Origin of the sequence: Hymenobacter sediminicola, assembly GCF_014250515.1 — a bacterium.
Classification (GTDB): Bacteria; Bacteroidota; Bacteroidia; order Cytophagales; family Hymenobacteraceae; genus Hymenobacter; species Hymenobacter sediminicola.
On record NZ_CP060202.1, the window covers coordinates 4,205,858 to 4,263,528 of the forward strand.

Below are 57,671 nucleotides of genomic sequence, written 5' to 3' on the forward strand. Positions count from 1 at the left end.
ACGCCAGGCTATGCCCGAGGATATCGGCTTGGCCATCCCCTACATCAAGCAGATAATTAAGGCCTTCCACATTCCTATTCTGATGGTGGAAGGGTACGAGGCCGACGACGTAATTGGCACGCTGGCCCGCCGCGCCGAGGCCCAGGGTTTCGGGGAGGTGTTCATGATGACGCCCGACAAGGACTACTGCCAGCTCGTCACGGACTGCATCAAAATCTACCGACCAGCCTTCATGGGCAACGCCGCCGAAATTCTGGACGTGGCGCACGTGCTGCAGCGCTTCGAGATTGAGCGGCCGGAGCAGGTGATTGACATTTTGGGACTCCAGGGCGACGCCTCCGACAACATTCCGGGCATTCCGGGCATCGGCGAAAAGACGGCTAAAACACTGATCCAGAAGTATGGCTCGGTGGAAAACCTGATTGCCAATGTGGACCAGCTCAAAGGCAAGCAGCAGGAAAACGTGCGCAACTTCGCCGAGCAGGGCCTGATGAGCAAGGAGCTAGCCACCATCCACCTAGATGTTCCCATCGAGTTTGAGGCCGAAAAGCTGGTGCTAGACCAGCCCGATGCCGAGGCGTTGCGCCAGCTGTTCGATGAGCTGGAATTCCGGCAACTGGCTGCCCGCGTGCTGGGCGGCGGCAGCCCGGCCGGTGTGAGTGCGGCGCCAGTTGGGCGTGGGGCCCGCCGCCCCAAAACGGCTGAAGGTCAGGGCAGTTTGTTTGGTTCATCGGCGGATGCGGCGGTAGCCATTGGTGCTGAAGAAGGAGAAACCGGCTCGTTTGGCGCGCCAGCTGGCCCGCGCCGCACGCTGGCCGACGTGCCGCACCAGTACCACCTCATCGACACGCCCGAGCTGCGCAAGTCATTGCTGGAGTTTCTGCTACAGCAAACCGAGGTCAGCTTCGACACGGAGACAACCGGCCTCGACACCATGACGGCGCGGCTGGTGGGCCTCTCCTTCTGCTGGCTGCCGGGCGAGGCGTATTATGTGCCCGTGCCGCACGACGACCACGCCGCCGCCCAAGCCCTGATTGATGAGTTCTGCCCGTTTTTTGAGGCCGCGCATATTCTCAAAATCGGCCAGAACATCAAGTACGACCTTACCATCCTCAAACACTATAAGGTCACCATCAACGGGCCGTTGTTTGATACCATGCTAGCCCACTATCTGCTGGAGCCCGATATGCGCCACGGCATGGATGTGCTGGCCGAAACCTACCTGCACTACACGCCGGTGCCCATCACGGCGCTTATCGGCCCCAAAGGCAAAAACCAGAAAACCATGGCCGACCTGCCCCCGGCCGAGGTATCGGACTACGCCTGCGAAGATGCCGACGTGACGCTGCAACTCAAGCACGTATTCGAGCCGCTGCTGAAGGAAGTGGGCTTGCTGGACTTGCTCAACGAGGTGGAAAACCCGCTGGTGCCGGTGCTGGCCGACATCGAGTACGAAGGCGTGAAAATCGACTCCTCGGCTATGGGCGAATACTCGGCCGAGCTGCAGGGCTACATCGTCGACATCGAGAAGCAGATTTTTTCAGAGGCCGGCCAGGAGTTCAACATTGGCTCGCCGAAGCAACTGGGCGAAGTGCTGTTCGATAAAATGGACATCGGCAAAGGCAAGATCAAGAAAACCAAGACCGGCCAGTACGCCACCGGCGAGGAAATCCTGAGCCAGCTGGCCGCCGAAAACCCCATTGCCGCCCTCATTCTGGAATACCGCCAGCTTAGCAAGCTGCGCAGCACCTACGTGGAGGCCCTGCCCCAGCTAGTGTGCGAGCTGGATGGCCGCGTGCACACCAGCTTCAACCAGGCCGTGACAGCCACTGGCCGCCTCAGCAGCACCAACCCCAACCTGCAGAACATTCCCATCCGCACCGAAAAGGGCCGCGAAATCCGCAAGGCCTTCGTGCCCCGCGACGCCAGCCACGTGCTGCTAGCCGCCGACTACTCGCAGGTGGAGCTACGAATCATGGCCGACTTCTCGGGTGATAAAACGATGATTGAAGCCTTCCGCCAGGGCCTAGACATTCATACCAGCACCGCCAGCAAGGTGTTCAAAGTGCCGCTGAACGAAGTAGACAGCGAAATGCGCCGCAAGGCCAAAACCGTCAATTTCGGTATCATTTACGGCATTTCGGCCTTCGGGCTGGCCCAGCGCATCGGTATTTCGCGCAAGGAAGCCACCGACATCATTGACACCTATTTCGAGGAGTTTTCGTCGGTGAAGCAGTTTATGGACGACAGCATCAACAAGGCCCGGGAGCTGGAGTACGCCACTACCCTGCTGGGCCGCCGCCGCTACCTGCGCGACATCAACTCGCGCAACGCCACGCTGCGCGGCTACACCGAGCGCAACGCCATCAACGCCCCCATCCAGGGCACCGCGGCCGATATCATCAAGAAGGCCATGATCAACATCCACGAGTGGCTGCGCCAGGAAAAGCTCGGCACCAGAATGATTCTGCAGGTGCACGACGAACTGGTGTTCGATGCGGTGCAGGAGGAAGTGGCCTACATCACGCCCAAAATCAAGGAGCTAATGGCTACTGCCCTGCTGCTGCCCCACGGCGTGCCGCTGGAAGTGGAAGTCGGCACCGGCCAGAACTGGCTGCAGGCGCACTGATGACGCCCTGTATTATCGTAAAAACGCCGCCTCTGAACTGCAGTAGTACAGAGGCGGCTTTTATGTGCTTCGGAATTACGGCTTAATAAACCGATAGGTATAGGCTACTACCGAATCCCCGGCCTGGATGTCGGCTGTTCTTAGCACCATGGTTTCGGAAGTAAGCTCCACGATATCCAAGGGATCCGCAACTGACCCGGTATAAGGAAATTGAACGGTTCCCTGGTGGTCAATAGCTAGCTTGGTATCACTGTTCAAGAGTTGCCAAGTTCCCCACTCTGTCAGAGGAGGCTGGGAGGTGGGGCACAAGGTGCCGTTTTTATCCCACTGCAGCTTGTTAGTCGCCTCGAATCGGTACAGATCATCTGCTTCGCATGCCCGTCCGGTTATAAACTCAAATTGTATGGGGGTGCCGCCAGCCGCCGCGCGGGTGTGATACGTGTAGTTGGTCATCTGCCAGCCCCCCGTTGAAAGCCACGTTTCGCGTTGGTTAAGTACGGTTTCCTTTTCGGAGCAAGCACTCAGGCCTATCAGTAATGCAAGCCGGATACTGGTTTTAGTGATTAGCATATGCGGGAGAAATAAGGTGAGAAATGACCTGTTTCCCCCATGACTGAGAAGAGTAGCAAGGCGTTGCACCAGGCTTTCTTAATTGCTTGGCACACCCCGTAAATCCGTACTGTTCTATTGCAAAAGCCACTACAGCAGCGTCGGGAGCAGATGAGTTGTACCCACCTAGGGCATCTTCGCCTACTCCCACTCATAATTCGTTGAAGTTACTGCGCGCTAAACGTGGTGCGGAAGGTGCTGATGGTTGGTCCATTTACTATCTGATGGCTTACTACGAGCTTGCTTGTAGAAAGCTCCTCAATGGCAAACGCCCAGTAGCCACTATACCCGGTCAGTTCCGACGCAATGAGAGTCTGGTCTTTCTGGTCTATATACCATTTGCCGTTTTGCGGGGCCGGCTGATTGGGGCACACTATTGCTCCTTGGTTTTTTTCCAGCTTACTATCAGGCATAAAGACAACGTAATCGTCGCAGCTACAGTCTCCGGTAGTGCAGTTGACGGTGCTGTTGGTCACTAACGGCGTGCCCCCGTTGCTAACATCAACTCGCTGGTCGGCGGTCCTTTTCCAGTGCGTAGCTTGTAGCAGTTCTTCCTTCGTGCGCTCTTCCTTCTTGCAGGCGCTTAGTGTGCTGAGTGCTACCAGCACAAGTATACCGTTGCGAATCATAAAATCCAGTTGATAAGGAGTCGAGAAGGATGCTTTACAGCGCGCTAAGTGTGTATTCGTCCGTAATGGTTACCTTAATGGTTCCCTGGTAGTAGAAACGGCTTTTTTTCAGCTTTAGGGCAGTAGTAGTTAGCTCCACTAGCTCAAACTCTTCTAGCCCGGTGCTTAAGTATCCCACTCCCATCATTGGAAACAGGCTATCCGAAATCAGCTTGCTCTCGTCTTTTGTCAGATACCAGTGGCCGTTGAATGTGGCAGGCTCACCCGGTATGCAGTGCATGCTGCCTGTATTGCACATGGCCTGGTTGTCATTCTGGAACGTCATGGTGTTGTCACGATAACACGCATCATACTGGGCGTAGCTGTTCTTCACCAACGGAACATCATCTTGTGTCACGGTATTTGTGTGGGCCGTAGTGCGCCAGCCATGTGCCACCAGCAGTTGGGTTTTGTCTGGCTCAACCGATGCTTTTTTACAGCTACTTGCTAAACAAGCGGTTATCATAGAAAAAAGCACTATTGCTTTCATAGAGGGCATAAGAGTAACGCGTTTTGAGGGCTTAAAATAAGCTAATAAGTCCTATCTCACTTATCTACTTACTGTGTTTGCCACTTCCTGCTGCTTTCTCTGGGCCACGTGTACTTTGGCCCCTGCTAGCCGTATAGCTAATCTTTCGACCAATTTATCCGAAAGCTATGGCACAGAACACCCATACTACCACTCTACAAAACGTAGCCCGAGGCGTGCTGGCCACATTTATGGTAGTAGCCGGCACTGGCCACCTCACCTTTGCCCGTCAGGAATTTCAAGCGCAGGTTCCCGATTTTGTGCCTTTAGACAAAGACACCACCGTACTGGCTTCTGGCGTGGTAGAAATCGGGCTGGGCTTGGCGTTGCTGGCCTTGAAAGGCAAAAACCGAGTACGGATGGGAGTCGGGCTGGCCGCTTTTTACGCGGCTGTTTTTCCTGGCAATGTTCACCAATACACGCATCATATTTCCGCTTTTGGCCTCGATACCGATGAAAAGCGGCTGGCCCGGCTGTTTTTCCAGCCTGTTCTGATGGGCTGGGCCCTGTGGTCAACGGGCGCGCTTGACGCGCTACTGCGTAAGAACAAAGACCGCCGCCGCTCCTAGCCCGCACCGCCAGTCGCAAACTCCCGGCCTGCTGAGTTGGTATTACAATATATGACGACGGATTCTTCTTTTGATGTAGTGGTAATTGGGGCTGGCCCCGTAGGGCTGGCCTGCGGGCTGGAAGTGCAGCGGCGCGGCCTCTCGGTGTGCGTGGTGGACAAAGGAGCGCTGGTGAATTCCATCATTGGCTACCCTACTAACATGGAGTTTTTCTCCACACCCGAGCTGCTGGAAATCGGTGGCTACCCCATGACGACGCTGCACTACAAACCCCTGCGCGAAGACGCCCTCGACTACTACCGCCGCGTGGCCCAGACTGAAAAACTCACGCTGCGCCTCTACGAGCGGGTAACGGGCCTCGAAGGCGAACAGGGCCGCTACGAAGTGGTAACAAACAAAAGCCGCATCGGGGCGCGTTTCGTGATAGTGGCTACTGGCTTCTACGACGTGCCCAATTTGCTGCTCGTGCCCGGCGAAGACCTGCCCCACGTGACGCACTACTACAAAGAGCCCTACGCCCACGCCGACCAAGATGTAGTGGTTATTGGGGCCAAGAACTCTTCGGCCAAAGCGGCTCTGCAACTGCTGCGCGCTGGCGCCCGTCCCACCCTAGTCGTGCGTGGTTCCGAAATAAGCGAGTCGGTAAAGTACTGGATTCGGCCTGACTTAGTAAACCGCATCAAGGAAGGCCGCATCGGCTGCCTGTTCAACAGCACCGTGACGCGCATCACCGACACCACCGTGGAACTCAACACACCCGACGGCCCGCGTACCCTGCCGGCGCAGCATGTATACGCCCTCACCGGCTACCACCCCGACTTTTCATTTCTGACGGCTCTGGGCATCACCTGCGAAGCCGACGCTGCCCAGACCCCCACCCACCACGCCGATACGCTGGAAACTAACCGCCCCGGCCTCTACCTGGCTGGCACCGTGTGCGGCGGCCTCAACACCAGCCGCTGGTTCATCGAAAATGGCCGCTACCATGCCCAACTCATTGCCGCCCGCCTCGCCGGCGAAGCCGCGCCCGACTTGCCGGAAGTGCAGCAGCAAGTGCAGTTTTCGTGAGTAGCTCACACAAAAAAGGCCTTTCTTGGAGCAGGAAAGGCCTTTTGTACTAGCAAAGCTGATGCTTACTTACGGGAACCGGACGCCGCGGTAATCCGTGGGATTCACCTGCGGTACACTGGAGCCATATTTGGCATTGATTGCCTTGATCATCTCATTCGCTACGATGGCGTAGCCGCGGGGCGTGGGGTGCACACCATCGAGTGAAAACAGGTTGCCGCTGATAAAGGCAGCCGTATTGCTCACACCGTCGGTGGTGAAACCAGTGGCCGCAATCTGCGAGAAGAAAGCATTAGCGTCGAAGATAGCCAGCCCTTTCTCGTTGGCTTTAGCCGTGAGCGACGTATTGTAGGCCGTAGTAGCATCGCGCACCAGCGTCTGCTCTGCGGCATCCAGCACGAACTGGCTGGGCAGCGGGTTAGACTGGCCAGTCGCCGTACCTACACCGGCGCCTACCGGGAACGGGTTGCCGGGGGTAGCAGTGCCTATTACGGCCGAAGAAGTCAGCGTCAGTAGATCCGCGTCGGTGGCTTCACGTACTCCGGTGCTGGTCTGGATGTAGAGGCTAAGCGCCGGGTTGCTGGCTTTGAAAGTAGCTTTAATAGCCGCTACGCGCACCGTAGTGAAGAAGGGCACGTTGGCGACGTTCGGGATGGTGGCTACCACGCCTTTCGCGCCATTGGCCGTCAGCACATTGATGATGCGGTTGGCTTTGAGCTGGAAGGTATCTGTGCGGGTAATGGCATTAGAGCTGGTGGCATTCAATACACCACCGGCTGTTGCATACCCCAGCACGTCGTTGTTGCCGAGCCAACACGTAAAGAAGGTAGCCGTGGCGGCTTCTGCTTTCACGCGCAGGAAGTAGGTCTGCAAGGGGTTGGCCGCAGGCGTAATCCGCTCGAAATACGGATTACCTAGCTGGCTGCCATAGCCCGGCGTCTGGATATCCGACAGGCGGATACCTGGTACACCAAGGTTGTTTACAGCCGCATCGTAGCGGGTGTACAGTACCTGAGGAGTGGTGGTGCGCACCGCCAGATTCGTCGTAACGTTGGCCGTAATGGGGTTGCCGGTAGCCGTGAAGCCCGCCAGACGCAAGTAGCCAGAGCCGTTTTCCTGGCCGGCCTGGAAAAGCGGCTGTGCAAAGTCGCCACCACCCACGGCCTTAAATTGGCCAGCCAGCAGGTTCGGATAGGAGCTTTGCTGGCCTTCCAGATACAGGCCACCATCGGAGAAACCAGCCGTGAGGGAGTTGCCGACGGAAATGTAGCGAGAGAAGTCAGCCGAGCCTTTGTCGGCGCCGGGAGCGTCCAGTTCAGGTTGGCAGCCGGCCAGAGCCAGTAGCGCCAGAGCCGGGGCAGTACGTTTCAGTAAAGTATGCATGAGAAGTGGAGGAGCTTAGAAGGTGTAGTTCAGACCGATGCCCGGAATCAAAACGCGGGTCTTGTAGGTACCGGCTACCCGGTCAGCAGTGTTATTAGCAACCAGTTCTGCTTCCGTCTGGGTGCGCTCTTTCAGGTCGATGAACTGACCCGAGATGTCCACACCGAAGCTGCCGAACTTATACGAAGCACCCAGCGTCAGGCCGATACGATCGGCGTCGGGCGTTTCTGGCGTCACGAAGCCGTCTTCTACCGGCGAGAAGTCGTAGGAACCGCCGGCCCGCACGGTCAGGCCGCTGGTGAGCAGGTACTGGCCACCGAGACGCAGGGTCACGGCATCCTTATACTCGCGGCGCGAGGTGCTGATGTTGGAACCACCTACCTGTCCGGAAGGAGCTACCAGGCCACCGGCTCCATTGTTGCCGCGGAAGTCGAACTGCAGCGTTTTGTATTTGCTCCACTCCACATAGTTCACATCGAAGCCCAGCGTCAGGTTTTCGTTCGGCATGAAACCAATACCCAGGCTGGTAGTAGCTGGCAGCGGCAGGGTAGCATCAAACTCGGTGGCTGTGAAGCGTGAGCCCAGGGCAGCCGGAACGTTGCTGAACGTCACGTCGCCACCTTCTACTTGTGCATCGATTTTAGAGCGGTAGCTGGCGCCAATGCTGAGCTTGTCAGTAGGCTTGAAGTAGATACCGGCGTTGAACCCGATTTTGGTGGTGGCTTTGCCGTCCAGTTCCACGTGGGCGGGCTGCGCGCCGGCAGCACCTTCCACCGGAATATCTTTCTGCAGGTTCACGGCCCCGTAGGCCAGAATTACCATGCCCGCACCCACGCTCAGCTTATCCGTAACGGCGTAGCTCACGGTGGGCTGCACGTAGATGGACTTCAGGTCGATTCCGGTCAGCGAGTACCGGCCTTCCCAGCCATCGGCGTATTCTACCTTGTTGCCGAAGGGCGTGTAGATAGCAATACCAGCAGCAAATTTGCGGTCCTCGGAGCCGAAACCTGCATACAGGTTGAAAGGCGTCACGATGTTGCTTTTCAGCTCGCGCTGAGGGCCACCATACTGTGAGCGGAAAGCCTGACGTGCCATTGTAGCATTCACGCCCACCTGCACACCACGGTCCTTCACCATGGCCAGCGCACCCGGGTTGTAGAACATAGCAGCCTGATCCAGGGAAAGCCCTACACCTACGCCGCCCATGCCGTTGTTTTTCTGCCCGGCCAGTGTTACCTGGTAGCCGCCCGCCGAGGCGGCGGTACCCGTGAGGAGCACACCACTCACGAGGAGTAGAGATTTTGAAGTCATAAGAGAGTGAAAAGGGGGTGAGAATTCGGGTTGTTTGCGACTAAATGTATGGAAAAAACGCTTTATTAGTCGGCTTGCCGACTATTTTTCGTGAGCTAAAATAGCCTGCTTTTCGCGCAGAAAAAGGCCTTGCTGTCTCGAAGGTGCAAATATGGATGAGTTATGCCTCACTTCTAGGCTTATTCAGTTGGCGTTACGCGGCGGTTTTGCAATTGTAGGCGCTGGCCGGCCACCAGCAGATGCACCCGAAAATCCTGCCCACTCACTGGCTCGCCTCGGCCCACCCGACCCAGATTATTGCCTTGTAGCTGCTGCCCGTCTACTACCATCACTACTCCGTCGCCGAAAACTTCGGCCTCGGTCCCGCCCCGGATAATGATGCCGGTTTCTTCGGCCAGACCTATACCCAGGCACATGGGGTGGGCCAGCACAGCATGTGCCAGCCGGCCGAAACGCCCCCGCTCCACGAAGTGCTGGTCTATCAGGACCTGTGGCAGCAAGCCCAGGCCGGCGCTGGTTTTCATACCACCTTTGCGCAAGGCCCGCCAGCCGTGTCCTTCTATCACCATATATTCGGGCAGCACGGCGGCCCCGGCGCTGGTACCGGCTACTATAAAGGTGGCATCTTGCTGATACCGCTCCCGCAACACCTGCAGAAACTGGGAGCCGTGCAGGAAATCGGTGATGCGCTCCTGGTCGCCGCCGCTGAAAAACACCAGTCCGGCCCGGCTCAGCCGGCGCAGCGTGTCGTGCGCGTCGGGGGAGTGATGCTCACTAATGCGCAGGTGCCGCACGCCCGAGCAGCCCAGCTCACGCAATGCCCGCTCGTAGGCTCGGCCCGAACGAATGTCGTCGCGAGAGGCTACCGTAATAACTTCAACGGCAGTATTCGATGACGGCAGCAAGTCGCAAAGGAGCGCCAGCATAGCATCGTCGTCGCCACCACCGAGGGCAACGAGGGTTCCGAGCGGCAGGTCGGCAGGCGTCTGGTGAGGCATAGAAAGCGCGGAGGAACGGCCCAAATGTACGTGCAGCACTCAGAATTGATGCTGTCCTGCTTCGCAATAGCGCAACTCAAGCTACTACAGCCTATGTATTATGACCTTCCGTACTGATCTACGGCACCGGCCATCCGGGCAAATACCTGATGCCATGACTGGCCGTAGGGGAAGAAGTCTCGCCGATTGCCACTCTCCCACTGCTGCTGCATTTCGGGGGTATCAATCTTATAGTCAGGGCGTAGCCGACAGGTAATATCGCGCAGGTCGTGGTGCAAGTCGGCGAGGCTGGGGCGGCCCCAGTACCAGTAGCCGTTGTAGATTTTGTAGATTTTCAGGCCCGGCTCCAGCACGAAAGTGTGCGGAATCATGGGGTTGTTGTGTGGGTCGGTATATTCCTGAATATCGAGGCGGTGCTGCACTATACGCTTCTCATCGTGCAGAAAGGTCCAGTGCGCGCCCACACCCAGTCGCAGGTCATTGGAAAGCAGCAGCGAATCGGTGGTGATGGTAACAAGCTGCGCGAAGCCAACCTGCACCTGCGGGTAGAAATGTACCAGTTCCAAGAGCTGCTGCCGGTCTTTGGGGCAATACACGCCGCGGTTCAGGGTCACAATCATTGGGTCGGAACCTTGCAGCAGCGAAAGGCGCCGCATGACGCCGGTGTGGTCCGGCAGTTCAAAGTCGGGCAGCGTGGTGCCAGGCATTACGTCAGGAGCCATAAGGACGAAGTTGAATTGCAGAAGAAGCAATATACTCAATTAGACGCTCAATAAGACAATAATTAAAAAGAATAGTACAATAAATAGCATAATATATTCATTCATTCCCACTGATTTTGATTGTGAAGTACAAGCTGAGTTGTTGTTCGGCATCGAAACGCACTGCGAAAACCGTATAGCTAGTGACCAGCTTTCAGGAGCCGGCTTTTTTTCGGCGGCTGGCAACAGTCGGTGCTACTAAAAGCGGCAGATTACGGCTACTTTTGCGCGCCGTTCGTGCCACCAACCCCACCTGCCTAGCGAGACACTGCCCTTCTACGTTTACATGAATCAGCACCCGACCACCGAACATATTACGTCCCTGATTCAGGAGGGCGAGTTTTTTAAGCTCAAGGAAGTTCTCAAGCACTACGAGCCCGCCGAGGTGGTAGAGCTCATTGAGGAGGAAGAGGAGCGTGAGCAACTCATTATTTTCCGGCTTCTGCCCCTGCAACTTGCCACGCAGGTATTCGAGTACCTTGACTTGGATGTGCAAAAGCACTTTCTGGCCAACCTCTCGCAGGAGAAAATATCGGACATTCTGAATGAGATGTCGCCGGATGACCGGACGGCTCTACTCGAATTTTTGCCCGATGACTTTGTAAAGGAGCTGATTCAGACGCTGTCAGAGTCGGAGCGTAAGATAACACTGGAGCTGCTGGGGTATCCTGAGTACTCGGTGGGGCGCCTGATGACCCCCGATTACATTGCTATCCGGGAGCACTGGACCGTGCAGCAAGTGCTGGAGTATATCCGGCGCCATGGGGGGCAATCGGAGACGCTGAGCGTGCTCTACGTAACAGACCAGCGCGGCGTGCTGATTGATGATATCCGCATTCGGGAGTTTCTGCTCTCGCCGCCCGACCGGCCCGTGAGCGAGCTGATGGACCGCCGCTACGTGAAGCTCAACGCCATGCAGGACCAGGAGGCGGCCATTGATGTGTTTCGCAAAAACGACCGGGTGGCGCTGCCCGTGGTGAACGACGACGGCGTGCTATTCGGTATCGTAACGATTGACGATATCCTGAGCATTCGGGAAGAAGAAGACACGGAGGATATTCAGAAACTTGGCGGCTCAGAAGCCCTCGACGAACCGTATCTGGATACGTCTATCTGGGAAATGGTCAAGAAGCGGGCCGGTTGGCTCGTGATTCTGCTCCTTGGCGAGATGCTGACCACTTCGGCCATGCACCACTTCGAGGACGACTTGCAGAAAGCGGCTGTGCTCGGGCTATTCATTCCGCTGATTATTTCGGCGGGCGGCAATGCTGGCTCCCAAGCCACTTCGCTTATCATCCGGGCCATGAGCCTGGGCGAATTTGCGTTGGGCGACTGGTGGCAGGTAATGCGCCGGGAAATCATTTCGGGCCTGGCATTGGGCGGTATTCTGGGGGTAGTAGGTGCCATGCGCATTGTGCTGTGGGCCCAGGTAATTGACCCCGGCTATTTTGGGCCGTACTGGCAGCTAATTGCCGTGACGGTCGGTTTCTCGCTGCTGGGTATTGTACTGTGGGGCGCTTTGGCCGGAGCCATGCTGCCGATGCTGCTCAAGCGCCTGGGCCTCGACCCGGCTACGGCTTCGGCGCCGTTTGTAGCTACTCTTGTGGACGTAACGGGCCTGATTATCTATTTCTCGGTAGCCACGCTGGTGCTCCGCGGCACGCTGCTGTAGCTAGATAAAGCGGCGCCAATCGGATTTTCGCGTTACAGGACAGTGGCTGGCTTCAACCGCCCCCCCGTACTGCGCTGCCCATGACCGAACAACTTCTCACTCACCAGGAATCCGCCTTCACCTGGCTGGATATTACCAGCCCTACCGTAGCCGAGTTGCAGGCCGTAGCTGCGCAGTATGACCTGCCCGACTCGCTGGTGCGCGACTGTCTGGAACCTACGCACCTGCCCAAGTTCGAAGCCACGCACGGCCTGAGCTTTGTGATTTTGCGGGTGTTCAATCCGCCCAAAACCAACGAGGCCGATACCATTCAGGAGCTGAGCACCAAGATTGCCGTGTTCTACGCCGCCGACTACCTGATTACGGTACACCGGCTGCCACACCCGGTGCTTAATGATCTGAAACGAGTGGCCCGCGCCCCCGGCCAGGAGTGCAACACCCCCGCCGAAATAGCCTTCCACCTGGTGCGCTACGCCCTTAGCAGCTACATGCAGCCCGCCCTCACGCTCACGCGGGAGCTGGACGATTATGAGGCAGAAATCTTTCTGAAGCAGGAAGTGCCCAACGCCCTGCAGGGCCTGTACTTTCTGAAGCGCAAAGCCTCGGCCGCCAAGCAGCTGCTGCTGCTCACGCGCGACATCCTGACAATGCTGCGCCGGCAGCTGGCCACTGCCACCACCGACGACACGCTGCTACAGGACACCCAGGACTTGCAGGTGAAGGTGGAAACCATGTACCAGCAGCTCGACGGCGGCGCTACCAACCTCATGAACCTGTACCTCTCACTATCGTCGCAGCGCACCAACGAAGCCATGCGCGTACTGACGGTGTTTTCGGCATTTTTCCTGCCGCTCACCTTCATTGCCGGCATCTATGGCATGAACTTCAACTACATGCCCGAGCTGACCTGGAAGCTGGGCTACCCGGTTTCCATCCTGTCGATGGTGCTTATTTCGGTGGGGATTTACGTGTGGTTCAAGCGCAAGGGCTGGATCTGAGGCAACTGCTATTTCCCCATCGATTTTCTGCTGTATGCTGACTTCTGCTACGCCCGGTTTGTTGCGCCTGTGCTTGTGCCTGGCGGCTGGCTACGCGCTGGCGAGCTGCGCCGCCGTAGGCCGGATAGAGCAGCTGCCCACCGGACGGTATCGGGTACTGCGCTCCACGGCGCCGGCGTTGCAGGCCTACCGGAAGCAGCCCGTTTATCTGCACCAAGATACCGACACGCTGCTGCTAGCCGCCACCGATTCGACCATTGCTCAGCCACTGCTTTTAACCCGCCGCCACAGTAGTGTGCTGCTGAGCCGGCGTTTTGATGTGGATGTGTTCACGCTGCCCTTCAAGATTCGGCCGGCCCGGGCGCCGCTGCCGGTGCAGCTCAATACCAGCTTCAACGCCGCGCTGTACTTGGGCCGCCGCCTCGATTTCTACCACGTAAGTACGCCCGCCCGGCACCGGTCCGGCAATGCCCCAGTGCTACGCGACACGGGCATTGGCTACGGCGTGTTTGTGGGGCTGGGCGCGGCCGTCATCAACCCCGACGTAACCCGGCAGCAGACGGCCGTTGCCGAATACGAAGGTTTGGTTACGCACGTCGGCGGGGCCCTGATCTACGATGCGCGCGTGTTCAACGTGGGGCTGGCCGCCGGCGCCGACCACCTGTTCGGCCCCGACCGGCGCCACTGGATTTACCAACACCGGCCGTGGCTTGGGGTGCTGTTCGGGCTGGATCTGAATTGATTTTTAAGCTGTAAACCCTAAGCTTAATGCTGTAGCACATTGGTTTAGCGCAGGCAGAAAAACTTACAGCCTGGAGCTTGATGCTTGCAGCTCAACGATTAAAAATCCACCCGGCCGCGGTTGGTTTTCTTGTCGCCGTGCTTCTTTTTTGAGTCCAGGCGCTGACGCACGGCGCCTTTGCTGGGCTTGGTGGCTTTGCGGGCTTTGGGCTTATGCAGGGCTTTGGTTAGCAGCTCGTGAAACTTCTGCAGCGCCGTTTCCTTGTTGCGCAGCTGGCTGCGGTCTTCTTGCGCCACCACCAGCAGCTCGCCCTCTGAGGTAAGCTTAGAGGCTAGTTTCTGCTGCAGCGTCTGCTTCTGCTCGTCGGTGAGCAGTTGCGACTCCAGCAGCCGGAAACGTAACTCCACGCGGCTTTCCACCTTATTCACGTTCTGCCCGCCAGGGCCGCTGCTGCGGCTGGTTTGGAATTGGAGCTCGGGCAGAAAGTCGGCGGCAGCGGGAAGCATAGGTTGATGTGCTGATAAGTTGATGGTTGATGTGCTATTGTGGCGGCGCAGGCGTCCCAGGGCTGAAGCCCTGGGCTACGGAGGGGCTCTAACTCTATGGTTCGTGGGCTGTTTCGCTGACTAGCCCTGGGCTTCAGCCCTGGGACGCAGATGCAACATCCTGCAACGATACGCGAAGCACAGGCTTCGTGCTACAATATTTTCCAAAGCAGCCAGCCCAGCAGACCGCTGCGTAGGGTCCAGGCCACGGTGCGGAGCCAGTTGGTGCGCACCAGCCCGTCGATGGCCACGTAGCTGTAGCCGTCGGCGGCAAGGCGGTTGTGGAATGGCACGGAGATGAAGAACGTGGCCGCCCAGATCAGCAGTACCAGCGCCAGCGCCCACCAGCCGGCCGCGCCCAGCGCGCTGCGGCCCTGCCAAGCCAGCCACGCGGCCAGACCCAGCTCCAGCACCATCGGGGCCAGCACCACCCAGCTCATGGTGCGGGTGTGGTGCTGATGAAACGCCCCGAACTTCTCGGGCGCCACGTAGGCGAAACCAGGGTAATGCACAAGCTGCACGGTCCAGATGAGGCCGGTGAGGTAGGCGGCCAGCGCGAAGTTGAGCAGCAGCAGAAATTTCAGGGGCATAGCTGCAACCTAACAGGTCTTTGGCAGAACTGTTAGGTTGCGTCCGCAATTGACCCTCAACCCTCGTTTTTCATGACCCGCTTTTCCTCTTCGCGCCGCTGGCTGGCCGCCCCTGCCCTGCTGCTGGCACTGGCCGGCTGCAACTCCGGTACCAAATCCGGCGCGGCCCAGCCCGACCTACTCCAGGCCAACCTCGACACCACCGTGCGCCCCGGCGACGACTTCTTCCAGTACGCCAACGGCGGCTGGCTGAAAAAGCACCCCATTCCGGCTTCGGAAAGCAGCTGGGGCATTGGCAAAGAAGTGCAGAACGAGGTGTATGCCCGGCTGCGCGCCCTCAATCAGGAGGCTGCCAAAGCCAACGCCGCCGCCGGCAGCACCCAGCAGAAAATCGGCGACTTCTGGGCCACCGGCATGGACTCCGTGGCCATCGACAAGCAGGGCCTGGAGCCGCTGAAAGCCGAGCTGGACCGCCTAGCCGCTCTGCGCACCCCTGCCGACGTGCAGGCCGCCATGGCCCGCCTGATTCCACTGAACGTGAATGCGCTGGTAGGCCCCTACGTGGCGCAGGACGCCAAAAACAGCGAGAAGATGGCGCTGTATCTGTACCAGGCCGGCCTGGGTTTGCCTAACCGCGACTATTACTTCAACAAAGACGCCCGCACCGCCAACATCCGCAAAGAGTACGGCACGCACGTAGCCAAGATGCTCGGGCTGATGGGCGAAGACGCCGCCACTGCCCAGCGCCACAGCGCCCAAGTAGTGAAGCTGGAAACGGCTCTGGCCGGCGCCTCACGCAAGCTAGAAGCCCTGCGCGACCCCTACGCCAATTACAACAAGATGACGCTGGCCCAACTCAACCAGCTCACGCCCGGCCTCGACTGGAAAACCTGGTTCGCGGAGGCCGGCATACCCGGCGTGGACACGGTGATTGTGGGCCAGCCGGAGTTCTACCGTGAAGCCGGCCGCCTGCTGCGCACGGCCCCCGTGGAAGACTGGCGCGCCTACCTGCAGTGGCAGCTGCTGCACACCTATGCCGAGCGCCTGAGCGCGCCCTTCGACAACGAAAACTTCCGCTTCTATGGCACCATTTTGCAGGGCCGCAAAGAGCAGCGCCCCCGCTGGAAGCGCGTGCTCGACGACGAGGAAAGCGCCATGGGCGAGGCGCTGGGCCAGCTGTTTGTGAAAGAGTATTTCACGCCCGAAACCAAGGCCCGCTACGAAAAGCTGACCACGAACGTGGTGGCGTCCTTCCGCGAGCATATTCAGGCCTTGGATTGGATGAGCGACTCCACCAAGCAGAAGGCGCTGGTGAAGCTCACCAAAATCACCCCGAAAGTGGGCTACCCCGCCAAATGGCGCGACTACTCGGCCATGGACATCAAGCGAGACTCCTACACCGCCAACATGATGCGCGCCAACCAGTGGCGCTACCGCTACGAGCTCAGCAAGCTGGGCAAGCCCGTCGACCGCACCGAGTGGAGCATGACGCCGCAGACCTATAACGCCTATTACAACCCCAGCAACAACGAAATCGTGTTGCCGGCCGCCATCTTCGCGGTACCTGGCCTCAAGGATGCCGACGCCGACGACGCCATCATCTACGGGTACGCCGGCGCCAGCACCATCGGCCATGAGCTGACCCACGGCTTCGATGACGAAGGCAGCCAGTTCGATGAGAACGGCAACCTGCGCAACTGGTGGAGCAAGAAAGACCGCGCCGCCTTCCAGCAGCGCGTAAACGGCATCGTGCGCCAGTTCAACGGCTACACCGTTTTGGATTCATTGCACATCAATGGCAAGGCCACGGCCGGCGAGAACATTGCCGATTTGGGCGGTATTGTCATTGCCTTTGATGCCTTTAAAAAAACCGAGCAGTACAAGAAAGGCGAGAAAATCGGGGGCCTGACGCCCACACAGCGCTACTTTCTGGGCTACGCTCTGGGCTGGCAGAACCACCAGCGCGACGAGGTACTGGCCCAGCGCATCCTCACCGACGTACACTCGCCGGCCAGCTACCGCGTCAACGGCCCCTTCGCCGACGTGCCGGCCTTCTACGAAGCCTTCAACGTGAAGTCCACCGACAAGCTATACCGCCCCGACTCGGCCCGCGTGACGATTTGGTAAGAGCGTCCGAGGCATACCCGAAGTGTAATTGAACGTCATGCAGAGGCACAGCCGAAGCATGACGTTCTTTTTATTCCGGCTCCCCTTTAAACCGCACTCCTACTGACTCAATTTCGGCCGGTATGCCGCCAGCCCTTCCGCGGCCGACTTGCGCACTTTGTTCTGCAGAAACCCCGACCAGCCCAGCAGCCAGCCCACCGGCCCCAGTGCCTGCCTCGACCAACGCCAGAAGCTGAACTCGTCGTGATGCGTTAGGATAAGGCCGTCCTGGAATGTGAAGCGCGCCTGTATATGGTTGTGTACTGCCCGGCCCGTGCGGGAGAAGGTATAACGGGCGTCCCAGGTGGCGGCACCTTGCTGATCGTCGGCACGAATGTCGTTGTAGGCGAGACGCAGGTCTTTGCCCTGCTCACAGAGCATGCGCCACATCTTCCCAATATCGGCACCCTGCAGCTGAAACGCGGCATCCTCGAAAGTGGCCTTGGGGTGGTAGCAGGCAGCCATAGCAGCATGGTCGCGGCGCTGGAAGGCTTGGTAGAAACGGTGCAGAAGCTGTTCGTTCGGATGCATAGCACAAGCCGACACTGTGGAAATCTGACCACGATGCCGGGCTATAAAGCTGCAGAAAAATATCCGGCAGACGGCGTGCCGTTCTTTTATAATCTAGTGGAGGCAACGGTTCAGAGTCCTGCTACATCTTTGAATTCAGATGTTCCACTCTCATTCACTGCGTGCCATGAAAAATCTGCGTTACTTTTCTCTTATCCTGCTGCTGGCACTGCTGGCGCCTGTATTTCAGCTGGCAGCAGCTTCAGGCCGCGAAGTGCGCACAGTGGCCGCTTTCACGAAGCTGAGCCTTTCTAATTCAGTTCGAGTAATTCTGCGGCAGGGTAGCCCGCAACGGGTAGAGGTAGAAGCGTCTGCTGCGGACCTTGCCCGACTCGAAACCACCGTAGAGAACAGCAAGCTGCACATCGGCACGAAGCGCGAAGAGGGTAAAATGTGGAATAATTCGGGCCGTTTTGAAGGCCCTGTAACAGTCTACGTCACGATGCCTACTGTTTCGGAGTTGAGCGTAAGCGGCTCGGGCCAGCTCACTGCCGAAACCGACATCAAAGCCGATGCCTTGTCTCTGAGCATCAGTGGGTCAGGCAAAATAACGGTACCCAAGCTCAAGGCCGACAAACTCAATACCTCCGTTTCCGGCTCCGGCGAAATCACGCTGGCTGGCAGTTGCCCACAGCACGAAGCCCGCATCAGCGGCTCCGGCAACGTCCGCGCCTCAGACCTGCGCACTGAAACCAGCGCCATCCGCATCAGCGGCTCCGGCGACGGCCGCCTTTATGCCAGCCGCAGCCTCGAAGCCAGCATTGCCGGTTCTGGCAGCGTATATGTGCGGGGCGGGGCCAACGTTAGCAGCAAGATTGCAGGCAGCGGCCGCGTGCATAAGGAATAGAACCCTCGCGCCTTAGTAAGTGGTTGAACGATGACATGAGACGGCAACCGCCTTCTGTCATTGTTCAACCACTATTTTTTTTGTGGCAGCACCAGCAGTGGTTGTGAGCCGAAGCAGGTATAGCCCGGTTGCCAAGCCAGGCACTTGGAGTTGTAAAACTTGCTCAGCGGCACCAGCCAAAGTGGTTTCGTAACAGATGCGGCCCCGCGTATCCACTACCTGCAGATGCCCTGTGCCAGCCAGTAACCGTTCGATACGCACCTGAAAACTCCCCCGGCTGGGGTTTGGGGATACTGAAAAGTGAGGAGTATTCTGCTTTCGCAGTACCCCTAGAGGTCGTCCACTGCTGCCCGAGCAGAAGATACTGGCAGGCATCACGCGCCGAGTAGGCGCGTCCGGGCCTTCGTATTCCAGCACCAATTTGTTGTTGTCCCCGTCTTCGCCGTAATGCACTTGCAGATCGTGCTGGCCCGCTGCCAGCGCCACCGAAACAGCAACGGTTGAGTCCCGGTGGCGGCCACCGTTGTTAATGGTGGCGGCACTATTGAGCGGGGCCAACGGCAGTGCTGCATCATCAAGCCAGAGACGGGAACCGTCATCCGAAGTGAGGTAGAAAATGTAAGTACCGCCCTGAAAAACAGTGAAACTTCCCCGGAACCGGGCACTGTAGTGGTCGGGGTTATTGGCTGTGCCACCGGCGGCCAGGGCCAGATTACCCCAGCTGTCATTGGTCGGGAAATTAAGCTGTGGCTCCAGCCTGGCCAGATCGGGCAGACTTGCGCTGAAGAAGGCCGGATCATCGTTGAAATAACCTCTATAGTATTCCGCATAAAGGCCTTGTGTGGGCAGGCCACCATCTGGCCGGGGGCCAGTGCAGCCGGCCGGAGCAGCAGTGGCTACCGTAAACGTGTATACCTGCCGAAACCGCACTGCCCCTTCGTTATCAACCACCAGCACATCAGCCTGATAAAGCCCATTGCTAACCCCAGCAGCCAGAGTAAGCTGACCGGTTATAGGGTTGATGCTGATGCCTGCTGGCAGGCTGGTAGCGTTGGCCAATACGAAGTGAGGAGCCACACCCGCACCCACCACCAGGGGCACCGGTGAGGTAGCGTTTGTGCCAGGCAGCACGGTTTGGTTGCTGGGAGAATACAGAATGGAGGTAGGCAGATTGCGAAAAGGCTGCACCGACGTGCAGAACACACCAGCCGGCACTATCTGGCGCTGTGGCGAGTCAGGGCCTTCATACTCCAAAACGAGCGTATTGGCACTGCCCGTTTCGCCATAATGCAGCAGCACATTGTGCAGCCCAGCTACCAGATATACGCTGGCTTGCCGTATTACAGAGGCAGAATGAAGTCCGCCATGGGCAATGGTAGCCTGCGCCGCCACGGCCGGGCTAGCCAGCGCGGCGTTGCCCAGCCAGAAATAAGATGCATCGTCGGAAGTGAGGTAGAAGGTGTAGAGGCCGGGAGTGGTAATGGCTAGGCTGCCACGCTGGCGCAGACTAAAATCGTCCGGATCAGCCAGGGTGTTGGCAGCCACTGCCGTCAGGTCGCCGAACCCAGCATTGGGAAAGTTAACCTGCGCATCTATTCGGGTAATGCCTGCTGTATTCGTGGTGAAATACGTTTGATTATCGGCAAAGTACCCGCGGTAGTACTCTGCATATAATCCTGCACCTGCGGGTTGTCCGCCTGGGTTTGCACCAGCACATCCTATAGGTTGGGCCTGCCCGGTAGCGCAGTTGCCACTCCACATCAGCAGCCATACGACAAACGTGGAGAACCCGCGAAAAGTAGTGTTCATTTTCATAGTGCAGGGAACTGACGGTGGAAAGATCTACGCGCTTTACTATGAAAATAACCTAACTCAGAATCAATTGCAAGATTTTTATTTTGTTTTGTATTATCAATAATATACTATATTTATTATTTAGCAAATCCAATAGTCTCCCAGCAAGACAATGATTCCTCACAAGCCAGCCTTTATACTGCCTTATGTTAGGATGTTACGCCAAGGCTATACTGGCTAGTTTACCAGTCGAAAAGCCCGCGTCTTTGGTTGCTGCTTTTCGTCTTGTCTTTTGTCTTCTCCTTCTTCTTGTCGCCGCCGAAAAGCCCATTGAATAGGCCTGTATTCTTCTCCTTTACTAGTATATAGCGGAGCGAAAACGCCGTCGGGAAACGCGCCCAATCATCGGAGTTGAACTCTACACTCGGCTTAAAGTCGGCGGAAATAACGAGGCGGCTCAGCGCAATTTTATACTCAACCCCTACAATACCATCGACGCCACCGAAAGCGCCGGAGTCTTTGTTGTTGCCTACGTGGCCACCCGCGCCGATGTAGTAGTTGAGGCTTGGCCCGAGAATCCCAAAATGCCGCTCAGCTAACACAGTGCCCGTTACCTCGCGAGGCCCGGCCAGTACCAGACCTTCAAGGGTAGCTTTCGGCAGAAACTTCTGTTGTACCGTAAGGCCGTACAGCCCCGGACTCAGGCGCATGCCCGCTGCTGTCCTATACTTCTGGGCCATTGCGGGCCGCACACTAAACAGCCCTGCAGCCAGTAGAGGCAACATACAGCTGCTACGAAAACGAAACATCATAATCTTGTAACTAGACAGGACGAACAGGCCCTGTGCTTTGGGCGTTTGAACGCGAAAGGCCGGTGCAAAGTACGGACCACCTTCTCGAATTTGACCGCATAGTGCGGCTACACCGCTTACCTTGCCGTGTTTTTCCGCCCCACCCATTCGCATTTCCTCCGTGTACATTCATCAGGTGGCAGCCTATCTGCCAGAACAAATCGTTACAAACGAGCATTTTACCAACCTCAATGGCCTTTCTGCCGAATGGATTATTGAGCGTACCGGTATTCGGGAACGGCGCAAAGCCAGTGCGGGCGAGAATACGAATACCATGGCTATTGAGGCCACCCGACGGGCGCTGGCACAGGCCCCGGATTTTCCTGTTGAGGAAGTGGATCTGATTGTCGGGGCGACCTACACTCCGCACGATACCATCTACACCCTGGCGCATGCCGTGCAGCGCGACATAGGAATAAATGATATTCCGGTGGTCAGCATTTCATCGGCCTGCTCGTCGCTGCTCAATGCTATTGAGATTGTGGAAGGGTATTTCGCGCTAGGCAAAGCCCGCCGGGCTATAGTAGTCGTGAGCGAGCATAATACGGCCTACAACAACGAGAACGACACGGTAGCAGGCCACCTGTGGGGCGACGGGGCCTCTACTCTGCTGCTGACCAAAGAACGCCTCGCTCCCACCGATTTGCGCATGGTGGAAGTAATGACGGGAGGGGCCGCAGTAGCCGGCAAAGCCGACGAAGCCGTGACCCTGAAGCCAGTGGAACGTGGCATCGTGATGCCGCACGGGCGCGACGTTTTCACGCATGCCTGCCAGTATATGGCCCGCGTGACGCGTCAGATTCTGGAGCGCCAGCACCTGACGCTGGACAGCCTCACCTACCTGATTCCGCACCAGGCAAACCTGCGTATCACTAAAAATGTACTGCAGCAGCTTGGTCTACCGCCAGAACGGGCCGTTTCCAATATCGAACGGCTCGGTAACACGGGCTGCGCTGGTGCCGCTATCGGCCTCGGTGATACCTGGCCACTGCTGCAGCCCGGCAACCGGGTGGTGATTACGGTATTTGGCGGCGGCTACTCCTACGGAGCCATGCTGCTGGAGCGGTAAACGCAGCGCGAGTCCCATCCGCTAGTCCCTCATTCTATGGTTACTCGACTCGCGCTACTTGTTTGCAGCCTTGCTTCTATACTAACGCTACAGGCTCAGCCAGCGGAAACGCCAGCAACGTACACCGCCCGCCGTGCGACCCTCGACCAGCGCGGGATGCTGGTGCTGGGCAGTTGGGCAGCAGCTACTATCGGGGTGAGCGGAGCCCGGTATTTTGCGACGGAAGGCAAGGAAAAGTATTTCCACCAGATGAATGTTGGGTGGGGCGTCGTGAACCTAGCACTGGCGGGCACTTCCTTTTTAGCCGCCCGTCGGCCTCCGACAGAGACCAGCCGGCCAGAACTGGTGAAAGCGCAGCTTCGCACCGAAAACCTATACCTGCTCAATGCTGGCCTTGATGTAGCCTACGTGGCCACCGGCTTTTATCTGAAGGAGCGGGCCAAAAGCCGAAGCAGCGCTACCCGGCACGACCAGCTCCGGGGCTACGGCGAGTCGTTGCTGCTGCAAGGCGGCTTCCTGCTGGCATTTGATGGCGTACTGTACGTGGCGCACCATCGACATGGGCAGCACCATCTATACCCACTGCTGAGCCGGTTGCAGGTGGGCCCAGGCTATGCGGCCCTAGTTCTACCGATCAGATAAGGTTTTACTCTCTGGTTTTGAGGAAAGGAAGTGCACCGGTCCGCCCTTCTGAGTCGCGGTAGCGAAGCAGATACCAGCCAGGGCTCAGGCCGGCCGCCGGTACCGGCAGCGCATTCAGGCCCGGTTGAAAATCCAGGAAATTGCTGCTTGCCAGACGCCCCACAGCATCATAAACCGAGAGATTGGCGCGGCCCTCCACTGCGGCCGGATACTGCAACCAAAGTGCACCCTCTGCCACCGGATTTGGATACAGACTGGGGCCAACAGCCAGTATATCGGTGGATGTAGTCAGGATGGGCGCGGTAAATACCACTGTGCCATCGGGCTGCACCAGCCTCAAGCGGTAGTAAGCCAAGCCAGGCAGCGGCTGAGCGTCAAGGTGTTGATATGGGCCGGGAGAATTGACAGTAGCTATTACCTGCCAACTGGTTGTGTCGCGGCCCCGCTGCACCTGAAAGCTTTCCGCAGCACACTCCGCGGTAGTAGCCCAGCTCACCAGCACGCCACCCATGGCGGCAGCCGCGGCGAACGAAGTGAGCGGGGCGGGCAGCATAGGAGCCGGCCCGCAGCCCTGTGGCACAAACCCGCGCGTACGCAGCACCAGCCGCCCCCCGGACACATCATTGGGGCTAATAAGGCGGTTTGTTTGGGCGCGGGCCACGGCGTAGTGCATCACAGCTCCCGGCAGAATCACGTGGGCTAGCTGGTGCGCATGGCCCAGCTCATGCACCACCACCGACTCAAAATCGAATTGCAGACCTATTGCCGGGGCGGGGCCGAATTGCCAGGTGGCAGCATCATCAAACTGCATATCAATTTCGTGCAGCGTGAAGGCCAGCTGCCCATTGGGCTTGAAACAGCCCCGGTAGTAGCTGGTGGTTCGTCCCAGAATACCGACTGGCAACTCGGCTCCCTGGTCGAAGCCCACACTGTTTTCGCCATCTTCGGCAGCGCCGCGGTTGGCGCGCACCTGCGGATCGGCTTCCCAGTTTATACGTGTCTGGCAGCGCCAAATAGCTAAGGCACGCCGCCAGCCGGCCACGGCTGCTGCATTATTTGCAAAACCAGTTTCAAAGCGGAAGCTGTAGCCGCCGCGCCCATTCCGATTGACGTGGGCAGGTTGCACCAGTTCAGTAGTTTGGGTTGCCAGTACGGCACTCACGGCGTACGGCACCGTAATAGAAGCCGCGCTGCTGGCTTGCTGCTGGTTGTTGGTTGTGACACGCACTGGCCCGCTACCGGCAGGGCTGGCCGGCTGACCTAAGGCTGGCACGCGCACTTGAATGCGGGTATCGGTCCAACTTACATACTCACTTTCCTGGGGCTTCACGAGGGAGCTTCCGCCGTTATCAGCGTTGCGGAACTCAACGAAGCCGCCGCCGCGAGTAGCCCCGAACCCGGAACCACTGACTGTAAGCACTGCGCCCGTACCTGCCGGAATTATGGCAGGGCTAATACCACTGATAACCGGGGCTTGCCCGCGCGCTTCCAAAGGCTGCACATACTGGGTGCGAAACTTCTGGAGCCGCTTATTGGGCTGCACCTCGTGCTGTAGCTGGCCCGTAGCTGCCGTCAAGCGTTGATAGAAGCCGGCATCTATCCGGCCGTACTCCTGGAAAGGGTCCGTGGCAGTGCCCGTGCTCAACTCGTAGCGAATAAAGCCTTGGCTACTGCCATACACTGCCCAGCCAGACCCAGACGCGCCGGGCAGAGCCGATGGTTCCAGAAACAAGACACCTTGGTCGCCGGGTTGCAGGTGCAGCGTGTTAGTCAATGCCTGCCGGTCGAGGCCAAAGGTGCCGCCCTCAGCCAGTACAAACAGATCTTGTGGGACATTTCCCTTAAAGCTGCTGAAGACGCGAATTGTGTGGGCGGTGTAAATGCGCCGATGCCCGGTATCCCAGAAGCTACGGGCATCCAGTACCTCTGCCTCTACCACCAGTGCCGCTTTGCGTGCGCGCTCATCCAGCTCGATTGGACTCAGCAGGCAATGGGTTTCCTCCGCAGCTCCGGTCATGGTCTGGGCCGAGCTGCTTAACGGAAACCCCAGCCAGCCGGCTAGCAGTAGCAAACACGCAACAAGCTTCATAGCGGAAATTAGCAGAAGGAAACCACACTACCAGCAGGCACACGTACAGCCACTTGCGTCTAAAGCAAAAAGCTAAAACAGGCTTCCTTGCACCGGTTGCGGAATGATGCGCGGTACCGGCACCTCCAAGCCAGTTAGAGAATTGAGCCGGGCCAGAAAATGCTGTGTCCAGACCGGCGTATGCATAATGTCCTTCTGGTGCACAAAGAAATAGACGCTCTGCAGACCCTGCTGCAGCCAGTTCGCAATCCGCTCGGCCCACAGGTCGGCGCGCTGATAGTCGGAGTTCACCAGACCGTGCCCATTGAACCGAATAAAGGCCGAGGGCGTGGTCAGGCGCATGTGCAACACGTCGCGGCGGCCGGCCACATCACTCAGCACCAGTGTTTTGCCAAGAGCCTCCAGCATAGCAGCCACAGCAGCAAACGCCACTTTATCAGAATACCAGCCTGGGTGCCGAAGTTCGACAGCCAGCGGTACGTCCGCCGGAAAATCGAGCAGGTAACGCTCCAGACGGCTCAGATTCTCAGTCCCGAAGGTGGGCGGCAGCTGCAGAAAGCACCACCCCAGCCGGTCGTCCAGTTCCCGAATGGAGCGGCAAAAGGTGGTGGTTAGGTCATCGGCATTGTAAAGCGCCCGGTCGTGGCTGATAACCTGAGGCAGCTTGGGGCAGAACTGAAAGCCTGGCGGCACCGCATCGCGCCACTTCCGGACAGTAGGTGCATCCGGAATGCGGTAATGAGTGGTATTGAGCTCCAAGCTGTTGAACTGCCGAGCATAGTGGTGCAGGTACTCCGCGTCGCGGATGCCCGCCGGGAAGTACGAACCCAGCCACGCTTTATTCGTCCAGATCGGGCACCCTACAAATACGTGTGGTAGCTCCGGCGCTGCAGTACGGGCCAGCAGCGCAGCCGTATCAGGGTGGTCCGGCGGGAGCCGGAAATCAACGTAGCGCAGGTCAGAAAGGCGGCCAAAATCCATGCAGCAACATACGGCAAAATGTGGGAGGCAGCCCAACGGAGAGCAAGCGTTTTTCGGGCCGAAACTGCCGGTAGGCCTGTCAGCCGAAAACGGACGACTGGTGTGAACTACTCTTATAAAAATTCCGAGACTTTTGCAACCACGCCAGAGCCTCATGTTGCATTAGAAGGACAAAATTTTTTAGGCAGCTGATAGTTTCATTTTTTCCTACTCAGCAAAACGCCTTTCCATAGTGCAAAACCCGCCTCAAAGAAACACAATCATGGATTTCGACCCAGTTTCGTCAATAGATTAAATGCAAATTTTCTTGTTAAAAGTAAATTTATCCGCGTGTGCGGAAGCTAGCCAGCTTGGTTCAGAGGCTTGAGTTTGCAGGGCGCTTCTAGATTTGTCCCGTTCACCAATGCAGAGTACTGATGAAGTTGCTTCTACGACTGAATGTCTCGGGCTTGATGACGGCCGTTTTGATTACGCTGTTGTCGACCCTCTTTTCTGAGGCCCGCGCCATGCGTTCCAGCGACGACGAAAAAACACCTACAGCGGCTACCCGCCGTTCGGCCGTACTGCGCGGCCGCGCCTCCTGGTACGGCCGGGAGCACCAAGGGCACCGCACCAGCAACGGTGAGCGGTTCGACCGTAACAAGTATACCTGCGCCCACAAAACGCTGCCCTTCGGCACCAGACTGCGCGTTACAAATCCCGAAACGCAAAAATCGGTAGTGGTGCGGGTATCAGACCGGGGCCCCTTCCGGCACCAGCGCATCCTCGACTTATCTGAAATTGCGGCCCGGCCACTAGGCATTGTGCAGCGCGGCGCCGTCTCGGTAGTAGCAGAAGTAGTTCCTTCCGACACGCCCCTCGGCCCAGCTGATGCGCCCGAGGACCTTGCTTCGCTCACAACTGATTCGCTCAATACTCTCACGGCCATCACCTCTATCCTACCCGGTTCTGCCGAAGCCACCGATGTGGTAGTGGTGCCAGAGCCGCAGCCCACCTTCGTGGTGCAGGCCGGCACGTTCGGTGATGCGCGCAATGCACAGGCTGTGCAGGATAAAATCAAGTCGCTCGATAGCAGCCTGACCGTGACGGTAGCCACTGGCTCCAAGGAAGGCAAACCCCTGAACCGCGTACTGGTTGGCAGCTTCCAGAATAAGGCCGAAGCGGATAAGGTTCGTCTTCAACTCCAGAAGTGGGGCATTGCCAGCTTGGTCCGGCAGGGCGAAAATATGTAGCGGAGCTTTCCTGTATACCCAGACTAGCCGTTGCCACGTTGTGGCAACGGCTTTTTTGTGCAGCTGTGGCATCACTTTTGTACTCCTCCAATCATATTACATCCTTTGTTAATCACTTTTATGAAAAAAATTCTTCTCGTAGGCTTGGGCTGCACTCTGGCTACTGCCGCTATGGCTCAGACAGAAAAAGGAGCCCGGTTTATTGGCGCTAATGTTGGTGACCTGAGCTACAGCCGAGGCAAGCAGAACTTTGGCAACAGCCGATTCTCTGTTTCGCTCTATCCATCGGTAGGCGTATTTGTAGCCAACAATTTTCTGCTGGGGGCCAATCTGGAGTTGGGCTATAGCAGCGTAAAGTCGGGGAACCTTTCCGGCGACTATTCCACCCGCGTGCTGCAATATGGAGTTTCGCCTTTTGCGCGGTACTATTTACCTGGCGCCAGTGCGCACCGTTTTTTCGGACAGGTCAGCGCCGGCGTTTTGGGCCAGACGGCCTGGTACCCGAACTACTATGATGGTGCGCGGCAGAGCTCTACTAATTTTGCGGGCCGCTTCGGGGTGGCAGTAGGCTACAACTACTTCCTGACGCCTGGTGCGGCATTGGAAGTAGTAGCGGGCTACGGCCATAACAGCAGCCGCAACGCCTTCAGCTCGGGTGCCCTGGACGTACGGGCAGGCTTTTCCATCTTCCTGCCTTCAAAAAGTACGGCCGCTGCTCCAACCGAATAATCACGCTACTGCAGTGCTGGCGCGGCGCGCAGACCCAGTTGGGTTTGCGCGCCGCGTTTTTTTGTCGGATGTTGTGTAGCAGACTTTTTGGTTTGCTCCTACTTATGCTGCGTTATGTTCGGGCTGTACTGGCTTTGATTACGGCTTTGTCTCTCACCTGGGTGCTCAACACCAAGCAAGGTGAAGTACCGCCGTTCGGTAAGTTTCTGAGTCCATTTCGGGGCTTCTGGCGCAACGCCGAAGCGGCCGATGCGCTGCCCACGCAGCAAACGCTCCGCCTGCCGGGCCTGCAGCAGCCCGTGCAGGTACGCTTCGACGACAAGCGCGTGCCCCACATCTTCGCGCAGAACGACCACGACCTGTATTACACGCAGGGCTACCTCACGGCGCAGGACCGGCTCTGGCAGATGGATTTTGTGACGCATGTGGCAGGCGGCCGCCTCTCGGAAATTGTAGGGCCAGCGCGGCTGGAAACCGACCGGTTTTTCCGGCGGATGGGCTTGCCGTTTGGGGCCCGAAAGTCGTTGGAGGTGATGATGGCCGACCCGACCACACGCACCGTGCTGACGTCCTACTCAGCTGGCGTGAATGCCTACATTCAGAGCCTGACGCCGGCCTCGCTGCCGTTTGAATACAAGCTGCTTGATTACAAGCCCGAACCCTGGGCGCCGCTGAAATGTGCGCTGTTGCTCAAGTACATGGCGTTTGATTTGAGCGGCCGCTCCGACGACCTACGCCTGAGCAACGCGCTGCGCAAATACGGGCCGGCCGTGGTGAAAGACCTGTTTCCGGGCTACCCGACCCGCGAAGACCCGATTGTGCCCGTCGGGACACCGCTGGATTTCACGCCGGAACAGGTGCCGCCCACGCCGGCCTCTTTTGAAGCGGCCATGTCCAATAGCACACCGCAACGGGAGCCCGACCCGGAACTTGGCTCCAACAACTTCGCGGTGAGTGGCTCCAAATCAGCTTCGGGATTTCCGCTGCTCGCCAACGACCCGCACCTGCAACTCAACCTGCCTAGTATCTGGTACCAAGTGCAACTAAGCGCGCCCGGCGTGAACGTGTACGGCGTTACCATTCCGGGGGCTCCAACGGTTATCATCGGTTTCAACCAGGAAGTGGCCTGGGGCGTGACCAACGTGGGAGCCGACGTGCTGGACTGGTACCAGTTGAAATTCAAGGACGATACTCGCCGCGCATACTGGCACGATGGCCGCTGGAAGCCCGTGCGCCGCGTGGTGGAGCACATCAAAGTGCGCGGCCAGCCCGACCGGCTCGATACGGTGCTCTACACGCACCACGGCCCTGTAGTGTACGACAAGCAGGAGAAGCCCTTCCTGCCCCAGACGCCCATTCGGCACGCCATGCGCTGGACTGCTCATGAAGGCGCCAACGAAGTGCTGGCTTTCTACCGCCTCAACCGCGCCCGCACCTACGACGACTACACCACCGCCCTAACCACGTACGGCTCACCGGCCCAGAACTTCATCTTCGCCAGCCAGCAAAACGACATTGCCATCTGGCCCAATGGCCGCCTGCCGCTGAAATGGCCGAACCAGGGCAAGTTTGTGCTCGATGGTACCGACCCGGCCTACGACTGGCAGGGCTGGATTCCGCAGGCCCAGAACCCGCACGTAAAGAACCCGGCGCGGGGCTTTGTGTCGTCGGCCAACCAATTTTCGGCAGGCCCGGACTATCCGTACTATCTGGGCTGGGATTTTGCTTCCTGGGAGCGGGGGCACCGCATCAACCAGCGGCTGGCCCGCATGACCCGCGTGACGCCGGACAGCCTGCGCCGCCTCCAAAACGACAATCTGGGGCTGAATGCCCAGCTGATGCTGCCGCGCCTGCTGGCCTTGGTGCCTACCGCCCAGCTTACGCCGGCTGAGCAGCAGCTACATAAGCAGATGCGCCGCTGGAATTACTCGTATGATGCCGCGGCCATTGCGCCCGGTGTGTTTGAGCTATGGTATACCAACCTCGTGAAACGCCTGTGGGCTGATGATTTTGGGTTGGCCGCCACCGGCTTGGAGATGCGCAACCCACCCCGCGACCGAACCAACAACCTGATTCTGCGCGAGCCCAACAGCCCCTGGATAGATGACCGCCACACGCCAGAACGCGAAACCCTGCCGCAGTTGGCACTGGCTTCCTTCCGCTTCGCCGCCGATTCACTCACCCGCAAATTTGGGCCGCTGAGCGAAAAATGGGCTTGGAAAAACCAGAAAAGCACCGACATTCTGCATCTGGCGCAGCTGCCCGGCTTCGGCCATATGGACCTGGACTGTGGCGGCGGCGCGGGCATCGTGAATGCCACGTCGGAGCGGAACGGGCCTTCTTGGCGGATGGTGGTAGCCTTGGGGCCGCGGGTGCGGGCTTACGGCGTGTTTCCGGGTGGGCAAAGCGGCAACCCCGGCTCCCCGGCCTACGACGACCTGCTGGAAACCTGGCGCATAGGTCAGCTTAATGAGCTGCTCTTTCTGCGCTCAGCTGACGAGCCCACCTCCCGCGTACGCGCCGCCTGGACGCTGGAGCGCTGAGCTATATCGGCTTATCTTCGCTACCGAAATCTTGCCTTATGCTGTTATCCTCCGTGACATCTGTGCGCCATGTGCTCCTGACCGGCCTACTTGCGACGCTTCCGCTACTCCCGGTTTCGGCTCAGAAGCGGCCGGCCACTAAAGCGCCGACAAAAACTGCAATCAAGCCAGTGGCTACCCCTGAAACAGTCTATGAGTTGTATCAGGTGCAGATTAAGCCCGAATATGCAGAAGGGCAATATGCTTTTCAGCAGTACCTCAAAAGCGCCCGGCTGCCGACAGATGTGCAGGACGGGCGGATACAGGGCGTGGTGCTGGTAGGATTTGTGGTGCGCCCCGACGGCCGCCTGACCGACACGTATGTAGCCCGTGGCCTCAGCGCAGCGACCAACGCCGAAGCCCTTCGGCTGGTGCAGGCTATGTCTCGTTGGCGCCCCGGTCGCCGCGAGGACAAGCCCGTAGCGACGCGCTATTCGCTGTCGGTCGTGTTCCAGAAGCCCGTATCGGAGACAGCACCTGACCTGTCAGGGCTCAGCTCTAACGATAGAGTGGTAGAAGAAGTGGGAGAGCCCAAAATCTACACTTACGTGGAGCAGATGCCGCAGTATCCGGGCGGCATGGAGGCCATGCAGAAGTATCTGCGCGAAAATTTGCGCTACCCCACCCAAGCCCGCACCGACCAAGTAGAGGGCAAAGTATTCGTGTCGTTTGTGATTCCGGCTGATGGTAAGCCCACCAATACTAAAATCCTGAAAGGCATCGGGGCCGGCTGCGACGAAGAAGCGCTTCGGTTGATAAAGAACATGCCGGCCTGGGCACCGGGCAAGCAAAACGGCCGTGTAGTAATGGTCAGCTACACGGTGCCTATCACCTTCCGCCTCACCACTAGCTCTGACCTAATGCCGTTGCCCGGAGCGACGGATGCCCCCACGCCCCCCGCGGTTGAGGATAAAATCTATACTTACGTGGAGCAGATGCCAACGCTGGGCGGCTCCGTCAGCGGCGTATCGCAGGCGTTGCAGGCCGCGTTGCAGCTTCCTGCTGAAGTCCGTGAAGGCCGTACCGAAGGGCAGGTGTATGTGAACTTCGTAGTGCGCCCCGACGGACGCGTGAGCGACGAGAAAGTGGTGCGGGGCCTCAGCGACGCCTGCAATGCCGCGGCACTTGCCGCCGTGCGGGCCTTGCCACGCTTTGAACCGGGCAAGCAAAATGGCCGTGTGGTGTCGGTGCAACTAACGGTGCCGGTGCTACTGTACGGTCCCAACCATGTGTTTGAAGGCGGCCAGGTCGCAACGCAGGCTAGCTTTCCGGGCGGCGGCACCGCACTACGCGAATACCTCACCGATAAGCTGAAAGAACCGAAAGTACTGAAGCAGGAAAACCTGCGCGGCGCTGTAGAAGTGCGGTTTGTGGTGCAGGCCGATGGCCGTATCGGTGCCACAGAAATAGTGCGCCCCCTCTGCCGCAGCTGCGACGAAGAAGCACTTCGCCTCGTGCGCGACATGCCTCGCTGGACGCCGGCCCGCAATGCAGCCGGCCAGCCGGTTTCGGTACGCCAGCAGGTTATCATCCCGATGCCCGCCGTTCCGGTAGCTCCGCGTGGCAGTACCGGCAGCATTCGTTGGGGTAGCAGCATTGGGCACACCGCTTTCATTTTGGTTCCGGCCGCCACTTCTGCCCTGCCCGCTTCTTTATGAAATCCTTTGCCTGGTTGCTGCTGCTGATATTGGTTTCGAGTGCCGGCCTGCAGATTTTTCTGCCGTGGTGGGTCATCACGCCACTTTGCCTGGTCCTGGCTTTTATCTGGCCTGTGAGTGGCGGAAAGGCTTTTCTGGCAGGGTTTATAGGCATCGGATTGGGGTGGCTGGTGCTGGCTAGCTGGCTGAGCGTCCGCAACGAAGGCCTACTGGCCCACAGGGTGGCGCAGTTGCTCCCGTTGGGTGGCCACGGCTGGCTGCTGCTACTCGTCACAACCATCTTGGGTGGGCTGGTTGGTGGCCTAGCTACTCTGGCCGGAGCGTGGTGCCGCTTTGCCTTTTTCACGCCCAAGAAACGACTAGCCAACTAACTCTGCCCTGGAATCCTTTGCAGAAGTAGCACTTAGTAGTATCTCGTGATGAAGCCTAATGCTTCCAGCGTATACACCGTCACCGATGAAAAGTGGTTGCCACCCTGGATTGGGCGCAGTTCTACCTGTGTTGCGCCGCGGGCCCGCATGGCGTTGTAGGCGTCCTGCGAGTTGAAATAAGGCACATAGTCATCGGCGGTGCCGTGGAAGAGGGCTAGCGGCGCCGTGGGCTTCCAGTCATAAATGTCATTGTCGCGGAAAGCGGCCAACATCTGCGTATCCGAGTTGTTCAGCACGCTGGCGCGGAATGAGCTGGCAAATAGCTGGCTGGCCTGCGTGGGCACCTCGCCAAACGGGTTAGCCTGCAACTGGCTGGCCCAGGGCTGGTTGAAGTAGTAGCTATACGGCCGGTTGATGCTGTACACGCGGTTGTAGGTGTCGAGCACCCACACGTAAGTACTCAGGAAACTCAGGGGCTGCGTCGACTCAAGAATATAGCGGGCAAAGGCTGTTTTATGATAGGCTCCGGCGCCCGGTGCACTGGCTGTCACAGTAAATTCGTCGGCGGCTGTTTCCTGCATCAGCTTGTGCAGCGCCATCGTGGCAAAACCACCTTCCGAATAACCCAGCAGAAAGTTTTTCTGGTTAAGGGCTACGTTTTCCTTCTGGCAGAATTCCTTCGCCGCCCGTAGCATATCCAGCGAAGCGGAAGCCAGCGAGGCGGCATGCTCGTACGGATGCGGCAGGGCTTTTGAAACGCCGTAGCCAATGTAGTCGGGCGCCGACACGATGTAGCCTGTGGAAGCCAGCACCGATACCGCCGAATACACTTCGCTGCCGGATCTGTAGTACGAAGGCGCCCGGCTCTCATCATCGGGCCGGATAGTGCCGTGCTGGTAGCTGAGCAGCGGCAGGGCCTGCGTAGTGACGGGCACCAGCAGCACGCCTGAGGCCGCAACCATCTGCCCATCGGGGTTTCGGGTGGTATATGTCAGTTTATACGCCCGAATAGGGTAGCGGACCAACGCGCCGGCCAGCGGGATTTCCGGCACCCGGCTGGCCAGCATGGTGGTACTGTACTCGCCAAGTAGCGTGCTGCTTACTAAATGCGTTTCGGGAGCTGCGGGAGCTTGCGCAAGCGGCGTGTCTTCTTTGATGCAGCTGGTGCTGGCCGTAAGCCCCAAGGCGGCCCATGAAACCAGGAGTCCGCGCGCTGCCCATAATTTGATTTTTTCGATGAGCATAGTAGACTACTGCTGTTGATGACAGCCACATAACACGCACCAATCCAAATAATTCGCTGCCGCCCCGATTCATGTAACGCAAGCCACGGTGCAACCCTTCGAATTCTGCACTAACTTTATCCAGCATCCCGCCTTCCTGATTTCGGACGTCGCCATTTACTGATTATGCTTCTTTCTTATCTATCTGCGCGCCATCGAAAAATGAGGCGGGCGCTATCTGTCGGCATTCTACTACTGGGAACTTTTTTCTCCCGCCAAGCAACAGCTCAAACCCACTCTACTTCTGAAGAAACCGCTGCTCCCTATGGCACAGTCTACTCATACGTGGAGCAAATGCCGGTATACCCTGGAGGACCAACCCAACTGCTCCGGGACCTGACAGCCAGCGTTGTGTATCCGGAAGTTGCCGTTGGGACGAACGTTGGCGGCAACGTATTAGTCGATTTTATTGTAGCTCCCAATGGGCGCATCTATGAGGTCAAGCTGAACAAAGGCATCGTATCCGGTCCCGGCCAGGAGGCAGCAGCGCAGGCGCTGAATGAGGCGGCTGTAGCAGCCGTTCAGCGCCTAAAAAAGAAGTGGCAGGCCGGGCGTCAGAACGGAAAAGCTGTTGCCGTATCCTTTACCGTCCCACTGGCCTTCGCCCCCTCCGGCCGGTAGAAGCATTGTGCAGAAGTCACTGTCGTCACGGGCTGAAAGCAAGTTCTGCTGGATACTTCAAGAAGTAACCTGTCCGCGCCTTGCCGCATTACCATCTTTATATCAGTCAGTTACACTTAACCCTAGCAGATTACAGCTGCAAAAGCCAGGTTAGATTTCGTTTCAGAGCAAACAAAAATCCCAGTGCTCTTACCGTAGCTGCACCGGGAAAACGTAACTTTCGGAAAACCCTTTCCATTCAGCTTGTCAGTGCGGTATCTTTCTTCTCTCAGCCTTGGGCTCACCTCGTTAGGTCTTGCCCTTACTCTCACCACCCTGCCGGGCTGCGGCTCCCGCTCCGGCACCGACTCGGAGAATGCCACCGCCGTTGCCGATACCGTTGCCAAGCCTGTGGTGGTTGATACCATCCAGCTCAAGCGCGAAGCCATGCGCCGCGACTCGCTCAAGGCCGACTCGATTGTGAAAAAGAGCGGCCAGCTGCCGGGCGCCATTCTGCCGGGCAAGCGCATCGTGGCGTTCTATGGCAACATTCGCTCCAAGGGCATGGGCATTCTGGGCCGCGAGCCCAAAGAACAGATGTTCCGCAAGTTTGCCGGTGTGCTGAAGGAGTGGCAGGCGGCCGACCCCAGCCGACCCGTGCAGGCGGCCTTGCATAACGTGACAATCACGGCCCAGGGCACTCCCGGCAAAGACGGCAAATGGCGCCTGATGAACTCCAAGGCAACCATTGAGGAGGTAATTGGCTGGGCCAAGGAGCACAATTGCATTATTTTCCTGGATGTGCAGCCTGGCCACAGCACCCTGCAGGCCGAGCTGCCTAAGCTGGAACAATACCTCAAAGACCCTATCGTACACCTGGGTATCGACCCCGAGTTTTCGCTGTCTACCATGCCCGGCGTACGCCCCAACCAGCGCATCGGCACCCTCGACGCCAAAGACGTAAACTTCACGGTGAACTTTCTGGCCCGCATCGTGAGCGAAAACAAGCTGCCGCCCAAGGTTCTGACGGTGCACCGCTTCACGCGGAAAATGATTTCCAACTACAAGAACATCAAGCTCGATCCGCGCGTGCAGATTGTAATGCACATGGACGGCCACGGCGACCCCACCCTCAAAAAGGATTCCTACCAGCATTACATCGTGAACGAGCCCGTGCAGTACACCGGCTTTAAGCTGTTTTACGAGTACGACGCCCGCCCCAAGCCTCACCACATCATGACGCCCGCCGAGGTAATTGCCCTGAAACCCTCACCGCTGTACATTCAGTACCAGTAGGCCCGGTGCTCCCCCCAGCAACAAACACAAAGCCCCGCCAGCTGGTAGCTGGCGGGGCTTGTTGCATAGGTGTGTTAGTAGAGCGGGTTATTTGATTGAGCGTTGGGCACGGCGCGCGGCCCCAGCTACCTGAGGCGAAGCTACTGCCGGCTCGGTGGGCAGCAGCGTAACGTTCTGGATGCCGCCGCCGCGAACTGTTATTTCTTCGTCGGTGTAGCCGGCATAGCCCACCAGAATGACCGTGCGGCCCGCGGCCAGTGGTAGCTGGTAGCGCCCATCGGAATCGGTGCTGACTCCGTAAGGGCTGCCTTTCCAGACTACTGTGGCTCCTACCAGCGGCTTGCCTTCCTCATTCAGAACTCGGCCTCTGACGGCCGTAGCAGTAGGACTTGTGGCTGTGGGTTCCGAGACGCCGCTCTTACCGTCAGCAAAGGCAGGGCCCGCCAGCATCAGGCCTGAGGCCAGACCCAGCGCAACGAAATACCGACGCACCAAAATGATTGAAGAGGGAGCAGCAAAGAAAGTGTACAGAGCAGACATGAGCAGTAGCAGGTATGCAGAACTATAGAGGAAAAGCGCTGAGTAAGTCAGACGCCCGTTTCAATGCAGTTCGTACAACCGTAGGATAGTAATTTGTTGACTTATTCAGGTTTTGAGTGTTACAATATTACTTATTTTAACTTTTCACAGAAAATATTATCCTAAATAAATTCTCATTTTAGGACAAACGTCTATAAATGATAGATGAACACCTTCTTTTGCCTGCCAAACACCTTCTGCATCCAAAACCGGCTAACGCAACACGGCCAGCTTACTCAGTAGACTGGCCGTGTTGCGTTGTATAAGCCAATGTGCCGCTAGTGCGCGGCGTTCAGGTCGATAGCTTCACCACGCTTAGCCCGCTTGATGAACAGTACCAGTGGCAGACAGATAATGAAGAACAGGCCGATCATCGAAAAAACCTGCGAATAGGTAATGATGGAAACCTGCTTCATCAAAATACCTTCCAGAGCTGCATACGCTTGTTTTTGCGCTTGATCGAAGGAAAAGCCGCGTGCCATAAAGTTGGCCGTGAAGGCCTGAATACGCTGCACGGTGTTGGTATCGTAGAGCGAGATGTGCGCCAGCGGGCTGATACGGTTCTGGGCAATACTGCGCTCCAAGTACGTACCCACAATGGCTACCCCAAATGAGCCCCCGAGCTGGCGAATCATGCCGGTGAGGCCAGCCGCCTGGCCCGCATCTTTGCCCGACAAGCCAGCCAGACTCATGGTGGTGATGGGCAGGAAAATCAGGCCCATGCCCAAGCCACGCACCATCAGTGGCCAAAAGAAGTCATCTTCGCCGGCCGTGGGCGAAATAATGTTTGCCATCCAGAAGGTAAAGACGAAGAAGATGAAAAATCCTACCGGAATCATGTACTTCTGGGGCACACCCGCCTGTAGCATCTTGCCGATAACGGGCATCATCAGACCCGAGGCCAGGGCACCGGGCAGTAAAATGTAGCCCGTTTGGGCCGCACTGAAGCCGAGGATGCGCTGGGTGAAGATCGGGAAGATAAATACTGAGGCAAACATGCCGAAGCCCAGCACAAACGACAGGATGCCCCCCACGGCTAGGTTACGGCTCTTGCCCAGCACCCGCAGGTCTACAATGGGTTGCTTAGCGGTAAGCTCGCGCCACACGAACCCCACCAGGCCGATGACTGCCAGCACGGTGAAGCTGTTGATGTAGGCACTTTCAAACCAGTCTTCCGTTTCGCCCTGCTCCAGTACCAACTGCAACGAGCCTACGCCCATAATCAGCAGAATGATACCAGCCCAGTCGATTTCGCGCAAGGGCCGAGGAATAGCATTTTTGATGCGCTCCGGGTCCCGAATGAACAAAATGGTGAAGATAGAAGCCAGGATACCTACTGGCACGTTCACGTAGAAAATCCAGGGCCAGTCGTAATTGTCTACGATATAGCCGCCCAACGTAGGGCCGATGGTGGGGCCGATGATGACGCCCATGCCAAACAACGCCTGGCCCAACGGCAGTTGCTTAGGCGGAAACGTGTCGATAAGAATTGACTGCGAAGTGGCCATCAGGGCGCCCCCACCGATGCCCTGCACGAAGCGGAAGGCCACTAGCTCCCAGATATTGGTGCTTTGCCCGCAGGCAATAGAGGCCAACGTGAAGAGAATGACCGATACGAGGTAGTAGTTTCTGCGGCCAAACTGCTCAGCCAGAAAACCCGTCATCGGAATCACAATAACGTTGGCAATGCCGTAGGAGGCAATTACCCAAGTCACCTCCTGCTGCGTGGCCGACAGGTTGCCCATCATTTGGGTCAGGGCCACGTTCACGATGCTGGTATCAATAAGCTCCAGCAAGCAGCACATCACCACCGTAACGACGATGATCCACTTGGTAAATCCGGTTTCCATTCGTTGCTGAGATGTGAGAAAAAGGAAGTGAGAACTGAGACTTTCCGTTTGGCCTGGGCTTCACGAACAAGTCCTGGTTCTCACTCCGCAATTCTCATGTCTGAAAATTTACTTGGTCTTCACCGTCGCTACCACGCTCATACCGGCGCGTAGCGGGTGCTCAGGATCTGCTTTGTCGAGCACAATTTTGACGGGCACACGCTGGGTTACTTTCACGAAGTTGCCGCTGGCGTTGTCAGGAGGCAGTAGTGCAAACCGGGCGCCAGTAGCCGCCGACAGCGACTCGATATGGCCGGCAAACTCCTGATTGGGGTAGGCATCCACCTCTACTTCCACCGGCTGGCCCACTTTCATATTTCCCAGTTGGGTTTCCTTGAAGTTGGCTACCACCCAGGTTCTTTCCGAAGCCACAAGGCCCATCAACTGCTGATTGGGGGTCACCAACTGGCCCGGCTGCACCGATTTTTTGCTCACAAACCCGTTCACGGGCGCTACCAGAGTCGTGTAGCTGAGCTGCAACTTGGCATTTTCGAGGTCGGCTTGGCGCTGCTTTACTACCGCTTCTGCTACGGCTACTTGCTGGCGAGCAGCTTCTACCTGCTGCTGGGCTACTTTCACCTGCTGCTGGGCCGTGTTGCGCTGGGCACTAGTCGATTTCAGATTAGCCTGCACAGCATCATACTCGCTCTGCGGAATGATATCTTCTTTGCGCAGAAACTCACTGCGTTTCAAGTCTTTCTGCAGGCGAGCTTGGTTAGCGTCGCTCACCCCAATAGTGGCTTGGGCGGTGCTCACATTAGCCGAGGCCGTACCAACGGCGGCACGGGCCGCCACTACATTGGCCTGAGCAGAAGCTAAAGCGGCCTCGGCAGCATTCACGCGCTGCTGGTAATCAGCGGGGTCTACGGTCAGCAGCACGTCGCCTTTCTTCACGGGCTGGTTATCTTCTACTTTCACTTCCAGTACCGGACCACTGACACGCGGCAGAATAGGATAGATGTCGCCTTCTACCTGGGCATCGTCGGTTTCTTCGTGGGTCTGGCCGAATTGGTAGCGCTGCCAGCCATAGTAGCCGCCCAGCAGCAATACCAACGCGAGAACGATAAAGATGATAGGACGTTTAGAGCGGCCTGCTTGCTCCTCCGCCACCGGCTCGTAGGCGGCGGAATGCGTTGGCGCTACGGCCGGATCGTGTTGAACGGGAGTTGCCATATGGGTACTTGGTTGTTCGTTGTCAGTTGGTGAGGGAGAGTGGGTGTCTGTTCAGAACAGACTGGTCAGCCGGCCGGTTGGGTCAGGCCGATTGACGGTACTTGTTGGGGCAGCCTGGCTTCACCAGAAGCGTTACGCAGGTGGCCGTGCGGACTACGGTTTCGGCGGTGCTACCCATAAGGAAGCGGGTCAGGCCGGTTTGGCCGTGCGCCCCAATCACAATAATATCGGCAGGATAGCGCCGAGCTTCTTCTACTATTTCCTGGGCCGCATTGCCCCTAGTAACGGCCGTCGTGACCGAGGCACCGGCAGCCGTTGCCGCGTCTTGATAGAACTGCAGCCGTTGTTTCAGTTCAGTATCAGCGGCCGTTTCGGAGGCCGGAGCGGGTTGGGGTTCCAGCACGTGCAACAAGCGTAGCTCCCCTCCCGTACCGGCCGCCAGCGCCGCCGAGTACGTTACCAGCGCCTCCGTGGCAACAGAAAAATCAATTGGACAGAGGATGGTCATGAGGAGGTGATTAAGAGCAGATTCACGGATACTGGTAGTACTCCTGGCACTGTGCTGGCGGGTTCAGCCAGATAAGTTGCCGTTGCTTACCAGATTTGCTCGCCTGTGGCGCGCTTGAGCTGATACTGGCCGAGCGTGTAGTTATAGATAGCCTGCAAGCGTGCCAGCCGGGCCTGCGACAACGACGTTTCGGCGTCCAGCACATCCAGGTTGTTGCCTACGCCATAGCGGTAGCGGGCCTTCGCACGGGTAAGCGCATCACTGGCCTGGCTGATCTGCTGCAGGGCGTTGTCGTAGCGGGCAGTGCTTGACTCCATGTTGTTGGCTGCCTGCCGCACATCGGACCGCACCTGCTCTTCTGTGTCCTGAATGCGGGCCTGAGAGCCTCGGATGTTAGCTAGTGCTTCTACCCGCTGGTTTTTGTTCTTATTGCCATCGTAGATAGGCACCGACAGCTGCACCACTCCCACCGAGTTCGGACGAATCCGGTCCAGCTCGGGTTGGTAGCCATTTTTAGCGCCTAGCTGCGCTCCAACGCCCAGTAGCGGCATGTTGCTCCGCTCAATAAGCTTCAGATTCAGGTTGGCCGTCTGTTCAGCGTCGCGGGCCAGCTTTATTTCCGGCCGGTTGGCAGTAGCCTGGGTCAGCGCACCGTTCAGGTCTACTGATTGCGGTTGGTAGGCAAACACGCCGCGAACCGGCACATCCACGTACTCCGGTTTGTGTAATAGGCGAGCTAGCTGCACCTGTTGGTTGCGTAGCTGGTTCTGCAGGTCAATTTTCGTGTTCCGGGCCTGCGTGATGCGCACTTGCGTGGTCGTCACATCAAAGCGTGTGCTGACGCCACCTTCTACCCGCTTCTCCATTTCGCGCTGGTGCTGCTGCAAAGAAGTAATCTGGGCGTCCTGCACCTTGATGCTCTCCCGCACAAACAGAATGTTGTAGTAGGCCTGCACCGCCGAATACGCCAGGTCGCGGCGCGTCACGTTTATCTGGTCGACGGCCGTCAGACGGCGGCTTTCTGCCAAGTTGTAGGTAGCGTCTTTCTTGCCGAAATCGAGCAGCCCATATTGCAGCGTAATGTGCGCATCATAGTTGTTGTTGGGCGCAAACTGGAACGCCGGAGCTTCCGGGCTCAGTTGCAGCTTCACCACTGGGTCGATGCGGGTGTAGGTGGCGGTGCCAGTAACCTGCGGCAGGAAACCACCCTTGCTCTGCGTAACGCGGCTGGTGGCAGCATTCACTTCTTCTTCCAGCGTGGTGATGGCCGGATTGGCATCCAGCACCGAACGGATAGTGCCGTCGAGCGAAAGAGAATCAGAAATAATCGGCCCCTGCTGAGCATGGGCCACACCGGTTGTCAGCAGCCCTAGAGCTATGAGTGGCACGGTAAATTTTGGTCGGGAAAGCATACTGATGTACGACTTGGTAGTGCCCGCCACCTACCCAACCGTGTGCCAACACGTTAAAACCGTTTTAATGTCGGTAAGAATAGACCCTCATTAACTCCAAACAAGGAAAATATTTTTTGAGAGCATAAAAAGCACGCTAGTATACACCACCGTTTCTCCTCAAATAACAGGAATTACTCGTTTTTATTCCTGTTATTTGAGGAAATCCATACTATGCCGGACCAAGACGACTCTTTATTGCTGTATCTGAATGATGCCATTGCCACGTCACGGGATAAGGAAGGTTTGTTCCGAAGCGTGACGGAAAAGCTACGCCTCATTTTTCCGTTCGATGCTATTACTATCATTACGCTTGATGCTGACCATCAATACCGCCGTGTGTTTCTGCGCGACTACTTGGGTGAAATCCTTCTTCCCGATTATCCCGGCTCCAAGCCAGAGCGTGCTCCGGTAGCTGGCAACCCCATCGAGCAGTTCATCCATTCCCGCCATCTGCAGCAATACGACCTGCAGGAACTTCTACAAGACTATCCGGACCACCAGCCTTTTAATGCCCTTCTGAGCGAGCAGCTCCGGTATTTTACCGTAGTGCCGCTACGCACGGGTGGCCGGTTGGTAGGGCTGCTGTCCTTGGTTGCCCGCCGCCGCCCTGAGCTGTCGGATATGGATGCTGACTTGCTCGAAAAGATTGGCAGTCTGGTAGCTGTGGCCGTTACCAATGCTTTGGCATTCGAGGAAATTGCGCGGCGCGAGCAGGAGAAAACCATGCAACTGGCCCTGAACAATGCGCTGCTCAGCATCAAAGAGCGGGGCGAGCTTTTTCGAGCTATTGCTACCGAGATTAACCAAGTGGTACCCTGCGACTACTTCGGAGTGCGGGCACGCGAACCTGATTCGCCGATGCGGGCTATTGCCGAATTCAGCAAGCAGCCAGACGGTACTTTCGCGCCACTCGATGAAGGCCGGTATGGTGGTATGCCCGACTCTGAAGCGGCTAAAAAGGCGGTAGCAGAGCTTTTCTCGCAGCCGGGTGTGTATGTAGGCCCCGAGTTTGAAAAGCTGGTGGAGCAGTACGCCATGCTGCGCCATATCAGGGACACGCGCGGCACCCAGTCGATACTATGCGCCCCGCTTCTGGAAACCGGCGATGAGCAGGCGGCCGCGCTTATTCTGGCCAGCCATCAACCGCAGGCATTCACCAATGAAATGCTGCAGCTCATCCTGAGCCTGGTGCCGCAGATTCGGCTGGCTATCCAGAACGTGTTTGCCTTTGAGCAGATTGACGCGCTCCGGGCGCAGCTGGAACGGGAACGGACTTACCTGATCGACGAAATTAACACCTCGGTTGCCGACCGCCTCGATGATTTTGTGGGCGGCAGCAGCGTCATGCAGCAAGTCTATACCCGGCTGGGCCAAGTGGCGCCCACCGATACCACAGTACTCATCACCGGCGAGACCGGCACCGGCAAAGAACTGGTAGCCAGAGCACTGCACAACCTTTCACCACGGCGCGAGCGGGCCCTGATCAAGCTAAATTGCGCGGCACTGCCGGCTCAGCTTATCGAAAGTGAGCTATTCGGACACGAAAAAGGCGCGTTTACCGGGGCCCACGACCGGCGCATCGGCAAGTTTGAAATGGCTGACGGCGGCACTATTTTCCTGGATGAGGTGGGCGAATTGCCTCTCGACCTGCAAGCCAAGCTGCTGCGGGTACTGCAGGAAAAAGAGTTTGAACGTATTGGCGGGCGGCGGGTAATCCAGACCGATGTGCGCGTTATTGCGGCCACCAACCGGGTGCTAGAAGAGGAGGTAGCAGCTGGGCATTTCCGCGCCGACCTGTACTACCGCCTCAACGTGTTTCCGATTAAGCTCCCAGCTCTGCGCGAGCGGCCCGAAGACATCGAGCCACTAATGCGGCATTTTCTGGAGCGTTTCACCAAGCGTATGGGCAAGCCGGTGCGTGGCCTGCGCGAGCGGGACCTGCAGGCGTTGCGCCAATACGGCTGGCCTGGCAACGTGCGCGAACTGGAGCACGTGCTGGAGCAGGCGGTTATCGTAAGCCAGGGGCCTTTTCTGGAGTTTGCGGGTTTCTCGGCGGCGGCGCTGTCCACACCCGCTGCTCCGGAAGCCGGCGGGCCGCTTAAGTCGCTGAAAGAGCAGGAACGCGACCATATTCTGGCGGCACTTCAGCGTACCGGCGGCCGCGTAAGTGGCCCGAACGGCGCTGCGGCATTACTCGACATCAACCCCAAAACGCTGGAAGCCCGCATGAAGAAACTGAACATCCGGCGCACAATTACGGCAGGAGAGTAGCTGGAATGCTACATAAAAAGGCCCTACAGAAAGAATCTGCAGGGCCTTTTTATGTGGGTTGAAACCTACTATTTAGCTGCCTGAATTTCAGCAATTGCCTTTTCGGCAATCTGCTGATTGGCAGCAGCAGTAGCAGTGCCTGCCTGTTGCTTCACAGCTGCCTGCATCATCCCGATAATAGGCTCATCGGCCCCGAACCGCTTGTACTGAATGGCTAGGCCTTTGAGACGGTCCACGTCTTCGGTGAAAGCCGCCGTATCGGTGAGACGGGCCAGCATGATGCCCATGCCTTCAAAGAAGTTGCCCTTCTCGCGGCCGGTAGCAGCGTCGAATTTATCACGGACAAACTTCCACTGAGGTTGGCCTCCGTTTTTGGCGTATACATCCACTACTGCCAGAATCAGGCTGTTCTGGTCTGAAGTTTCCAGCGCTTGGGCTTTGCTTAGAGCCAGCTTCGGGTTCACCTGAGCCAGCGCCTGCAAGGCCGCTCCTTGCACCGCGTACGACTGGCTGCCCGCCAGCAGCTGCGCGAACAGCTTCTCATCACGCTTGTCTTTGGTTTTGGCCAAAGCAGTCAGCATCGTAGCCAAGGCGTGCGGGTCTTTCTCGGTAGCGGCTAGCTTACGAAGCGTGGGCAGCGCCGCTTTAGCAACCTCCTTGTTATCGAGCTTAAGCCGCTCGGCAGCCACCATGCGCAAGTTGTTGAACTTGTCGCTGAGGCCAGCAACCAGCAGCTTGCGAGCAGCCGCATCGGTATCCTGCTTGGCAGCAGCAGCCAGCAGGGCTTCACGGCGTGCCACATAGAGCGGCGCGTGGGCATACTGGTAGGCAAACTCTGCGAGGGGTTTAGCATCGGTTTGCTGCCACACCAGCGTTTTCTCGGCGTCCACGTCCACCAAGTCGGGCTTGGCGGTCAGAGGCATCGTGAAGGTTTGGGTGGCTTGGGTCATCATCACGCGCTGGCGCTGTGGCTTGCCATTCACGTAGTAATCGATAGCGAAGGGCAGCTGGAATGGCTGGCCCGGCTGAGTCTGTTTCACCGTCACGGATTGCACCTTTTTGGCCGCATCCCAGGCATAATCGATGCTGACGACTGGGTGGCCGGTGCCGAAGTACCACTGGTTGTAGAACCAGTTCAGATCTTGGCCCGACACGGCTTCCATTGCCAGGCGCTGCTGGTGGGCCTCGCCGTTACCGAACTTGTTGTCCTGCAGGTATTTTTGCAGACCGGCAAAGAATACGTCGTCGCCGAGGTAAGTGCGCAGCATGTCCAGAATGGCACCGCCCTTCTGGTAGCTCACCAAATCAAACATGTCCTCTTGCGTGGCGTAGTGGAAACGCACTAGGTTTTTCTGCGCCTCGGCCGGGCTGCGCAGGTAGTTGCGCAGGTTGCGGTGGTTGTGCGAGTCGCCGGCGTCGGCACCGTATTTATGCTCCGCATAGAGCCCTTCTGAGAAGTCCGCCATCGACTCGTTCACGGTCAGGTTGCTCCAGCTTTCGGCTGTCACGTAGTCGCCAAACCACTGGTGAAACAGTTCGTGGGCAATAACCGATTCGTTTTGGTATTCGCGGTCCAGCAGCTGGCGGTCCGTCATCTGCACAAAATCACCGTGCAACGTCGCCGACGTGTTTTCCATGGCCCCGCTCACGTAGTCGCGCACCACAATCTGGGCGTACTTGTTCCATGGGTAGTCCACGCCGAGGCGGTTAGAAAAGAACTCCAGCATATCGGGCGTGTTGCCGAAAATCTGCTTGGCGAAAGGCGCGTACTTCGGTTCGAGGTAGTAGCTGACTTCCTTGCCGCGCCACATTTCCTTATGAATTTTGAAGTCGCCGACGGCCATCATAAACAGGTAGGGCGCGTGGGGCAGCTCCATCTTCCAGGTATCGGTGCGCAGACCGGGGCCGGCCGGCGTCTGGCTTACCAAGGCGCCGTTGCTGAGCGTGACATACTTGCTGGGTACCGTCAGGCTGATTTCCGAGGTGGTTTTCTGGTTGGGCCTATCAATCGTTGGGAACCAGGCCGATGAAGCTTCCGTCTCGCCCTGCGTCCAGATCTGGACTGGCTTGCCCGCTACGGCACTATCTGGGTTAATAAAGTACAGGCCTTTGGCATCGGAAATAGCCGCGCTGCCTTCCGCTTTCAGCTCATCCGGCTTAGCTGTATACTCAATGTAGATGGTGTAGCTAGTACCGGGCGCCATGGCTTTGCCCAGGTAAATGCGCAGGTTATTCTTGTCGGAGTAGTCGAATTTCAGCGGCTGCAGCTGCTGGCCATTCACCAGAGCTACCGATTTGATGTCCATGCCCTTGGCATCGAGACGTAGCGAATCGGTAGCGTAGGCGTGTGGCTTTAGTGTAACCCACTCTTTGCCGTAGAGGTAGCGCTTGGCATAGTCAAACCGCACATCCAGCTTGGTGTGCACTAAGTCGTTGGATTTGGTGGCCGAGGCGCGGTAAATCTGTAGTGCCGGATTGGCGGGGGCCGCTGGTGGGGTTTGTTGGGCCAAGGTGGCAGTAGCCAGCAAGCAGCCAGCCGCAGTAAGCAGGTGTTTCATAGGTTGAAGAATGGGGAAGAGAGACACTAAGGGCATCCAGCTAGCGTGAGGGTTGCAATTGCTGGAAGTATTATTGGGGTGCCGGATTACCTGTGGCAAACATACCAATCGGTACTATGCAAAACAAGGTACTATTGAAATAAATAGTCGGATTTCATTATATAGACTTAGATACGGCTGACAGGAGCGCCGTCACGCTGAGAGTAAACAGTTGAAAAAAGGGCATATATAGTATAACATGCCCTTATCACTCCCTACCAGCACACTACTCATTCATAGCAACCAGTGCCCCTCTCCGTATAGGTATTATAAAGTTCGAGTCTTTATTTTGCGTAAGGCTTGCTGAAAACCTTCGATTGGCCGTCCCTCTTTTTTGGCTTGGGCAATAGCCTGCTGTTCTGTTGCCTCCGCTTCGGCATGCAGGCGTAGGGCATAGAGCAAGTGCGCCAGCGTATCGTAGTAGGCGGCTTGTGGCTGCAAAGCCACGGAGCGTTGGCTCCAGCGCAACGCCTGCGTGAGATAGGTGCTACGCCGGGTGCCCGACTTGTATACTGCCCACGCGCCGTTGTTAAGGTCAGCGGCCAGTGGATCGGGGCTGCGCGGATTGGCAATTAGCTGCGTAGTAACGGATGCATCTGACTGTGACAGATTGGGATAAGGCGTGGCAGCCCTGAACTGTGTGCGGTTGTCCTGCAGGAGCTTTTGCCATTTCCGGACAGAATCAGCAGGCATAGCCATGTAATACTGTTCGTAGAAACTGCTCAACAGCGGTAAGTAACGCGCAGTGTCATTCACAGCGCGGTAGTAGAACAGCATATTCTGGCTGTAGGCATGCTGGGCCAGCACATAGCTGCGCGAGGACCTCCAGCTGCCCCGTGCAAAATCAGCACCTCGCTGAGCCAGCCGCTCATCCTTGCCTTTGATGGCCGCCTGCATCGTGTTGGAAATGATGGCATCGTTGAGAGCTGTGCGGCTTGCCAAAGGCAACGTAGTATAGATACTGTCGATGAGACGCTGGTTGAGGCGAGCCAGCCGATAGGCACGGCTATCTACCAGGGGGCCGCACTGGTACACAAAAAGCACCTGCGCAAACTCCTCAAAAGCCTTTACAGGCAGCTCGCGCACATAGCTGTCCAGCAGCTCAGGGCTGATAAAGGCACCTACACTACGCCGCGCCTCTATGTACTGGCGCAGAAAGCTCATATTCCGCTCTCCCTGTGCGTAGCGCTGTTCCAGCACGCTTAGGTTATCGGGGGCAGTCAGTTTCCGGCGAAATGTATCGATGTCGAGCAGGTAGCGGGAAGCCTCACTTGTGTTGCCGAAGCTGCGGTGAAGCACCGTGCCGTCGGGATGCAGATAGAGGTAAGTGGGAAAGGTAGTGATGCGGTACTGCCGAGCCAGACGCCGGCCCTCAGGGTTGGAGATACTGACCTTCACCGACAAGAAGTCCTGCTGCAATACCCGCACTACAGTTACCTCATTGAGGCCAGAACGGTAGCGTTGTGCTATTTCCTGTTTCGTTAGGCCCGTGGACGGCGGCAATGATTCAAAAAGCAGAAATACGGGCTTCTGTAGTTGCCGGGCCCGCTGCAGCACTTTCCCCAGCGAATCAGTTTCGAAATGGAGTTGCTGCCCTATGGCGGCACGCGTCAGCAACAGGCAAATCAGCATGCTAAAAATCCGTGAAATCATATACTTAGAAAAATAAGAATGAGCACCTTTATTACTAGTGCACAAGGTAAGCACAAGCACACAGCAGCACTATTCAAGACCGGATACCAGCCGTTCCGGCAGCCCTTCTTCCACCGTTCCCGTACACAGCAGCATCCATCCACTTAAGCTCCAGCAACTATGGCTCAACCTGCCACCACGCCCCAGCATACCGACCCCGCCACCAAGCGCGACGAGAAAAAGAACGAAGAAACCGTGAAGGACAAGCCCGACGGCAAAAAGAAAACTACGCAGCAGAAGTAATCAGCTTCTGCCTAATGAAAAGCCCGGCCACTTGCGTGGCCGGGCTTTTTTGGGCCAGTGAATTATGTGGTTCGGGAGCTAAACGTGCCACGAATGCGTTTTGCCCGTACTTTTAGCCGAATGCCCATTCCTGACTTCGACCCCACTCAGCTCACCCGCGAACAGGTGCTGCGCGCCCTGCGCCAGATGGACCGTGAAGGGCCGCGTATGCCGCTTAGCACCGTCTACGACCTGGTGTACCGGGGTCGGCGCTATGCCCCGCGCGCTGTAGCAAAGCTGGCTTATCAGTTGGCTATTGGCCAGCCGGATGCTGCGTGGCCCCTGCCGGCTGGTGCAGCTACAAACCGGGTTCTGGAGCAGCTCGATTTCACCATTGCCACCAAGCGTCCTACCCTCGCCAACTCACCGCTCGATGGCGACGTAGCCGCCCAAGAGGCCATGCAGGCGCTTTACACCGGCCGCGAAACAGTACCGAAGCAGCCAAAGCAAGCAGTGAAGCCAGAAGCTGATGCCGTGAGCGAGCCGGCTTTTGCGTACTCCATGCCCCCTTCTCAGCCCTACCAACGGGCACAGGCGTTACAGGAGCTTTTTATTTCAGAGGCTCGCCTTGGTGCAGCCCTGTCTGCCCTGCGCCGACGCCACAACCTGATTCTGCAGGGTCCGCCGGGCACGGGCAAAACGTTTCTGGCGCGGCGGCTGGCCTGGCTGGAACTGGGCGCTACCGATGCCGCCCGCGTGGAGCTGGTGCAGTTTCATCCCAGCTACAGCTACGAAGACTTTGTGCAGGGCTTCCGGCCCGATGCGCAGGGCACATTCCGGCTGCAGGACGGCGTGCTGCTTGACTTTTGCCGCCGGGCTGCCCAGGAGCCGGAGCATCCTTATTTTCTGCTGATTGACGAGCTAAACCGAGGCAACCTAAGCCGCATTTTCGGCGAACTGCTGCTATTATTGGAGGCCGATAAGCGCGGCCCCGCCCACGCTGTACGCCTGCCCTACGCTCCTGCCGACGCTCCACGATTCTTCGTGCCCGAAAACGTGTTTTTCATCGGGACTATGAACCTAGCCGACCGCAGCCTTGCGCCGCTGGACTACGCGTTGCGCCGCCGTTTCGCCTTCGTGGAAATGACGCCCGAGTTTGGGCCACCGCTGCAGGAATACCTAACCGAAAAAGGCGTGCCCGCCGCTGTAGTGAAGCGCCTCACCCAGCGTCTCACCGACCTGAACCAGACCATCACCGACGACCCCGACCTGGGGGCCAATTTTCAAGTTGGGCACAGCTACTTCTGCGCGCCGCCAGCAGCCCCGGCTGCGGCTGAGGAGTGGCTGACCCTGATTCTGGAGCAGGAAATTGCACCGTTGCTGGATGAGTACTGGCTCGACCAGCCGGCCAGGGCTACGGCTCAAAAGAAAAAGCTGCTGGCCCGGTAGCTATGCTGATTCCCATCCAGAACCTCTACTACCTGCTCTGCTACGCTTGGAATCGGTTGCCGGAGCGAGCAGAGCTTCTGGCCGTAGAAGCCGTCCCGTTTCATCGGCCGCTGGAACTGCTGGCTCATGTGCTACTGACTGGTACCCGACGGCTTTTGCAACAGGGCCTGCCGGTAGCCTACACAGAGCGCACGGAAGAACTGGCCGAGTTGCGCGGGCGCCTGCTGCTGGCGCCTACCTTGACGCAACAGCTGTTATCTAAAGGCCGGGCCGTGTGCCAGTTTGATGAACTAGGACCCGATACGCCCTTCAGCCAGCTACTGCTGGGCACCTTGCACCAACTGGCCCGCAGCCGTACACTGCCCATTGCCCTCCGCCACGACCTGAAGCTGACGCTACGCCGGTTTCCGGCTGCCATGGCGCCGCAGCCGCTTTCTGCATCCAGTCTGCGCGCGGTGCGCCGACTGCGGCCAACTGGGTTGTCGGCGTTTCTGCTGAATGTATGCGAGTTGATTTACCACAGTGCTCTGCCGTCGCCGGAGGCTACTGGCCGCCCCCGCTTCCGTGACTTTCGCCGCGACGAGGCGCTGATGGCGCGCCTGTTTGAGCAGTTTGTCCGCAACTTTTATCGTCTGGAGCAGCGCCGGTTTCGGGTGGCCTCGGAAGTCATTCAGTGGCAAGTGGAGGCCGAGTCGGCGGAAGCGCTGGCGCTGCTGCCCGCTATGGTTACGGATACGTCGCTGGAAGCGCCGGACCACAAAATCATCCTCGACACGAAGTACTATACCGCGGCACTTCGCACCCGCTACGACCAGCAAAAGCTGATTTCGCCCCACCTCTACCAACTCTACGCTTACCTCCAGAACCAGCCCACGCAGCCCGGCCAGCAGTTGGAAGGCATTCTGCTTTACCCGGCCGCCACGCAGTTTGTGGATGTACGCTACACCCTGGGCGGCCACCCCGTCCGCATTGTTACGGTAGACCTGGCGCAGCCCTGGCCACAGATTTCAGCGGCCCTGCTGGCGCTTCTGGATTGAGAATTTCATAACATAGCAGGCAGTTTTCTGCATTTGTGCAGCCCCGCTACGTCAGTTGCGTCAGTAGGTTGCAATTCGGGGCTATTCTGCCTAAACTACCCCTCCGTTCCAACTCCATCACCAAACTTCTACTCTTTTGAAACGACGCGAATTTGTGGGCCTCACCGGCCTGGCAACCGGCGCCCTGTTCCTGCCCTCCATCCCGGGGTTGGCCAGCTCGCCCGTAGACCCGGCCCGCTTGCTTGAGGCCGTGGACCCGGCCATCAAGAAGCGCCTAGCTGATGCCGCTCTGAACGCCGCTAAATCTGCGGGTGCATCCTACGCCGACGTACGTATTGGGCGCTATCTGAATCAGAGCATTTTCACCCGCGAAAAGCAGGTGCAAAACATTGCCAGCGGAGAAAGCTATGGCGCAGGCATTCGGGTTATTGCCAATGGTACCTGGGGCTTCGCGGCTACCAATACCGTAACGGAAGCCGGCATGGCCAAAGCTGCCCAACTGGCCGTGCAGATTGCCAAAGCCAACGCTAAAGTGCAGAAAGACCAGGTAAAACTGGCCCCGCAGAAAGGCTACGGCGAGGTATCCTGGAAAACCCCGATTGAGAAAAACTCTTTTGAGGTGCCCGTGAAGGAGAAGGTAGATCTGCTGCTAGCCGCCAACGCTAAAGCCTTGGACAATGGCGCTTCGTTCGTGAATTCGGCACTGTTCCAGATCAACGAGCAGAAGTATTTCGCCAGCACCGACGGCTCCTACATCGACCAGGACATTCACCGTATCTGGCCCACGCTCGGCGTTACGGCCATTGACCGGACTACCGGCAAGTTCCGCACCCGGGAGGGCCTGAGCGCACCGATGGGCCTCGGCTACGAGTACCTCACGCCCAAAGCCGCCGACCGGATCAATGGGCCCGCCGGCACGGGCTTGGTGGGCTACCGCAACTCCTACGACATGCTGGAAGATGCAGCTCTGGCTGCCAAACAGGCCAAGGAAAAGCTGACGGCAAAAAGCGTGGTGCCCGGCAAATACGACCTGGTGCTCGACCCCAACCACCTAGGCCTGACCATTCACGAAAGCATCGGGCACGCGACGGAACTGGACCGCGTGCTGGGCTACGAAGCCAACTACGCCGGCACTTCGTTCGCCACGCTGGAGTGGAAGGCCAAGAACGCGCCGTACGGCTCCAAACTGGTGAATATTGTGGCCGACAAAACGCAGCCCGGCAGCCTCGGCGCCGTCGGCTACGATGATGAAGGAGTCAAAACCGGCCAGTGGGACATCATTAAAGAAGGTAAGCTGGTGGATTACCAGAAAACCCGCGACCAAGCGCACATCGTGAACCAGGACCACTCCGATGGGTGCTCCTATTCGCAGTCGTGGCAGGATGTGCAGTTCCAGCGCATGGCCAACATCAGCCTGCAGCCTGGCAAGGAGAAACTGAGCGTGGATGAAATGATCAGCAAGGTGGACAAGGGCATCTACATTGCCGGCCGCGGCTCGTTCTCCATCGACCAGCAGCGCTACAACTCGCAGTTTGGTGGCACGGTGTTCTATGCCATCGAGAAAGGCAAGATTGCCGGTATGCTTGAAGACGTAGCCTACCAGACCAACACCGTAGAGTTCTGGAACAGCTGCGCCGCTATCTGCGACCAGTCGGATTACCGGTTGTTCGGCTCGTTCTTCGATGGCAAAGGCCAGCCCAGCCAGGTTTCGGCGGTGAGCCACGGCTCCAGCACCACGCGCTTCAACGGCGTCAACGTTATCAACACGGCCCGCAAAATTGGTTGATGGGCCTCTGTGCCCTCTGCCCAGCCGCCTGACCCAGTTAGAGCCGGCTGGGCGCCCACCAGCATATCTAGTCATCCAAACTCAGCCCATCAACAATGGCAATTCTTTCCCAGGATGAAGCCCAGGCCATCCTCAAAAAGGTCCTCAGCTTTTCTACCGCCGACGAGTGTGAAGTCACACTTAATGGTGAAACTGGCGGCAACGTCCGCTCAGCCCGTAACTCCATCAGCACCAGTGGCGCCGTCGATAATGTGAGCTTGGTAGTGGAGTCGCGCTTTGGCAAACGCTCCGGCGTGGCTACCTGCAATGAATTTGACGATGCTACATTGCGCCGTTGTGTGCAGCGGGCCGAAGAAATTGCGCGTCTCGCTCCCGAGAGCCCCGAATACATGCCGCTGCTGGGCCCGCAGCAGTACTCAGCCGCACCCCAGGCGTTTGCCAAAAGCACGGCCGGCATCACGCCCGACTACCGCGCCCAGCAGGTGGGGGCCAGCATGAAAATCTGCGACGAGAAGAAGCTGTCTTCGGCTGCTTTCCTGAATGATGAGGCCGGTTTCGTGGCCAAGCGCAACAGCAAAGGCTTGGAAGCCTACCAGCAGCTCACCAATCTGGAATTCAGCATTACGGTGCGCACGCCCGACGGCACCGGCTCCGGCTACGCTACCGCCGACTACAACGATTCCAGCAAGTTCGACGCCGCCGCCCTTACGCGCACTGCTGCCGATAAGGCCGCCATGTCGCGCAATGCCAAAGCATTGGAGCCCGGCAAATACACCGTAATTCTGGAGCCGGCGGCCTTGGTTGCCAACTCCGATGCGTCGCTGCTGCAGGCACTGATGGGCGCTCTGGACGCCCGCAACGCCGACGAAGGACGCTCGTTCCTGAGCAAAAAAGGAGGCGGAAACAAGAAGGGCGAAAAGCTCTTCGACGAGCGGGTGACCATCTACTCCGACCCGACCATGCCCGAGGTGGCTACCCTGACGTTCTCCGGCGACGGACGGCCGCAGAAAAAGACCACCTGGATTGAGAAAGGTGTGGTAAAAAACCTCTACACTTCGCGCTTCTGGGCCCAAAAAGCCGGTATTCCGGATCTGCCGCGCCCCAGCGGCTGGGTGATGGAAGGCGGCACGCAAAGCCTGCAGGACATGATCAAAGGCACGGCCAAAGGCATCCTCGTGACGCGCCTGTGGTACATCCGCCCCGTTGACCCGCAGACGCTGCTTTACACCGGCCTCACCCGCGACGGAACGTTCTACATCGAGAACGGCAAGATCAAGCATCCGGTGAAGAACTTCCGCTTCAACGAGTCGCCGATTATCATGCTCAATAACCTGGAAGCCATTGGCAAGCCGGTGCGCGTGGGCGGCAACCTCGTTCCGCCGCTGAAAATCCGCGACTTCACCTTCACGAGCCTTTCCGACGCCGTGTAACGTCTGGATTTATTTTCGGAATAAAACGGCGTCCTTCGGGTCGGAGGACGTCGTTTTATTTCTTTTTTAAATATATCCGCATGAAGCAATTTCTTTACGCAACCGCTTTTCTACTGCCTTTCGCAAGCACTGCTCAGCAGCCTGACTCATCTGCTGCCGAAGCTTCTGCTAAGGCTGTATACCGCGAAAACAACTACGTATCCTTCCTACCCGGCACTATTCGTCTGCTCGATGGGCACCTTATTCAGGGGTATGTGCCCATCCCAACTATGTACCCCGGTATTGGCACTGACTTCATCTACTATCGGGCTCACCCTAAAAGCAAACCTAAGCCAAAGAAGCAGACGGTGGAAATTTCCCGGGTGCATAGCATAACGGCCGGAGCCCATTATTTAGAGACAATGTTGCTGCCTGACGGCTCCGACGAACTATATGACCAAGAAATATTGGCTGAGCGGTTTGTGAATGGGCCGGTAGAAGTGTTTCTGCAGGCCGAAGCACAGAGCATACCGGTACCCATACCCGTGGCCGGCTCTATTTTGGGCGCGGCCATACCCTACACCAACAGCCACTTTTTCGTCCGGCGCAACGGCTTTCTGATGCAGGTATATCGGGGCTCCTTTAAAGAGGTGATGAGTCAGTATCTGCAGGACTACCCTGAGCTGGCTGCCAAGGTGCGGGCAGGCGAAAAAGACTATCACTACCGCAACATGATTTCTATTATCACGGAGTTCAACGCTCATATCGGTAGTACCTCGGGCACTGGCCAATAAGTGTTGCTAACGCTGACATCATACCCATCAACTCGAAAGCCATTGGTAAGCCGGGGCCCGCTACCCTTTGTTCAACATCCGTGGCTTCTCTTTCATCAGCCTTCAGAAGCCGTGTAGCGCACAGCGCAATCTGTGCCACCCAACCCAACCTATCTGAATACCCTTCTTCGTATGAAAAGACGTGATTTTGTAGGCCTTACCGGCCTGGCCACTGGTGCCCTGTTTGTGCCCAGTATTCCGGGCTTCGGCAACGGCACTAGCGTAGACACGCTGCGCCTGCTGGACGCAGCCGATGACCCAGCCATCAAGAAGCGCCTAGCCGATGCGGCTCTGAATGCTGCCAAAGCCGCCGGCGCCACCTACACCGATGTGCGCATCGGGCGCTACCTCAACCAGGGCGTGTTCACCCGCGAAAAGCAGGTACAGAACATCGTCAGCACGGAGAGCTACGGCGCGGGCATTCGGGTTATTGCCAACGGCACCTGGGGCTTTGCTTCCACCAACATCGTGACGGAGGCCGGCATGGCCAAAGCCGCCCAACTGGCCGTGCAGATTGCCAAGGCCAACTCGGTGGTGCAGAAGGAGAAGGTGCAGCTGGCCCCGCAGCAGGGGTTTGGCGAGGTGAGCTGGAAGGCTCCTATTCAGCAGAACGCCTTCACAGTGCCCATCAAGGACAAAGTGGACCTGCTGCTGAATGCCAACGCCAAAGCGCTGGAAAATGGCGCTTCGTTCGTGAATTCGGTGCTGTTTCAGGTGAACGAGCAGAAGTATTTCGCCAGCACCGACGGCTCCTACATCGACCAGGACATTCACCGCATCTGGCCCACGTTCGGCGTCACGGCTATTGATAGAGCATCGGGCAAGTTCCGCTCACGCCAGGCCCTGAGCGCCCCGATGGGCCTTGGCTACGAGTACCTCATACCCAAGGCTGCCGACAAAATTGCCGGCCCGGCCGGCTCCGATGTGTTCGGCTACCGCAACAGCTACGACATGCTGGAGGACATTGTGCGCGCAACCAAGCAGGTGAAGGAAAAGCTGACCGCCAAGAGCGTGGTGCCCGGCAAATACGACCTGGTGCTTGACCCGCACCACCTGGGCCTCACAATTCACGAATCGGTAGGCCACCCGCTGGAGCTGGACCGCGTGCTGGGCTACGAGGCCAACTACGCCGGTACTTCCTTCGCGACGATGGAGTGGAAGGCTAAGGGTACGCCGTATGGCTCGAAGCAGGTCAATATCATAGCCGACAAGCTGCAGCCTGGCTCGCTGGGCGCGGTTGGTTACGACGATGAAGGCGTGAAAACCAAAGAGTGGGACCTGATAAAGGAAGGCAAGCTGGTGGACTACCAAAAAATCCGGGACCAGGCGCACATTGTGGGCCAGAAGGAGTCGGATGGCTGCTGCTACTCGCAGTCATGGCAGGATGTGCAGTTCCAGCGCATGGCCAACATCAGCCTCAAGCCCAGCGCCACCAAAATGAGCGTAGACGACCTAGTGAAAGGCGTGGACAAAGGCATCTACATTGCCGGCAACGGTTCGTTCTCCATCGACCAGCAGCGCTACAACTCGCAGTTCGGCGGGCAGGTGTTCTATGCCATCGACAAAGGCAAAATCACGGGCATGCTGGAAGATGTGGCCTACCAGACCAACACGCTGGAGTTCTGGAACAGCTGCGCCGGCAGCTGCGACGCCTCCGACTATCGGTTTGCGGGCTTCTTCAACGACGGCAAGGGCCAGCCTTCGCAAAGCTCGGCCGTGAGCCACGGCTCCAGCACCACGCGCTTCAACGGCGTCAACGTCATCAACACGGCCCGCAAGATTTAGGCGCCGCTGATGCTGCTCATGCTACAACGGCCTGCTGGAATCTATCCGGCAGGCCGTTGCTTTATCATCTGGTTTTTCTAATATTTATCAACCCTCCGCACAACCCTTACCGGCTATAGCGCATCTGTCGGTCGATTCTGCTTTGCGGCCCTGCCGGGCCCACTTTCTTTCTTATCACTTTTCACCCCAACCACCTTGAGAAGACGTGATTTTGTGGGGCTTACCGGTCTGGCGGCTGGGGGCCTGTTGCTCCCGAGCCTGCCCGGCATGGGTGGCATCTTCGTGGAGCCCGAACAGCTACTCGACGTCATCGACCCGGCCCTGAAGAAGCGGCTGGCCGATGCGGCCCTGAATGCGGCAAAGTCGGCCGGGGCCAGTTACACCGATGTGCGGATTGGACGCTACCTGAATCAGTACGTTTTCACGCGTGAGAAGCAGGTGCAGAACATTGTTAGCACGGAGAGTTTTGGGGCAGGCGTACGGGCGCTGGTAAACGGCGCCTGGGGATTTGCGGCCACCAATACCGTGACGGAGGCCGGCCTGGCGGAAGCCGCCCGCACCGCCGTAGCCATTGCCAAAGCCAACCAGAAGGTCCAGAAAGCCCCGGTGCAGCTGGCGCCACAGAAAGGCTACGGCGAGGTATCCTGGAAAACCCCGATTGAGAAGAACTTCTTTGAGGTGCCCGTGAAGGAAAAAGTGGACTTGCTGCTGGCCGCCAACGGCAAAGCCCTGGAAAACGGCGCTTCGTTCGTGAATTCGGCACTGTTCCAGATCAACGAGCAGAAGTATTTCGCCAGCACCGACGGCTCCTACATCGACCAAGACGTGCACCGCATCTGGCCCACGTTCGATGTGACGGTGGTAGACCGGACCACGGGCAAGTTCCGCTCGCGCGGCGCCATGGCCTCGCCGATGGGACTGGGCTATGAGTACCTGACGCCCCGCGCCAGTGATAAAATGGCCGGCCCGCAGGGCACCAGTGTCATCGGCTACAAGCAGCGCTACGACATCCTGGAAGATGCTGCCCTGGCTGCTAAACAGGTGAAGGAAAAACTCACTTGCAAGAGCGTGGTACCCGGCAAGTACGACCTGGTGCTCGACCCGTCGCACCTGGGCCTCACGATTCACGAATCGGTAGGCCATCCGTTGGAGCTG

At 57.9% G+C, this 57,671-nt stretch carries 48 protein-coding genes (2 of these 48 running past the window's edge); 26 read left to right on the plus strand and 22 right to left on the minus strand.

The window, feature by feature from the left end:
• Positions 1 to 2,629: the 3' portion of a DNA polymerase I gene (gene polA, locus H4317_RS17975; protein WP_185887925.1), read on the plus strand. It extends 257 nt beyond the left edge of the window; 2,629 of the gene's 2,886 nt are visible here — the last part of the coding sequence; its start codon lies beyond the left edge, outside the window; its stop codon occupies positions 2,627 to 2,629.
• A gap of 75 nt (positions 2,630 to 2,704) precedes the next feature.
• On the opposite strand, the gene H4317_RS17980 is transcribed toward polA, so the two are convergent.
• The 3 genes from H4317_RS17980 to H4317_RS17990 all read right to left on the minus strand — a co-directional run bounded on the left by H4317_RS17980 (position 2,705) and on the right by H4317_RS17990 (position 4,396).
• Complete coding sequence (locus tag H4317_RS17980; protein ID WP_185887926.1) at positions 2,705 to 3,199, minus strand: lipocalin family protein; 495 nt, start codon at positions 3,197 to 3,199, stop codon at positions 2,705 to 2,707.
• A 206-nt stretch (positions 3,200 to 3,405) separates the two neighbouring features.
• Positions 3,406 to 3,867, minus strand: a complete 462-nt coding sequence (locus tag H4317_RS17985) for a hypothetical protein (RefSeq protein WP_185887927.1) — start codon at positions 3,865 to 3,867, stop codon at positions 3,406 to 3,408.
• A gap of 34 nt (positions 3,868 to 3,901) precedes the next feature.
• On the minus strand, positions 3,902 to 4,396 hold the full coding sequence (locus H4317_RS17990; RefSeq protein WP_185887928.1) for a hypothetical protein: 495 nt from the start codon (positions 4,394 to 4,396) through the stop codon (positions 3,902 to 3,904).
• A gap of 167 nt (positions 4,397 to 4,563) precedes the next feature.
• On the opposite strand from H4317_RS17990, the gene H4317_RS17995 reads away from it, so the two are divergent.
• Both H4317_RS17995 and H4317_RS18000 read left to right on the plus strand, forming a co-directional pair.
• Entirely contained in the window at positions 4,564 to 5,004 is a 441-nt protein-coding gene (locus H4317_RS17995; RefSeq protein WP_185887929.1) for a DoxX family protein, read from the plus strand.
• A gap of 51 nt (positions 5,005 to 5,055) precedes the next feature.
• The gene (locus H4317_RS18000) at positions 5,056 to 6,072 is read left to right on the plus strand and encodes a YpdA family putative bacillithiol disulfide reductase (RefSeq protein ID WP_185887930.1); all 1,017 of its coding nucleotides are present in this window, start codon (positions 5,056 to 5,058) and stop codon (positions 6,070 to 6,072) included.
• A gap of 69 nt (positions 6,073 to 6,141) precedes the next feature.
• On the opposite strand, the gene H4317_RS18005 is transcribed toward H4317_RS18000, so the two are convergent.
• The 4 genes from H4317_RS18005 to H4317_RS18020 all read right to left on the minus strand — a co-directional run bounded on the left by H4317_RS18005 (position 6,142) and on the right by H4317_RS18020 (position 10,486).
• A complete protein-coding gene (locus tag H4317_RS18005) occupies positions 6,142 to 7,455 on the minus strand; it encodes an SGNH/GDSL hydrolase family protein (protein ID WP_185887931.1) in 1,314 nt (437 codons plus the stop codon).
• Positions 7,456 to 7,470: 15 nt separating this feature from the next.
• Positions 7,471 to 8,766, minus strand: coding sequence for an OmpP1/FadL family transporter (locus tag H4317_RS18010; protein ID WP_185887932.1), 1,296 nt, complete (start codon positions 8,764 to 8,766; stop codon positions 7,471 to 7,473).
• A gap of 179 nt (positions 8,767 to 8,945) precedes the next feature.
• The gene (locus tag H4317_RS18015; RefSeq protein ID WP_185887933.1) at positions 8,946 to 9,764 is read right to left on the minus strand and encodes a cyanophycinase; all 819 of its coding nucleotides are present in this window, start codon (positions 9,762 to 9,764) and stop codon (positions 8,946 to 8,948) included.
• 98 nt (positions 9,765 to 9,862) lie between these two features.
• Positions 9,863 to 10,486, minus strand: a complete 624-nt coding sequence (locus H4317_RS18020) for a redoxin domain-containing protein (protein WP_185887934.1) — start codon at positions 10,484 to 10,486, stop codon at positions 9,863 to 9,865.
• A 325-nt stretch (positions 10,487 to 10,811) separates the two neighbouring features.
• Between H4317_RS18020 and mgtE the strand changes: the two genes are divergently transcribed.
• From mgtE to H4317_RS18035, 3 genes are all read left to right on the plus strand, one after another.
• The gene (gene mgtE / locus H4317_RS18025; RefSeq protein ID WP_185887935.1) at positions 10,812 to 12,197 is read left to right on the plus strand and encodes a magnesium transporter; all 1,386 of its coding nucleotides are present in this window, start codon (positions 10,812 to 10,814) and stop codon (positions 12,195 to 12,197) included.
• 80 nt (positions 12,198 to 12,277) lie between these two features.
• Positions 12,278 to 13,195: a magnesium transporter CorA family protein gene (locus H4317_RS18030; RefSeq protein ID WP_185887936.1), complete on the plus strand. Its 918-nt coding sequence runs from the start codon at positions 12,278 to 12,280 to the stop codon at positions 13,193 to 13,195.
• A 34-nt stretch (positions 13,196 to 13,229) separates the two neighbouring features.
• Positions 13,230 to 13,937 carry a hypothetical protein gene (locus H4317_RS18035; protein WP_185887937.1) on the plus strand — a complete coding sequence of 236 codons (708 nt, stop codon included), beginning with the start codon at positions 13,230 to 13,232 and terminating at the stop codon, positions 13,935 to 13,937.
• A 98-nt stretch (positions 13,938 to 14,035) separates the two neighbouring features.
• On the opposite strand, the gene arfB is transcribed toward H4317_RS18035, so the two are convergent.
• Positions 14,036 to 14,443, minus strand: a complete 408-nt coding sequence (gene arfB, locus H4317_RS18040; RefSeq protein WP_185887938.1) for an alternative ribosome rescue aminoacyl-tRNA hydrolase ArfB — start codon at positions 14,441 to 14,443, stop codon at positions 14,036 to 14,038.
• A gap of 191 nt (positions 14,444 to 14,634) precedes the next feature.
• Complete coding sequence (locus H4317_RS18045) at positions 14,635 to 15,072, minus strand: hypothetical protein (protein ID WP_185887939.1); 438 nt, start codon at positions 15,070 to 15,072, stop codon at positions 14,635 to 14,637.
• Between the two features lie 72 nt (positions 15,073 to 15,144).
• Between H4317_RS18045 and H4317_RS18050 the strand changes: the two genes are divergently transcribed.
• Positions 15,145 to 17,199, plus strand: a complete 2,055-nt coding sequence (locus H4317_RS18050; RefSeq protein WP_185887940.1) for a M13 family metallopeptidase — start codon at positions 15,145 to 15,147, stop codon at positions 17,197 to 17,199.
• A gap of 99 nt (positions 17,200 to 17,298) precedes the next feature.
• Here the strand turns inward: H4317_RS18050 and H4317_RS18055 are convergent, their stop codons facing one another.
• A complete protein-coding gene (locus H4317_RS18055; protein ID WP_185887941.1) occupies positions 17,299 to 17,769 on the minus strand; it encodes a nuclear transport factor 2 family protein in 471 nt (156 codons plus the stop codon).
• A 166-nt stretch (positions 17,770 to 17,935) separates the two neighbouring features.
• Here H4317_RS18055 and H4317_RS18060 point away from each other — a divergent pair, with 166 nt between their 5' ends.
• Positions 17,936 to 18,655 carry a head GIN domain-containing protein gene (locus tag H4317_RS18060; protein ID WP_185887942.1) on the plus strand — a complete coding sequence of 240 codons (720 nt, stop codon included), beginning with the start codon at positions 17,936 to 17,938 and terminating at the stop codon, positions 18,653 to 18,655.
• 57 nt (positions 18,656 to 18,712) lie between these two features.
• On the opposite strand, the gene H4317_RS18065 is transcribed toward H4317_RS18060, so the two are convergent.
• Together H4317_RS18065 and H4317_RS18070 are read right to left on the minus strand one after the other, a co-directional pair.
• A complete protein-coding gene (locus H4317_RS18065) occupies positions 18,713 to 20,464 on the minus strand; it encodes a PA14 domain-containing protein (RefSeq protein ID WP_185887943.1) in 1,752 nt (583 codons plus the stop codon).
• A 227-nt stretch (positions 20,465 to 20,691) separates the two neighbouring features.
• Positions 20,692 to 21,234, minus strand: a complete 543-nt coding sequence (locus H4317_RS18070; RefSeq protein ID WP_260625735.1) for a hypothetical protein — start codon at positions 21,232 to 21,234, stop codon at positions 20,692 to 20,694.
• Positions 21,235 to 21,421: 187 nt separating this feature from the next.
• Here H4317_RS18070 and H4317_RS18075 point away from each other — a divergent pair, with 187 nt between their 5' ends.
• Entirely contained in the window at positions 21,422 to 22,369 is a 948-nt protein-coding gene (locus tag H4317_RS18075) for a 3-oxoacyl-ACP synthase III family protein (RefSeq protein WP_185890094.1), read from the plus strand.
• A 36-nt stretch (positions 22,370 to 22,405) separates the two neighbouring features.
• The gene (locus tag H4317_RS18080) at positions 22,406 to 23,011 is read left to right on the plus strand and encodes a DUF6992 family protein (protein ID WP_185887945.1); all 606 of its coding nucleotides are present in this window, start codon (positions 22,406 to 22,408) and stop codon (positions 23,009 to 23,011) included.
• A gap of 4 nt (positions 23,012 to 23,015) precedes the next feature.
• On the opposite strand, the gene H4317_RS18085 is transcribed toward H4317_RS18080, so the two are convergent.
• Together H4317_RS18085 and H4317_RS18090 are read right to left on the minus strand one after the other, a co-directional pair.
• The gene (locus tag H4317_RS18085; protein WP_185887946.1) at positions 23,016 to 25,100 is read right to left on the minus strand and encodes an IPT/TIG domain-containing protein; all 2,085 of its coding nucleotides are present in this window, start codon (positions 25,098 to 25,100) and stop codon (positions 23,016 to 23,018) included.
• Positions 25,101 to 25,172: 72 nt separating this feature from the next.
• Complete coding sequence (locus H4317_RS18090) at positions 25,173 to 26,081, minus strand: DUF72 domain-containing protein (RefSeq protein WP_185887947.1); 909 nt, start codon at positions 26,079 to 26,081, stop codon at positions 25,173 to 25,175.
• A gap of 416 nt (positions 26,082 to 26,497) precedes the next feature.
• Between H4317_RS18090 and H4317_RS18095 the strand changes: the two genes are divergently transcribed.
• The 5 genes from H4317_RS18095 (at position 26,498) to H4317_RS18115 (ending at position 32,653) form a co-directional block, all read left to right on the plus strand.
• On the plus strand, positions 26,498 to 27,313 hold the full coding sequence (locus tag H4317_RS18095) for a septal ring lytic transglycosylase RlpA family protein (RefSeq protein WP_185887948.1): 816 nt from the start codon (positions 26,498 to 26,500) through the stop codon (positions 27,311 to 27,313).
• Between the two features lie 120 nt (positions 27,314 to 27,433).
• On the plus strand, positions 27,434 to 28,042 hold the full coding sequence (locus H4317_RS18100) for an outer membrane beta-barrel protein (protein ID WP_185887949.1): 609 nt from the start codon (positions 27,434 to 27,436) through the stop codon (positions 28,040 to 28,042).
• 104 nt (positions 28,043 to 28,146) lie between these two features.
• Positions 28,147 to 30,585, plus strand: a complete 2,439-nt coding sequence (locus H4317_RS18105; protein ID WP_185887950.1) for a penicillin acylase family protein — start codon at positions 28,147 to 28,149, stop codon at positions 30,583 to 30,585.
• Between the two features lie 38 nt (positions 30,586 to 30,623).
• Positions 30,624 to 32,282, plus strand: a complete 1,659-nt coding sequence (locus tag H4317_RS18110) for a TonB family protein (protein WP_185887951.1) — start codon at positions 30,624 to 30,626, stop codon at positions 32,280 to 32,282.
• The gene (locus tag H4317_RS18115; protein ID WP_185887952.1) at positions 32,279 to 32,653 is read left to right on the plus strand and encodes a hypothetical protein; all 375 of its coding nucleotides are present in this window, start codon (positions 32,279 to 32,281) and stop codon (positions 32,651 to 32,653) included. The genes H4317_RS18110 and H4317_RS18115 overlap by 4 nt, the downstream gene beginning before the upstream one ends.
• 32 nt (positions 32,654 to 32,685) lie before the next feature.
• Here the strand turns inward: H4317_RS18115 and H4317_RS18120 are convergent, their stop codons facing one another.
• Positions 32,686 to 33,897 carry an alpha/beta hydrolase family protein gene (locus H4317_RS18120; protein WP_185887953.1) on the minus strand — a complete coding sequence of 404 codons (1,212 nt, stop codon included), beginning with the start codon at positions 33,895 to 33,897 and terminating at the stop codon, positions 32,686 to 32,688.
• A gap of 333 nt (positions 33,898 to 34,230) precedes the next feature.
• On the opposite strand from H4317_RS18120, the gene H4317_RS18125 reads away from it, so the two are divergent.
• Together H4317_RS18125 and H4317_RS18130 are read left to right on the plus strand one after the other, a co-directional pair.
• Positions 34,231 to 34,557, plus strand: coding sequence for a TonB family protein (locus H4317_RS18125; protein WP_185887954.1), 327 nt, complete (start codon positions 34,231 to 34,233; stop codon positions 34,555 to 34,557).
• 249 nt (positions 34,558 to 34,806) lie between these two features.
• Positions 34,807 to 35,832: a hypothetical protein gene (locus tag H4317_RS18130; protein ID WP_185887955.1), complete on the plus strand. Its 1,026-nt coding sequence runs from the start codon at positions 34,807 to 34,809 to the stop codon at positions 35,830 to 35,832.
• An 87-nt stretch (positions 35,833 to 35,919) separates the two neighbouring features.
• On the opposite strand, the gene H4317_RS18135 is transcribed toward H4317_RS18130, so the two are convergent.
• From H4317_RS18135 to H4317_RS18155, 5 genes are all read right to left on the minus strand, one after another.
• Positions 35,920 to 36,372, minus strand: a complete 453-nt coding sequence (locus H4317_RS18135) for a carboxypeptidase-like regulatory domain-containing protein (protein WP_185887956.1) — start codon at positions 36,370 to 36,372, stop codon at positions 35,920 to 35,922.
• A 317-nt stretch (positions 36,373 to 36,689) separates the two neighbouring features.
• Positions 36,690 to 38,261 carry a DHA2 family efflux MFS transporter permease subunit gene (locus tag H4317_RS18140; RefSeq protein ID WP_185887957.1) on the minus strand — a complete coding sequence of 524 codons (1,572 nt, stop codon included), beginning with the start codon at positions 38,259 to 38,261 and terminating at the stop codon, positions 36,690 to 36,692.
• Positions 38,262 to 38,369: 108 nt separating this feature from the next.
• Positions 38,370 to 39,473 (minus strand): HlyD family secretion protein, encoded by a 1,104-nt coding sequence (locus tag H4317_RS18145; protein WP_185887958.1) that lies wholly within the window; start codon positions 39,471 to 39,473, stop codon positions 38,370 to 38,372.
• 82 nt (positions 39,474 to 39,555) lie between these two features.
• Positions 39,556 to 39,981: a universal stress protein gene (locus H4317_RS18150; RefSeq protein ID WP_185887959.1), complete on the minus strand. Its 426-nt coding sequence runs from the start codon at positions 39,979 to 39,981 to the stop codon at positions 39,556 to 39,558.
• Between the two features lie 86 nt (positions 39,982 to 40,067).
• Positions 40,068 to 41,369: a TolC family protein gene (locus H4317_RS18155; protein ID WP_185887960.1), complete on the minus strand. Its 1,302-nt coding sequence runs from the start codon at positions 41,367 to 41,369 to the stop codon at positions 40,068 to 40,070.
• A 237-nt stretch (positions 41,370 to 41,606) separates the two neighbouring features.
• On the opposite strand from H4317_RS18155, the gene H4317_RS18160 reads away from it, so the two are divergent.
• Positions 41,607 to 43,706, plus strand: coding sequence for a sigma-54-dependent Fis family transcriptional regulator (locus H4317_RS18160; RefSeq protein ID WP_185887961.1), 2,100 nt, complete (start codon positions 41,607 to 41,609; stop codon positions 43,704 to 43,706).
• A gap of 68 nt (positions 43,707 to 43,774) precedes the next feature.
• On the opposite strand, the gene H4317_RS18165 is transcribed toward H4317_RS18160, so the two are convergent.
• Together H4317_RS18165 and H4317_RS18170 are read right to left on the minus strand one after the other, a co-directional pair.
• Positions 43,775 to 46,264, minus strand: a complete 2,490-nt coding sequence (locus H4317_RS18165) for a M1 family aminopeptidase (RefSeq protein WP_185887962.1) — start codon at positions 46,262 to 46,264, stop codon at positions 43,775 to 43,777.
• 306 nt (positions 46,265 to 46,570) lie between these two features.
• Positions 46,571 to 47,956, minus strand: coding sequence for a hypothetical protein (locus H4317_RS18170; protein ID WP_185887963.1), 1,386 nt, complete (start codon positions 47,954 to 47,956; stop codon positions 46,571 to 46,573).
• A 159-nt stretch (positions 47,957 to 48,115) separates the two neighbouring features.
• On the opposite strand from H4317_RS18170, the gene H4317_RS19435 reads away from it, so the two are divergent.
• The 8 genes from H4317_RS19435 to H4317_RS18205 form a co-directional block, all read left to right on the plus strand.
• The gene (locus H4317_RS19435) at positions 48,116 to 48,238 is read left to right on the plus strand and encodes a hypothetical protein (protein WP_260625737.1); all 123 of its coding nucleotides are present in this window, start codon (positions 48,116 to 48,118) and stop codon (positions 48,236 to 48,238) included.
• A gap of 120 nt (positions 48,239 to 48,358) precedes the next feature.
• Positions 48,359 to 49,666: an AAA family ATPase gene (locus tag H4317_RS18175; RefSeq protein WP_185887964.1), complete on the plus strand. Its 1,308-nt coding sequence runs from the start codon at positions 48,359 to 48,361 to the stop codon at positions 49,664 to 49,666.
• Positions 49,667 to 49,668: 2 nt separating this feature from the next.
• A complete protein-coding gene (locus H4317_RS18180; protein ID WP_185887965.1) occupies positions 49,669 to 50,703 on the plus strand; it encodes a 5-methylcytosine restriction system specificity protein McrC in 1,035 nt (344 codons plus the stop codon).
• 136 nt (positions 50,704 to 50,839) lie between these two features.
• Entirely contained in the window at positions 50,840 to 52,489 is a 1,650-nt protein-coding gene (locus H4317_RS18185; protein WP_185887966.1) for a TldD/PmbA family protein, read from the plus strand.
• 95 nt (positions 52,490 to 52,584) lie between these two features.
• Entirely contained in the window at positions 52,585 to 53,919 is a 1,335-nt protein-coding gene (locus tag H4317_RS18190) for a TldD/PmbA family protein (RefSeq protein WP_185887967.1), read from the plus strand.
• A gap of 80 nt (positions 53,920 to 53,999) precedes the next feature.
• On the plus strand, positions 54,000 to 54,692 hold the full coding sequence (locus H4317_RS18195) for a hypothetical protein (protein ID WP_185887968.1): 693 nt from the start codon (positions 54,000 to 54,002) through the stop codon (positions 54,690 to 54,692).
• A gap of 171 nt (positions 54,693 to 54,863) precedes the next feature.
• Positions 54,864 to 56,516, plus strand: a complete 1,653-nt coding sequence (locus H4317_RS18200; RefSeq protein WP_185887969.1) for a TldD/PmbA family protein — start codon at positions 54,864 to 54,866, stop codon at positions 56,514 to 56,516.
• Positions 56,517 to 56,711: 195 nt separating this feature from the next.
• On the plus strand, positions 56,712 to 57,671 hold the 5' portion of the coding sequence (locus H4317_RS18205) for a TldD/PmbA family protein (RefSeq protein ID WP_185887970.1). 687 nt of this gene lie beyond the right edge of the window; 960 of the gene's 1,647 nt are visible here — the first part of the coding sequence; the start codon lies at positions 56,712 to 56,714; its stop codon lies beyond the right edge, outside the window.

Excerpts from the sequence above, each read along its gene's own strand:
- H4317_RS18150 (WP_185887959.1), bottom strand. The coding sequence starts at position 39,981 with ATGACCATCCTCTGTCCAATTGATTTTTCTGTTGCCACGGAGGCGCTG.
- H4317_RS18125 (WP_185887954.1), top strand. The coding sequence starts at position 34,231 with ATGCCGGTATACCCTGGAGGACCAACCCAACTGCTCCGGGACCTGACA.
- H4317_RS18000 (WP_185887930.1), top strand. The coding sequence starts at position 5,056 with ATGACGACGGATTCTTCTTTTGATGTAGTGGTAATTGGGGCTGGCCCC.
- H4317_RS18050 (WP_185887940.1), top strand. The coding sequence starts at position 15,145 with ATGACCCGCTTTTCCTCTTCGCGCCGCTGGCTGGCCGCCCCTGCCCTG.
- H4317_RS17995 (WP_185887929.1), top strand. The coding sequence starts at position 4,564 with ATGGCACAGAACACCCATACTACCACTCTACAAAACGTAGCCCGAGGC.
- H4317_RS18105 (WP_185887950.1), top strand. The coding sequence starts at position 28,147 with ATGCTGCGTTATGTTCGGGCTGTACTGGCTTTGATTACGGCTTTGTCT.
- H4317_RS18180 (WP_185887965.1), top strand. The coding sequence starts at position 49,669 with ATGCTGATTCCCATCCAGAACCTCTACTACCTGCTCTGCTACGCTTGG.
- H4317_RS18065 (WP_185887943.1), bottom strand. The coding sequence starts at position 20,464 with ATGAACACTACTTTTCGCGGGTTCTCCACGTTTGTCGTATGGCTGCTG.
- H4317_RS17990 (WP_185887928.1), bottom strand. The coding sequence starts at position 4,396 with ATGAAAGCAATAGTGCTTTTTTCTATGATAACCGCTTGTTTAGCAAGT.
- H4317_RS18160 (WP_185887961.1), top strand. The coding sequence starts at position 41,607 with ATGCCGGACCAAGACGACTCTTTATTGCTGTATCTGAATGATGCCATT.
- H4317_RS18095 (WP_185887948.1), top strand. The coding sequence starts at position 26,498 with ATGAAGTTGCTTCTACGACTGAATGTCTCGGGCTTGATGACGGCCGTT.
- H4317_RS18165 (WP_185887962.1), bottom strand. The coding sequence starts at position 46,264 with ATGAAACACCTGCTTACTGCGGCTGGCTGCTTGCTGGCTACTGCCACC.
- H4317_RS18110 (WP_185887951.1), top strand. The coding sequence starts at position 30,624 with ATGCTGTTATCCTCCGTGACATCTGTGCGCCATGTGCTCCTGACCGGC.
- mgtE (WP_185887935.1), top strand. The coding sequence starts at position 10,812 with ATGAATCAGCACCCGACCACCGAACATATTACGTCCCTGATTCAGGAG.
- H4317_RS17985 (WP_185887927.1), bottom strand. The coding sequence starts at position 3,867 with ATGATTCGCAACGGTATACTTGTGCTGGTAGCACTCAGCACACTAAGC.
- H4317_RS18045 (WP_185887939.1), bottom strand. The coding sequence starts at position 15,072 with ATGCCCCTGAAATTTCTGCTGCTGCTCAACTTCGCGCTGGCCGCCTAC.
- H4317_RS18020 (WP_185887934.1), bottom strand. The coding sequence starts at position 10,486 with ATGGCTCCTGACGTAATGCCTGGCACCACGCTGCCCGACTTTGAACTG.
- H4317_RS18035 (WP_185887937.1), top strand. The coding sequence starts at position 13,230 with ATGCTGACTTCTGCTACGCCCGGTTTGTTGCGCCTGTGCTTGTGCCTG.
- H4317_RS18055 (WP_185887941.1), bottom strand. The coding sequence starts at position 17,769 with ATGCATCCGAACGAACAGCTTCTGCACCGTTTCTACCAAGCCTTCCAG.
- H4317_RS18145 (WP_185887958.1), bottom strand. The coding sequence starts at position 39,473 with ATGGCAACTCCCGTTCAACACGATCCGGCCGTAGCGCCAACGCATTCC.
- H4317_RS18060 (WP_185887942.1), top strand. The coding sequence starts at position 17,936 with ATGAAAAATCTGCGTTACTTTTCTCTTATCCTGCTGCTGGCACTGCTG.
- H4317_RS18090 (WP_185887947.1), bottom strand. The coding sequence starts at position 26,081 with ATGGATTTTGGCCGCCTTTCTGACCTGCGCTACGTTGATTTCCGGCTC.
- H4317_RS18190 (WP_185887967.1), top strand. The coding sequence starts at position 52,585 with ATGGCAATTCTTTCCCAGGATGAAGCCCAGGCCATCCTCAAAAAGGTC.
- H4317_RS18135 (WP_185887956.1), bottom strand. The coding sequence starts at position 36,372 with ATGTCTGCTCTGTACACTTTCTTTGCTGCTCCCTCTTCAATCATTTTG.
- H4317_RS18015 (WP_185887933.1), bottom strand. The coding sequence starts at position 9,764 with ATGCCTCACCAGACGCCTGCCGACCTGCCGCTCGGAACCCTCGTTGCC.
- H4317_RS18140 (WP_185887957.1), bottom strand. The coding sequence starts at position 38,261 with ATGGAAACCGGATTTACCAAGTGGATCATCGTCGTTACGGTGGTGATG.
- H4317_RS17980 (WP_185887926.1), bottom strand. The coding sequence starts at position 3,199 with ATGCTAATCACTAAAACCAGTATCCGGCTTGCATTACTGATAGGCCTG.
- H4317_RS18175 (WP_185887964.1), top strand. The coding sequence starts at position 48,359 with ATGCCCATTCCTGACTTCGACCCCACTCAGCTCACCCGCGAACAGGTG.
- H4317_RS18120 (WP_185887953.1), bottom strand. The coding sequence starts at position 33,897 with ATGCTCATCGAAAAAATCAAATTATGGGCAGCGCGCGGACTCCTGGTT.
- arfB (WP_185887938.1), bottom strand. The coding sequence starts at position 14,443 with ATGCTTCCCGCTGCCGCCGACTTTCTGCCCGAGCTCCAATTCCAAACC.
- H4317_RS18115 (WP_185887952.1), top strand. The coding sequence starts at position 32,279 with ATGAAATCCTTTGCCTGGTTGCTGCTGCTGATATTGGTTTCGAGTGCC.
- H4317_RS18010 (WP_185887932.1), bottom strand. The coding sequence starts at position 8,766 with ATGACTTCAAAATCTCTACTCCTCGTGAGTGGTGTGCTCCTCACGGGT.
- H4317_RS18080 (WP_185887945.1), top strand. The coding sequence starts at position 22,406 with ATGGTTACTCGACTCGCGCTACTTGTTTGCAGCCTTGCTTCTATACTA.
- H4317_RS18200 (WP_185887969.1), top strand. The coding sequence starts at position 54,864 with ATGAAAAGACGTGATTTTGTAGGCCTTACCGGCCTGGCCACTGGTGCC.
- H4317_RS19435 (WP_260625737.1), top strand. The coding sequence starts at position 48,116 with ATGGCTCAACCTGCCACCACGCCCCAGCATACCGACCCCGCCACCAAG.
- H4317_RS18070 (WP_260625735.1), bottom strand. The coding sequence starts at position 21,234 with ATGTTGCCTCTACTGGCTGCAGGGCTGTTTAGTGTGCGGCCCGCAATG.
- H4317_RS18100 (WP_185887949.1), top strand. The coding sequence starts at position 27,434 with ATGAAAAAAATTCTTCTCGTAGGCTTGGGCTGCACTCTGGCTACTGCC.
- H4317_RS18195 (WP_185887968.1), top strand. The coding sequence starts at position 54,000 with ATGAAGCAATTTCTTTACGCAACCGCTTTTCTACTGCCTTTCGCAAGC.
- H4317_RS18085 (WP_185887946.1), bottom strand. The coding sequence starts at position 25,100 with ATGAAGCTTGTTGCGTGTTTGCTACTGCTAGCCGGCTGGCTGGGGTTT.
- H4317_RS18005 (WP_185887931.1), bottom strand. The coding sequence starts at position 7,455 with ATGCATACTTTACTGAAACGTACTGCCCCGGCTCTGGCGCTACTGGCT.
- H4317_RS18030 (WP_185887936.1), top strand. The coding sequence starts at position 12,278 with ATGACCGAACAACTTCTCACTCACCAGGAATCCGCCTTCACCTGGCTG.
- H4317_RS18170 (WP_185887963.1), bottom strand. The coding sequence starts at position 47,956 with ATGATTTCACGGATTTTTAGCATGCTGATTTGCCTGTTGCTGACGCGT.